This window comes from Paenibacillus fonticola DSM 21315 (assembly GCF_000381905.1).
GTDB lineage: Bacteria > Bacillota > Bacilli > Paenibacillales > Paenibacillaceae > Fontibacillus > Fontibacillus fonticola.
Window position 1 is genome coordinate 2131 of record NZ_KB907285.1, and the last position, 45080, is coordinate 47210.

A 45080-nucleotide genomic window follows, 5' to 3' on the forward strand; every position below is an offset into this window, starting at 1 on the left:
CTGTTGTCAGGAAGAAAATCGTAATCTTCTCTTCTTTTAGAATTTGCGACAAAGCCGCAATATCCAATATGTGCTCTTTTCGTATGAGAACGAGCAAAGCTCCGTTCAACAAGGCACCGAAAATATCGAATGCCGATCCGTCGAAAGCATAATTGGATAGCTGGAGAATCCGATCCTCCGGCGTTATCGTCAAGTAATGATTATTCACGACCGTCCGAACAATATTTTGCTGGGTTGTAAGCACCCCTTTGGGTTGTCCAGTCGATCCCGACGTGTAAATGACATACGCCAGATGATCAGGGCCTGCAAGCGGAGTCAGGTTCGAACTATCCGTATCGTATATTGACTCGTCCAGGAAGAGGGTATCTCCGACATACGAAATCCGGTCTTGAAGACAGCGCTGCGACAGCACCAGTTTGGCCCCGGAATCCTCAAGCATGTAACGAATACGCTCCGCCGGATACTCCGGATCGATAGGAACATACGCGCCACCCGCTTTCAAAATCCCGAATATACCGACGATCATCTCCAATGAGCGCTCAGCCATGATCGCCACCCGATCATCCACTTGCACACCTCTCGCCCGTAGTGTCCGCGCCAGCTGATTTGCTCTTTCGTTCAACTCGCGATACGTCAGCTGGCTGCCTTCGTAGATAACAGCTGCTTTGTCCTGCGTTCGCTCAACCTGTTCTTCGAACAACTGATGAACGGTCTTCTCCCGCGGATATTCGGCTGCGGAAGCATTGAACTTGTTCAAAATTGTATTTTTCTCTTCGATGCTTAATAGGGAAACCTCAGTTATTTGATGGTGGGGATAACGAATCATTTTTTCCGCAATCATTATAATCTGTTCGAGCATTCGCTGAACTTCGTCCTCAGAGAATAGGCAGGATCGATAATGTACGTCGAGAATGATAAGCTGATCATTCAAAATTTCCTTAATATGAAGTGTCAAATCATTTCCTTCATGGCCGCAGAAATTGACTCTACTTTGAATTTTCATCTGACCTACATCGAGTAAAGTGAGCAGTTGATATTCTACTGCAATTCCAAATAATCGATTGAGGTCTTTACTGCCGCTGTGTTCCCTTATATCTTGAATTAATTGATTATAGGGATATTTTTGATGACGTAAAATGGCACTCTGTTCCTTAGCGACCCGCTGCAAAAAAGAAAATAAATCCGTTTCCGGATCTACGAAAAGCCTTGTTGCTGCCGTACTGGCGAACATTCCAACCGTTTCTTTCTCTTTCTTCGTCGTTCGATTTGCATACACGGTTCCGATCGCGATATCATTCTGATTCGTAACTTTATGCACATAAATGTAGAAAGCAGATAAGAAAAAAGTAAACATACTAATCTTATTCTGCTGACAAAATGCCGTGAAAGCGCTATAAAGTTCGCTGTTTATAATAACATTATTTCTTTTTGCTACGGTATCTGACGACAGAGGATTAAATGGTTTTATACTGATGACATCAGGTATAGTTTGAAACTTATCTAACCAATATGCTCTATCTTTTTGATATCGCTGCGAATTCAAATACTCTTGTTCTGTGATTATATAATCGAAATAAGATTCTATTTGATCTCCTGCAGTCCACGTTTCGTTTATTAACGCAGTATAGTTTTGGGCAATCTGATTCCCTACGAGATTCATGGAAATGCCATCAGATACAATATGATGAATCTTAAAGTTGTACCCGTATTGATGATTCGACATTTTAAACAAAACAAACTCAAATAGTTCAGATTGAATCAGTTCAATTGGCTTCCTATTATATAGATCCAACCATTCCTCAGCATCGTTCTTATTATGTAATTCTGAGAAGTCCTGGAATTCGATTTCCCTCTCTGCATAAGGCTCAACATATTGCTTAGGTTCGCCACTATGCTCTACAATACGGGTTCGTAAAGCCTCATTTTGCTGGATAACTAAACGAATGGATTCTTGTAATATATCAATTTTTATTTTGCCTTGGATGAAGACTGTGGCCGAAAGCGTCCCTAAAGTTGTATTCGGATATAGTAATTCTGTATACCATAGTCTTAGCTGAGCATTCGTTAGTGGAAATAATCTGACCCCATTCACATTCATTCCATTATCTCTCCTTATAAAGAATTTCACCTAAACTACATGTCTACAATCCCCTCTCTTCTAAACTTAAAATTACGAAAAATTAATATAATAGCTAAAATTACCATTCAAAAGTTTTAGTGTCAAATAATGAGATAAAATGGGTTATTATAGAAGCGGGGGTTAACCACCTGAGTTGCAGAAATTTGTAGAATTAAAAAGAGTTAAGTACTTATTTAAATTATTTTTAGATAAAATATCAAAAATTTACTTTCATCCTATATCCATCCTGTTAAACTTATGATAAGATTGTGATTATTTTCAACATATTGGAATATTTAACCGGGAAGAAGAGTTTCAATCTGTAAGCAGAAAATAATATTTTCAAGACACTTGAGGAATTGGCGGACACCTTGGTATCCATCACTGATTTCAGAATGTGAAGAATCCCATCGATCTAATCAACTTCAAGGAGATTTACCGAGCGCTTAGAGGAAACAACCGATTCCTGCGAAGATGTGGCCAACACGTTGCTGATAATCATCATGCGCAATTCATAATATTAACTTCGCAAGGGGAAAGATACATATATGGAAATAAACCTATTACTAGTTATCATTATCGTAGTGCTTGCCCTCAGTTTTGATTTTATTAACGGGTTCCACGATACAGCAAATGCCATCGCCACTTCTGTATCAACCCGTGCGTTGAGTCCGCGAAAAGCAATTATCCTCGCGTCGGTCATGAATATGATTGGCGCACTCTTATTTACCGGTGTAGCCAAGACGATCGGTGGCAAAGTGACTAACCCGTTCAAGCTGGAGCACGGTCTAACGGTTATCATTGCTACGCTAATCGCCGCGATCGTCTGGAACCTTATTACCTGGTGGAGAGGAATACCCTCATCTTCGTCGCACGCCTTGATTGGTGCACTTGCTGGAGCAGCAGTTGCTTCAAACGGCTGGAACGGCATCAATGCTAGCGGATTTACAGAAATCGTGCTGTGGCTGATTTTATCACCAGTCATTGCTTTTATCGTCGGTTTTTGCATTATGTCTCTTTTAAAAATCCTCTTTGCAAATGCCAGTCCTCATCTTACAAATAAGTGGTTCCGTACCGGACAAAGGTTCACCGCTGCGTATCAGGCGTTTACCCATGGCACAAATGATGCTCAGAAAACGATGGGCATCATTACGATGGCGCTGGTCGCTTCCGGTAACCTGACAGAATTGGAAGTCCCCTTCTGGGTTAAAGTGAGCACGGCGATCGTTATGGCGCTCGGCACCTCAGTCGGAGGTTGGAAAATTATCAAGACGGTGGGGACAAAAATATTCAAAATTGAGCCGATTCATGGATTTTCTGCGGATCTCAGCTCCGCATCGGTTATGCTGGCATTAACGTTAATGCATTATCCTGTTAGTTCGTCGCATGCGATAACTTCTTCAATTCTGGGCGTGGGTTCTGCAAAACGTTTTTCCAGCGTCAAATGGGATACGGCCAGCAAAATTGTTCGCACATGGATCATTACGATTCCAGCGGCAGCTGTGTTGTCGGCATTGATCTATTGGCTTCTTAGTTTGTTTCTTCCATAATGTACTTTTTAAAATTTCACCTCAATATTATTTAATATAGGGCCAAGAACTCGAACAAGATCCCTGTATTCGTCTCTTCTCATATGGAACAAATCATCATACTTGTTCAGTTTTTTAAACTGATTATATATTTCAATAATTTTCCTAGTATATTCGGATGGGTTATCTAATATCAATTGCTCATGTTTATCATAGACAGTTGTCTCCATCCTCATAAATAGTAACATAAAATGCAATTTCTCAGTTCCAAAGTCATCAGGAGTTATAACGTTTAATATATCTCTTAACCTTATGTCTCCCCCGATATAAGAGACCTTCTGTCTAAATAAATTTGCGAAATTAGAATTTAATTCGTCCTTTATTAAAAGCTCGATTTGGTTATCCATATTGGGACTAATCCGTACTTCTCTATCCAACAAGTCCACAATTTCCTTGAGTCTAGGTGTATCTTTCTTTAAAATATCTGATGATAGGTCATTTAGGTCTTTTATATTTTTCTTGTAATCAAAAGGAAATTCTTCGTATTTTAGTTGCTTCCTATGACCTGATTTGTTCCCTAGAATAAATACATTAATCTCATCAAAATCCTTATAAAGAGCCTTTTTTTGAAATATTTTTAACGTTTCTTCTATCTTTCTAATTTCATTCGTCGAGGTCACTTGATAACAAATACGAGAATCAAAGTCTCCTAAATCAACGGCAGGAAAATCAACTTTTATTTGGTTCAAATTCATTAAACGCATATCATAAGTTAAATTAAGAACTGGAACAAGGAAATCCTCGCAATATTTGTTAATGTCATTTAGTCTATTAACATTGTTTAGTTCTATATAATTTTTTAGCCAACCAACACACTCAAGGACACGTTTGCTTAGTTCTTGCCGATTTAACATAATCTCGACTCCCTATCTTTTCTCTCCTAGGAGACTAAATCGTGTAATTTAGTTATGAATTTTTATTACATCCGCGCAAGGCCTGAACCAATCTGCAGGTCACAAGCTACCACCTCCCCTCCCTAAGCTACAATGCAATCTTGCAGCAATTCATTGATTTTCAATCCTTTTACATTGTCTGCTATTTTTACGCTCATATATGATCTAACTCCCATATAATTATATTTGAAGAAAATTATACCATATGGTATCCCCTAAAAGAGGGGATTTGCATACAATCATATGTGAAGACAACGTTATTATTCCTGGCTCTGTCATAATACAAGGCTCATAGCCATAAGCTCCCTGGACGAGAAAACAGGGACCCATCCACCTCGGACGGGTCCCTGTTTCATTTTGTTTGCGGCTTGGCGGTTCCGTTAATCTCCGTTAATCTTCTCGAAGTACGGAGCCAGCTTGGAGCCGAGCTGCTCAAACTGCTGCTGTTCTTCTTTGGTCAGCTTTTCCTCATGTTTGATTCCTTTTTCATCGGTCATCTTCAGCTTTAGTTGCACCATCTGCTTGAACAACTCTGTATACTCCTCAAATTCGTCTTCCGTCAGCTTGCCTTTTGCTGCTTGAAGCATTTCCTCTATCTCTTGATAACTTTCCTGTGAACCGCCGTGCTGTTCAATGGTTTCAACGGAACCGAATATTTCATCGGCAAGATAGGAAGAAGCAAATACGGCAGACGGAATCAGGATTGCTGCTGCGATAATACCTGTGAGTATGCGTTTTTTCATCGAAAATCTACCTCTCTTTCCATTCACATAGTGTTGATAGGACTGTTGGACGCGTTCATACAAATCGGGTGGGCAGTGCATCGAATCCGCCACCTGGCGAAGCTCTTCACGCAAATCCTTGTCAATGGACATACGCATCTCCTCCCGTCATTTCAAATCGTTTCCGGAGTTCTTTCAGTGCCAGATGATGCCTGGATTTCACTGTGCCAACGGGGATCTGCAGAATGTCTGCGATTTCGTCCAGAGCATAATCGTGAAAATAGCGCAGGATGACGACCACTCGTAGTTTGTACGACAACTGGCGAACAAGGCTGAACAGCTCATACTGCATTTCGGACTGCAGGACAGCTTTGTCCGTCCATTCGAACTGTTCACATGTCATCTGGCGGTTTCGTTCAAAGAGACGAATTCGCCGCCAGGTCTTTCTTTTCCAATCCTGGACAAGACGGACAGTAATCCCGTGCAACCAAAACCGGACCGGCCGATTCGGATCGTACTTGTGAAACGACCGCCACATGTGCATGTAAACTTCATTCACGATATCCTCAATGTCCTGTTTGTTGTAGACGAGAAAAGCAACTGTCCGATAGACGTCTTGGTGAGTCGCCTGATAGACAAGCTGAAAGGCTGACTCATCGCCGAGCGTCGCTTTCTCAAGCCACGGAAGTAACTCTTTATCATTCATGGGGGCCCCTCCTGAACGTGTTACAACTATTAATTCGCTCCCAAGCGGAAAAAGGTTCAGTAAGAAAATAAACTTTTTACGGAACTCGTCATTTTATTTGCTTTATTAACTCTTTTTTGCTAAATGAATCCTTTGTCTAAACATCTTTTTTGTTCTGAGCTAAAACTTGGGTGTTCCAGTATCTTGACAGGTAAACAAAATGGAAGCGCGTACCTTTTGCATAAGTCAAAAATAACTTCAAAAAATCGCGATTGTGATAAATGAAATAGCCGACTGAATTTGGGCCTCGACTTCTATTCTTACTTCATCTGGGTTTGCATTTTTTTCAAAATCGGATCCCTCATCGTAGAAGTATCCATGTTCATTGGTTAGACTAGAGAAATTCTTCAGTTTACTTACTGTTTTATAGTAACGACTTTTGTGACTGGTCAAAGTAATATGTATTCCGACATTCAATGAGCTTTTGTACATCGTAGCGCTGCATCGTGAGCATCATCTGCCGGTACCATTATTCATGTTGATGTAATGGCGTCGAATGAATGAGGCAAATTCACTTTTTATAGATTACAATTTCAACACCGTAATGGGGGCCGTTACTAACAGCGACTCGGTAAGAACCTGATTTAAATTCCTTTAGTGGTGTCGAGAATCCAAGCTTTCCTGTGTTAGAGTTCTTATCCACCAACTTCACTTGCTTTATGATTTCGTCTACTACCTTAGGATCAAGATGTTGTTTTAAGATGATACTGGTTTCCGCACATTGAGTAGAAAAATTGCTTGTTTTTTCATCATAAGCTACACCGATCATGAACAAACGGCCATCTTGCCCTTCCTCGCTTTCAAAGGGTCCATCCATGATAGTTAAACGATTTTTCGTATAGCGTGAATTTTTATCGTATGTAATTGTAAAACCGTGAACATTTTCTTTTTTTAATATGATAGATGAAGGTTTTTTAAATATATTTATTGATTTATTAGAATAATCATGTGTGTTGTAATTATAGGACGAGAACACACTTATGACATAGTTGTTGTCTTTAAAGTCTTTTGATTCATTCTTCTCCCCTTTCATGTTATATCTCAAGTAATTCATGATGGAATCTACGACTTTACCGTTAATTTTTTGCCTCATGATTTTTTCAACATCGCTATATTGCTTCTGTAAATTTGCATTTTCCAGGTCTAAATTTATGTCTAGACTAAGTTGTGTATAGTCATTTCCTAAGACATCATACGGCCCTCTGCTAAAAGTAAATCGAGAGTCTGTTTCGTAATGTGTCCTGTATCTCGTGTAATTCACTTTAAATCCGAAAATGTTCTCCATCTCCTGAATACCCTGATCCTCACGCGAAGCCTCATCCATAATCAAGTAGTAGTAGTTATGGACCCAATCTGTCTTGAGTTCTATTTCAAGCTTGTCTGAAAACTGCTGAAGGTCAATATATGGAACCTTATCAACAAATAATTCAACCAGCCCTTCGCTGATGATGTCGCTGTATTCCAACGTATAGCTGTTGTTGTCTTGCTGTTTAAACGTTACGCCAGTGGTCTTGCTTATTTCCGACAACGGTAAATAGAGGCGATTATTACGGTAGAACGTATCGCCGTTAAATGGGATCTCTTCACCATTCTTAACCATGATCACCTTGTGTTTTTTTGCTGCATGGCTAATCCCTGGCATTAAGGAGATTGCGACAACAAAAGCTAAAAATATGAATAAATAACGCTTCCCCATACGAATACCTCCTAGGTTTATAAACTCATAATTCCATTTTCCAAAATAACCCTAGCTTGTCAACCTATCCTTTTGTTTCCTCGACCCGTATGAAACTGGACTTTAGTCGAGGCCTTCTACCTCCCGCGGTCTGTTCCAAATCACTGAGGATTTCGTTAAAATATAACCAAGTTTTCTTGGAGGAGCGATGGTTGATGAATTACGAACATAAAATACGGAGGGAAATTGCCGGCTGGGAACAAAAAATGTTCAAACCGCCGGGATGGCTGGAAAAAACATCGAAAACAATCGGAAATCGAATAAACCACTTCATTCCCCCGAAGGTACACGACATCATTACGACCACCATCCGATCGATCGTGCGCACGGCCTTGTTCGGCGCGGAATATACGCCTAGCCGTTCGGTAAAGTATTCTCCTGAGCTCGAGGCTGCCGATCAAGAAGCGAAAGAGTTGTTTGCTTTGTACCAAAAAATCGCGGTTGCCGAAGGTGCCGGCACTGGAGCAGGCGGCATTGTGCTTAGCATGGTAGACTTTCCGGCGTTAATTGCGATTAAGATGAAATTTTTGTTCGAGCTAGCGCATGTTTATGGCTATGACACCAAACATTTTTCTGAGCGGGTGTTCATTCTCAAAGTATTTCAAATGACGTTTTCGGGGCCGGAAAATCGTGCGAGGCTGCTCTCCTCTATCAAAAATTGGCATAATGAAAAAGAACAATGGCTCTCCGACGCCGAATACTCCCGTAATATGGACTGGGAGACATTCCAAATCGAGTACCGCGACGCCATCGACTTCCGGAAGTTGCTGCAGATGCTGCCAGGGATCGGCGCTTTCGCAGGCGCATGGGCAAATTACACCATTCTCGAGGAGCTGCGCGAATTCGCCATGAACGCGTACCGACTCCGCCGACTGCACGATGATTTTGTGGTTATGGGATAGTCTTCTCTCTGCCGCCATAAAGTTCAAGAGGTATGGTTGCTTAACAACAATGGCAGCTCATCATAGGGATGAGCTGCCTTTAGGTTTAGCGGATATGATCGATTCATAGAGCAAATCCGTTCGTATTCCCCTACGCGATAGATTTCTGCTCTAAGTTTAAGGAATATTTCAATTCTGTTTTTAATCCCTGTAAACATTAAGCTATTTTCTGTTTGTATGCGCGCATCGCAAACATATATGCGACGATCAGTATCCCTAAGCACCATGCGAGAGCAATCCAAATATTATTGCCGACAGGCTCGGAATTCAGCAACGAGCGCACCGTTTCGATTATGGAAGATACAGGCTGATTTTCGGCAAACACGCGGACGGCGGCTGGCATGGTTTCGGTCGGGGTAAAAGCGGAGCTGATAAACGGCAGGAATACTATCGGGTAAGAGAATGCGGTCGCCCCTTCCATGGATTTTGCCGTGAGGCCCGGCAGGACCGCGACCCATGTCAGCGCCAGCGTGAACAGCGAGATTATCCCCGCTATGGCAAGCCAGGAGAGGATGCCCGCGCTGGAACGGAATCCTATAATAAGGGCAATAAGGATAATTACAACGACAGAAATCGCATTGGAAACAAGCGAGGTCAGCACATGCCCCCACAGCATCGACGAGCGTTTTATAGGCATGGAACTAAACCGCGCAAAAAGTCCTCCCCGTACATCCATAAACAGCCGTAAAGCGGTGTAGGATATGCCGCTGGCGATAGCCATCAGCAGCACACCCGGCAGCAAATAACTCACATAGTTCACATTTTCGTCCATGCTCGTTTTTATCGCACCACCGAATACGTAGACGAATAACAACATCATCATGATCGGTACAATTGCGACCGTAATAATCGTATCCGGGCTGCGTAGAATGTGGCGCATGGAGCGCCCGAACAGAACGCCTGTTTTGTTCTTCATTAATTGCCCTCCTTTTTGCCAATGATTGCAAGAAATATTTCCTCCAACGACGGCTGTTTTTCGATGTATTCGACTTGCGCGGGCGGGAACAGCTTTTTTAATTCCTCAAGCGTCCCGTTTGCGATGATCTTACCCCCGTGCAAGATTGCGATTTTGTCAGCAAGCTGCTCCGCTTCTTCCAAATACTGCGTAGTCAGCAGAATCGTCACGCCGCTGCTGGCAAGTTCCTTAATGGTTTTCCAGACTTCAAGCCGTCCCTCCGGGTCAAGCCCGGTCGTCGGCTCGTCAAGGAATATGACGGGGGGCGTTCCCACGAGGCTCATTGCTATATCGAGCCTGCGCGTCATGCCGCCGGAATACGTTCCAGCCCGTCGATTGGCCGCATCGCGGAGTCCAAAACGTTCAAGCAGGCTGTCGGCAACTTGGGCGGGATCAGAAATACTGCGCAATTTAGCAATAAGAACAAGGTTTTCCCGCCCGGTAAGAATACCGTCCACTGCAGCGAATTGTCCCGTCAGGCTAATGGATTGCTGCACCTTGCCCGGCTGGCGTTGGACGTCAAAGCCGCAGACGCTCGCTGTGCCGCCATCAGGCCTAAGAAGCGTTGAGAGAATTTTGACGGTCGTGGTTTTTCCCGCGCCGTTGGAGCCGAGCAGTGCGAAAATTTCGCCGCGCCGCACCTCGATATCAACGCCTTTCAGGACTTCCGTATCTTTGAACGATTTTCTTAAATCTTTCACTTGAATTGCGGTTTCTGTCACCTTGAATCCTTCCCCCTTCCGAGTTTTTTCAGTATGTCGCGATTTAACGCCTCGCGCCAGTTTTCCGTGTATGTCTCGGAGCTGCGCAGAAGCTCGTCGCAGAACGCGGCCACGTCCTCACCTGTAATCTCCAGAACATGCTTGCCGTCCGCCGCGCCGGCCTCGAACAGCTCTATCAGGCCATAATGGATCTTCATCATGTCATAGCCGTATCCTGCCGCGAACATCCACATGTGTCCCTGGATTTTCTTAAATACGTACTGATAGTCTTTTGGCAGAACCGCCACCCTTGCCATCTGTTGCTTGTACTCGCGCTTGCTCTCAATCATTTTTTTGATATTCAAATAGTTGTCGAAAAACTCAGACATCTGATTGCTCCTCCTTTAATTGATTGATTTTCGATGCGACGAACTCCCATTTTTCCCAGAACTGACGCAGTTCCTCGCGCCCCGCGTCGTTGAGAGTAAAAAAGTTTCGCGGAGGACCCTTGTCAGATGGCTTTTTAGCGACATGTACCAGCTTGTTTTTTTCAAGCCGGAGCAATATGGTGTACACTGTTCCCTCCACAACATCTGTGAAGCCGAGGGCGTTCAGCCGCCGCGTGATTTCGTAGCCGTAGGTTTCTTTGCGGCTTATAATTTCAAGGACGCAGCCTTCAAGCACACCTTTGAGCATTTCTGTTAGGTTTTCCAGCACAATCACTCCTTGCTATTCAGTATGGCCGATATTCAGTACTACTAACTACTGCTATATAGTAACACTAAGTAGTTGAGTTTGTCAAAGCGATTGTTCTGATAATGAATTTCATCTTAGATAAGCGATTACGGTACGCTATGAACCTGAATTTAAGGAAGTTGAAAAAGTAGGTGGAACATTTGGGATAGATTTGTTCATGGGAAAATGATACATTATTATGGATGAAACAGCACATGTGTTCGTTATCGATGTGTGTTATTAGGATAATGTGCAAGTCGGAATATACGTTTAGGCTCATATTATTTATATTTCGGGAGGGCATCGGCATGGACAACAATTCTGTTAATAGAACAAACATTATAGGCGCTGGCGAGGTTGGCAGCGCTATCTCGGTCGATATGGATAAGCATTCTATTCATAAAATGAACAGCAACTTTTGGGACACAAAAGGAAATGAAATCTTAGGGGCGACCTCACTTCCTCTATATGGAGCATTTGTCTCAGAAGAAAAGTGCCAGCTTTTTGGTGATGTCTCAGGAAAAAAGCTGCTGGAGATCGGCTGTGGAAGCGGTCAATCCTTGCAATATCACGGGGAACGCAAAGCATCTGAACTGTGGGGTATGGATATATCAGAAAACCAAATCGAAAAGACAAGGCAGCATTTGACGGCGTGCGGTCTTACAGCGCAATTGGTCTGTTCTCCCATGGAAGAAGAATGCGGCATACCTAAGGATTATTTTGACTTTGTTTATTCGATTTATGCCATAGGCTGGACCACCGACCTTGAGGGTACTTTTTCCCGGATTGCTTCTTACCTAAAAAAAGACGGCGTATTTATTTTCAGTTGGTCTCACCCTATACACAAATGTGTTGTTGCAGAAAATAATACGCTTGCTTTTAAAAAAAATTATTTCGATGAATCTTGGTATTCGGTGTCTCTCAATGAAGGCACGCTGACATTATCGGACCGTAAACTATCAACCTATGTAAATGCGCTCTCAAAAGCGGGATTTGTCATTGAGCAAATGATTGAACAATCTGATGAGGAAATAATACAATCTTGTGGAGATAACAATGAATTTGCAAAAAAAGCGAAGATGCTTCCTGTAACTTTTGTATTCAAAGCAAGAAAACACTAGTATACTATATAATCCAATGTACCTTAATAATATAACTTGGTAAGTTATAAGTACCTGGAGGCGACAGCTTCAGCTAATTGTCCGTTCTGGAAAGAGTCTGCTGTAAGGCAGACTCACTTAAAAATGAAGGCTTTTCTGGAAAACGGTTATGACGGGCGCAAAGCGGCCGCTATACATATTGCTTAGTCTGCTTCTTGTACATCCGGCTGTATCTTCCGTCTTGCCTGATTAAGTTAGCGTGTGAGCCATCCTCAACGATTTCGCCTTGATCAAATACCAGTATCCGGTCAATGCACATTTGCAGTCGATCCCATCGGACGGTGGCTTTCCCTAATTACGTATCACTTAGTACGGTAGATAGTGAAATAAGAACCGGTCCGGCGAAATCGGAAGCGTCCTCGCCTTTCGGATTATGAATGCGGAACAGAAAAACGGCCCCTGTTTCTGATGCCCACACTATATAATCGCTTATGCCTTCCGCTCCGGAAGCTTGAAGGTATAGTTCTGTGGAAACAAGAGGATGTTCAACCAACTCGCCGCTGTAATCGGATACCTCTCCGAATTGACTTAACTCTTCCTTACCCGCAGCTTTAAGCTGAGCCGAATCATAATCGGAAGGCAGCGGTTCAATGTCCACATAATAATCCGGATTGCTGCTTAAAGATAAGCGGCCCGCAGCTGCATCAAATGCAAATTTTTCAAAGACATACAAGGAAAATCCTTCACCCTGATGCAGGACCGCCTCCAATGATTGATTTCCCTCGGTCGTCATCAGCTCAAAGCTCTCGGTTTCTGGGCGAGTTGCCTCTTCGACTGGCTCCTGCCCGGATAAAGGGGATGAAGCCGATTCAGTTTCTGGCGCTGCTGTTTCCGGGGGAGCTGAAGACTCTGTTTCTCCTGTACAAGCGGAAAGTATGAAAACCAAGACGACAAAGGGAATGCTTATCCAAAGGGGATACCGATTTTTCAATTTGATCGCTCCTTTTGATCTTGACACTACGGGTCTGCATATTCTATGTGTACAATAAATCAACGATCTACCACTGCCTTATGTTGCAACGATATGTTATTATCTACGAATCATTTTATGATTTATATTACTTGGTGGTTTACCCAATTCACCCCGACGCATTACTGGGTATTTGGATACCATACCAGCCGCCTACATCACATTGGCCAAATTCATTACTTCCCACTGCCACCACCGTGCCATCCGATTTAAGACCGATAGTATGAGTGCAACCTGCCGCTACCGCCACAATATCCCGCCAGCTGCTTACATCGCATTGGCCCTGTTCATTCCAACCCACAGCTACCACCATACCGTCTGGATTAAGACCGATGGTATGATAACTCCCCGCCGATATCGCCACAATACCGCTCCATCCGCTTACATCGCATTGGTCATGCTTATTCAAACCCATAGCTACCACCGTGCCATCTGATTGAAGACCGACAGTATGGAGATAACCCGCCGCTACCGCCATGATGTTAGTCCAATCACTTACATTGCGTTGGCCATACCGATTAATGCCCACAGCCGCTACCGTACCGTCCGACCTAAGCCCGACAGTATGCCAGTCACCTGCTGCGACTGCCACCATATCACGCCAGTCGCTTACGTTACATTGGCCTTCATTATTTCGACCCACAGCTACCACCGTACCATTCGATTCAAGACCGATAGTACGACGCCAACCCGCCGCTACCGCAACAATATCACGCCAATCATTTACATCGCATTGGCCATGCTCATTCCAACCCACGGCCACTACCGTACCGTCTGATTTAAGCCCGATGGTATGAGCGTTACCCGTGTTCGTAGCCATATGAACATTTCCCGCCGTGACTGCCACCATATCGCGCCAGTCATTTACATCGCATTGGCCATATTTATTATCACCCACAGCGGTCACCGTGCCGTCCGATTTAAGCCCAACGGAATGACGACGCCCTGCCGCTATAGTAACTTTAGGCCACCGTTTTATCATAAATTCCGCTTCTTTCTGTGAAATAGAATCCATATCTTACCTCCTAAAACATAAACGTACATATAAGTATCTACTATTTCCATGCGAGATTCCATATTCACATCAAATTTCTCAATTGCAATCAAAAAAGTTCAGCAGATTGTAAAGGTGTAAATCATTTACTAAATGCCATCTATAGTGTATATACAAATTACGGCATCTATACTAATTATGATTATTATGAAAGATGAGGTAAATCGTTCAATGAGAAAACAATTGTTCTTTATTTGTGTTGTCACAATTTTTGTATTAAGTGGGTGTGTAAGCCAACAATCAGAAAACAATAAAGGGCTCATAAAAAGTGACGAAGATATTAAACAGTTAGTTAGTGAATATAGTAGTGGTAATATAGAAGACCAATCTGCTTCAATTAATTCAACGCAGCTAATAGTTACAAACCAGGATAATACTCAGTTAACCTATGCACTGCCGAAAGATGAGTTCTTTGTTTCTATTGCCCCATACATTGAACAAACACATCCTTGCGCAACCCATAGCTTGACTGGTTGCCGAGGAGAATTGGTAAATAAAGAGTTTGAGGTATATATTGAAGATAGCGAAGGAAACGTTATACGAGATGAAAAATTAATGTCAAATTCCCATGGATTTATTGATTTATGGCTGCCGAGAGATAAAGAATACCGCATCTCGATTACCCAGAATGAGAGAACTGTCGAATCCAAGTTTTCAACGTTTGAAAGTGACGACACCTGCATTACAACCATGCAATTGACATAAAAGGCTGAAAATCCTCTGCAATAATAAAGGAGCACTTGTCATCGACAAATCTGCTCCTTTATTCATTTATTTTCGTACAATAAATCAAAGTAACTCCAGAGCTTTCAGTAAGGCATATCACTTGATTTGGCGCCTTCTTGAGAATAATACGCAATCGGAAACACTGGAGCCAAAAGATGTCAGCGTTAGAAAGAAATTCGCCCCATGCAAAGTGACGCTTTTCCAATACAGACTTTGCATGAGTGAAGGAAGTCACAGACAATCCCAATAGATTCTCCATCAGTAAAGCCCTCCTTACTTTACCGGTATACCATATCTTATGTTGAGTAGATTTACTGTCTATCAAGATTTTGAGTGAATATTAGCTGTTTCGATATATGCTCTTAAGGTCTTGATAAACGTGCGCATGGCGTATCCGATATATCTATCGCTGCGGTAGATCAGACAAATATCCTGAGAAGGTGTAGGATTCCTCAAATGAACTGCTTTGATGTCTGTATTGTTGAGATTAACCAGTAGCAAACGCGGCAGAACACAGGCACCAACTCCGTTCTGCACCATCTGAAGGATAGAGGATAACGTTGTCGTCACCATATGCGGCTTAAGAGTAAACCCGTTGTCCATACAAAATCGGTCGATCAGCTTGCGACATTGATGATCAGGGGGAAACATGACCATCTTCATGGTTCGTAGCCTGCTTAAGGAGATGAATTCTTCCGCAGCAAGAGGATCATTCGTACTTACCGCCAATGAGAACTCCTCGTGAAACAAGGGAATGGATGTAAGACGTTCATCGATAACTGGTCCAATGGTTATGCCGATATCGATGCTTCGATCCAAAACTTGTTCTGTTACTTTCGTGGTTTCCAGAAGGGACAGCGAGATGGCGGGATAGGTTTGATGGAAGTTCAGTAACAAGTCATTAAACACCAGATCTGCATCACCGGGCAAGACGCCGATGGACAACGATCCTCCTCGCATCTGCTTCAGATCAGCAATGGCATCGCTCGCTTGTTGCAGATGCCCGAACACGGCAGCTCCATGTTCATGTAGAATCGCCCCAGCTTCTGTGAGGACAATTGTTTTACCTATACGATCGAATAATAACACCCCTAATTCTTCTTCCAATCTTCTTATCTGCTGGCTGATGTTGGGTGCACTGACTCCCATTTTTTCGGCTGCTCTCGTGAAATGAAGCTCTTCACAAATAGCCATAAAATACTGTAGTTGTTTTAACTCCACTGCTCTCCCCCCTGTTATTCAAGTGAATCGCTGAATACAATTTAATGATTATTATTACATCATCTATTTTCCTGTCAATGATAATCGTTAACTTTTACTTAACATTCTGGTAATACCGACTGCATTGATGAAGAGTTCCATGCAACCTATACTAGGAACAAATCAAGCGGTATTCATTACAAAGGAGGGAGTTAATATGTCAGATACGATTATCAACACAGCAAGAATCGTACGTCAAGTTGTGCTGCAGCAGGTGCAGGCGATCCCTGAGGAACTGTTTGACATTCATCCCGAAGGTTTCAATAATACAATTCGCTGGAACATCGGTCACATGATTTTTTGGATGGATAAATACTCCACTCTATCCTTCGGATTCCCGTCTTCAATTCCCGCTCAATATGAGGAACTGTTTAACTCTGGAACAAAGCCCTTGGATTGGACGACTGCTCCGCCGTCAAAGGATGAGCTGACCCAATTGTTAATGAAACAGTTGTCTAGTTTCTCTGAGCTGAAACCCGAATTACTAGACAAAAGTCTGGTATCGCTATTTGAAATAGGGCCATTCCAATTCAATATCGCTGGCGAGTTGTTCAACTTCGCTCTGATTCACGAAGCCATACACTTAGGAACCATTTCGAGTCAGCTAAAGACTCTATCGCGTTAGCCAATGAAAAACTCAGTAATTGAAGTGACTAGTAGACTATATTGGAGGATTCTTTCATGGAGAAATCTGCAGACTCAGCCCCATCCCGGACTCGCTTAGCGTTTGATGCTTTTAGACAGGCTTTAGAGAGAGGACATACAGACGACTTTCTTAAGATAGTCACGGAAGATTTTCATTTCTTCGTTCCGCTCCCGCTTGAGGGGTGGAATCACAAGCAGAAAGGCAAAGTACGGTTCGAGGAATTGGTTAAGTTTGAGCGCTCTCTATTTCAGATGCAATTAATCCCACTTGTCGTTCTTGAGAATGAGAACAATGGGATGGTGGTGTTTCACGCGGAGGGTCCGTTGAACGGGCGATTTTTTAGCAATGAGCTTGTGATCTTCTTTGAGTTTGAGGCAGAGCAAGTCCGCTCTTTCCGTGAATACGTAGGTATGCCGTTAAAAAATTATGAGACCCCATAATAGATACTCCCCCTGAAGAAAAGCTCCTGTTAGTATACAGGAGCTTTTTTCTTCACCTCGTTAAGCCGGTGGAATGCTCTGCGGGCTGTTAAATACATTTTGCGGATCGTATTTCTCTTTTACTCTCTTCAATCTCGCGTATATAGTTAACTTTGTGTTTGTAATTATTATTTTCTCAAAATCTTCTCCATCGCTTTTCCCTTGGCAAGCTCATCGATCAGCTTATCCAAATAGCGAATTTCCTGCATCGTGGGCTCTTCGATGTCTTCCACTCGAACACCGCAGACCACACCTTTGATTAGAGTACGGGAAGGATTTATTTGGGCAGCTTCCGCAAAAAATGTCTCAAAGTCTGTTTTTTTCTCCAGATGCGCTTCTAACTCTTCCTGGCTATACCCTGTCAACCAACGGATGATTTCATCGACTTCTGCTTTCGTACGGCCTTTTTTCTCCGCCTTTGTAACATAATGGGGATAGACACTTGCGACACTTGTTGTATAAATCCGATGTTTGGTCATGATCGCCCTCGCTTATATGATTTTTTTATTTTTATTATAGTAAAAATAAAGCCGGGTTTAAACGTGAATGTAAGATTTAACAACAGGCATAGACACCTCGTTCGGACATCTTTACGTGTCGCAGGAGTAAAAAGTTATTTTTTCCTTACTGGTATCCAAATTTCCCCGGCATCATGCCCAGCCATTCCATAAAAGCTAGGGCCTTCCACCTGTTCATAGCTACATCTATAACCTTGGCATCTGTTGTCTGCAGTTCAAAAGCTGCTAATGTCAACCGCCGACGTCGAATGTACTCAGATAACGATACTCCCGTAATAAACGGAAACATTCGTTGATAATGATAAGTAGAACAACAGGCGATCTGCGCGATTTGATCATATGAGATATTGTCCGCCAGATTTGTTTCTGCATGAAAAAATCAGCATATCGATCAAGATCTCCCCGTTCTATTTTCATGAAGTTGACCCCAATCGGCCATATGATCCTGAGAATCACCCGCTACGTTTATCCCAATCACTAGTTGGATAGTATTTATATCTTCCTGCCGGTATTTTTGCAACGTATCAGTCTTTCTTTTAACAGCAGGAACTAGAAAGTGCCTATGGAACTATGAAATCTACACAAGAACATCGAATTATTGAAAATGCAACGGTATTTGATTTTGAGTTGACGGACGAAGATATGAAGCGCATTAATGAACTGAATCAGAACTACCGAGTTGGTCCTGACCCGGACAATTTTGACTTCTAAAACATTTTCGGAGGCACAAATATGCAATTGAATTTGCAAGGAAAAACGGCGCTGGTGACGGGTTCTACATCAGGAATTGGAAAGGCAATCGCCTTGTCGTTAGTCTCGGAAGGCGCCACAGTACTTATTAATGGACGCCGCGAAGAAAAAGTGAATCAGACGATACAAGAAATTCAAGCCAAGTATCCTGAAGCTATCCTTAAGTCCGTTGTCGCTGATCTAGGAACAGAGCAAGGATGCCAAAAGGTTATTAGACAGTACGCTGAAGTAGACATTCTTATTAACAACCTTGGCATTTTTGAGCCTGTACAATATTTTAATATCTCTGATGAAGATTGGTTCAAACTGTTTGAAGTCAACATCATGAGTGGTGTCCGGCTGACTCGCCATTATCTGAAACAAATGATTCGCAAAAAAGAAGGCAGAGTCATCTTTATCGCTAGCGAAGCAGCGATTATGCCATCTCAAGAAATGGCTCATTATAGCGCGACCAAAACGATGCAGCTCTCGCTCTCCCGCAGTTTGGCCGAGCTGACTACAGGAACAATTGTGACGGTCAATACGGTTATGCCTGGTTCCACTTTAACAGAAGGCGTGGAAACGATGTTAAATACCCTTTATCCTAATGAGAAATTGACCATAGCCGAAGCAGAACAACGATTTATGAAAGAGAACCGGCAAACCTCCATTATCCAAAGGCTTATTCGTCCGGAAGAAATTGCACATTTTGTTACCTTCTTAAGTAGTCCGCTCTCTTCGGCTATTAATGGCTCCGCGTTACGAATAGACGGAGGATTAGTACGTAGTGTGTTTTAATAAACAGTTTTAGCAGTGTACAGAACAGATCCCCGTTAGACATATAGGGGGACCTGTTCACCATTACATATACTTTTAGAAGCAGGTATACCATAAAATAACGGACGAAGGAAAGCTTCCGAACGAATACGTCGGAAATATAAAGCCCTGTGTAAAACCAAATGGATTGGTAGATGTGACAAACATAAGAAAAACGTTAAAGGTACGAGTGACAATTAGCGTCCATCGGTTCTGACAGCCTGCAGCAAATGACACGGCGCCTTGGGCCGGCTGCTGAAATACGAAGTTCTGCGCTAGAGCCGGAGACTGCGATAGCTGCTGAAACGTACCCAGTAATTGAGGCGGTGGCGGCGTAACACCTGGAGGCAATCCCGCTCCAGGCCCTCCCCCAGGTGACGGAAAGAAAGGCGAAAATGGAGCGAACGCTCTGTGGCTATTCATGAATCTCATCCTCCCACTTCAGCATCGACATACATCGTTACGCTACAGTATGCATAGGCGTTAGCACATGTTCTTCGAACTGAACGGGAATTGCTCTATTTTTGCTCTTCAGCCGTTACAATATTTCAATATAACCTTCTGTTCCATGCACGCGAATACGTTGCCCCTCCTTGATCAGCTTGGTGGCATTTTCTACACCGACAACAGCTGGTAAGCCATACTCACGTGCAATAACTGCTCCATGCGTCATCAATCCACCTACTTCGGTGACTAGGCCTTTGATGGATACAAACAATGGTGTCCAGCTAGGGTCTGTAAAGGCGGTGACTAATATATCTCCTTCTTCTAAATCTGCATCCTCCATATTTAAGATGACACGTGCCCGTCCCTCGATCATTCCGGAGGAAACAGGCAAACCTGCAATAGCTTCGGCTGGAAGATTTTCTCTCTTGTACTCCCCTGCAATGATTTCACCATCTGATGTGATCACCCGCGGCGGAGATAATTTTTCATAGAATCGGTATTCGTCTTTTCGTTTACTAATGATTTGGCCATCCAGTTTGCTGGTGCGTGCAGCTTCGTGAAATTCCTCAAAACTGAGGTAGTATATATCTTCCTTGTCATGAATAACGCCAGCTTGCACAAGTCGCTCGGCCTCTTTCAGTAAAGCCTGTTTATAAACGAAGTAGCGATTCACCATGCCATATTTGGGATATTCCCTATACCCGATAAATTTCCGGATGAGGTCGATCTTTTGTTTGGTTTCGCGGGCTTTTTGTTCGCCATCCGGCAGCTGTTTCAAGCGATCTAGTAACTCTTGTTCCTTTGCCAAAGCTTCCTTTCGTCCTTGCTCAAATTTTCGATGGCTTTCTTGAGGTCCAAAATTTTTGACGTTGCTAAGAATCAACGGGACAAGTGCAATTGGTTTTTCGCTCCAGCGGGTTCTGGTAATATCGATTTCACCGGTACATCGCATGCCGTATTTGTCCAGAAAAGCGTCGATCGCCTCTTTGGTTTCCAGCCCGCCATTCAACTGAAGCAGTTCATCCCCAAAGTCATCCTCTTTAACATGTTGCAAATATTCAATGACTTCCGGATAAGGGCGGATCGTATCTGCAACATCCAATAACGCCAGGCCCATTTCTGAAGTAATATTGCCCGGTACAGATTGAGAAAGTGTGTCGGCTGCATTTTTTTCACCCAACCACTTGTACATGTTTTCATTAATCCATGATGAAGCATTCATAGCAGCCATAATTACAGCCGAGCTTTGCGGATCAAATAAAATTCTCTTTAATTCATGGATATCCTTGAGGATAAAATCGAACAAATCCACTCCGGATTTCGTTTGGATGTGCTGTTTCAATACTTCGATCGAGGTTTGACTCTGCTTAATCAAATCAGGAACCATGGACGGATCGGGTTCGCTTGGTGCTTGAACACCCGCTGACGATGTAGCGTTATGGCTTGGGCTGGAACTCTGGTCTTTGTTCTCATTTGGCAGCAGTTTTATAAAATCCCCCCGCTCAATGATGGTCAGAAGCGCGTCTTTAATGAGCGGATCGGACTGGCCCAGCGTATTTAATATTATTTCTCTGCTTGCAGACGAAGCCAGCATAGGTGTCACATCGACAAACAACCTTCCGCCAGCTTTACGCATCGGTGCCGGAGTCGTTAACAGATAAAAAGAAAGTCCCAATGGTTTTATGGGGTCCGTCATCATTTGCTGATGCCCGACAGATACATAGACGTGATTTTCTTGATCATTCGCTTCAGGGATCGGGAATAACGTCGTGATGGGTCGACTCTGGACAATGTGGAAGGTATCGTGGACCAAACACCATTCGATATCTTGTGGCTGGCCGAAATATGCTTCGATCTGTCTCCCGATGCGTGCCAGTTGTAAAATTTGTTGTTCCGTCAGTGTTTGTGCCTTTTGCTGATCAGGATCGATTTGCTGTGTCTCGGTTCCGCCTTCTTTTCAGCCATAGATTGCCAATGATTTCGCTGCTATGATCTTTTCGACGATTTTACCTTCCTGTACTTTATAACCATCGGCAGATACCAAACCCGAGACCAGCGCTTCTCCGAGTCCGAAACTGGCATCGATAGATAACACCTTTCGGTTAGAAGTCATTGGATCAGCGGTAAATAAAATTCCCGAAGCCTGCGGGAAAACCATCCTTTGAATGATCACGGACAAGTAAACCTGACAGTGGTCGAATCCATTTTGCATACGGTAGAAGACCGCGCGATCCGTAAACAGGGAAGCCCAGCATTTGCGGATATGCTTCAGAATGGCTTCTGTGCCGATAATATTTAAGTACGTGTCTTGTTGACCCGCAAAAGAGGCATGCGGCAAATCTTCAGCAGTCGCACTAGAACGTACGGCATAAGCATGCTCCTCGCCAAGCCGGGAGAGATATTCTGTCACTGCTTCCACAATATCGGAAGGAATTTCTTCCTCCATAACGGTTTGCCTGATCTCCCTGCTGATTTCAGCAATCTGGCCTCGATCTTCTACATTCAGCTTGGTTAGTTGATCCAATAAAGCATGATACGTTTCGTTTTCTGCGATGGCTTTTTGATATCCCACGGTGGTCACACAAAATCCTACGGGCACATGTATTCCATCCATTTTTGATAATGTGCCTAAATTTAACCCTTTCCCGCCAACGAGCCAAAGCTGGTTTTTTTCGATTTCCTGGAAGCCGAGAACCAAAGAACTCATACAACATCTCCCCTAACCATTGGATTGAGAAAAAATCATTTGACAAGAGTTTACCGGCGTGGTACACTTAAAATGTAAGATACGATACTTATGTCTATTTAAAATTAGACAGTGATGATCTGATTGTATCATCGTGTCTGTTCATATGCAATATTAAAGAACCTGGTGAATATGACCAGGTTCTTTTTTTGTGATTTTCCACGAGTACAACCATGTTCGAGCCGGGCTCAGTCATTCAGCATAAGGAAATACTGAAGTTCCTTCGCTTCCTTCATTACAGTTTACGTCCGCTCTTCCTTCCATGACTCAGCTGAATCAGTCATCAACTGGCTGATTTGCGCCATCTCAACCGGGGTTAACGGTCCGAATTTTATTGCCTCCGCATTCTCAATTACCTGCTGTACAGTACGGAAACCTGGAATGGGGAGCGTCGTATCGCTTTTTGCCCAAATCCACGCAAGAGCTCCTTGGGTCAGCGTCCGGCCATTTGAAGTCAAAATATCCCGGATCGCTTGCAGTTGATGTGTCATCACCGGGGATGGAATTCCGTCTTTAAAGTATTCCAACCAGTCCAAGTTGTTTCTGCGCCGAATATCTTTAGGATCTGCCACCGTTATTTCCTCCGAATATTTCCCGGTCAGCAGCCCCATGGCAAGAGGCCCCCGATTGATGCTCGACAGATGATACTTTTCGCATAAGTTCAGCATATCCGTATTGTTGCGGAATAGATTTAACTCATGTTGAATCGCCGTACAATACGGGCTTTGCGCGAATATTTCGGCGCGGTTAGGGAAGTCGGTTGACCACCCGAAATAACGGACTTTGCCTTCCTGAACAAGTTCCTCAAGCACAGCCTTAACTTCTTGGGCCAGATGTTCGGGGTAATCCCCGATATGGAATTGATACAGATCGATATAGTCGGTGTTCAGTCTTCGCAGTGAAGCTTCGCAAGCCAATCTGATATATTCAGCACTAGCGTTTTGCCCTAAAGCTTCTTTGGTGTGCTCATTTGTAACATGACCGAATTTGGTGGCAATGATCATTCGATCTCGCCTTCCTTGCAACGCTTGTCCGATTACTTCTTCGCTGTGTCCGGCCCCATAATTGTCGGATGTATCAATGAAATTAATCCCGTAGTCGATCGCGCAGTGAATGGCTGCAATTGATTCACGGTCATCAACCTTCCCCCATCCGTAAGGTTCACCCGTTAACGCATCATGCCAAGGCCCGCCGATCGCCCAGCAGCCCATTCCAAGAGCGCTTACGTCCAATCCCGATTTTCCCAATTTTCTTCTAAACACTTGCTCAACTCCTTTGACGATTAATTCACATTCAGTATAATAGGTGGTATTGGTAATTTATAGAACCAAAAATGAATGATTTCGAAGAACCAATTAGGAGGTACAGAGAAATGTTCGGCTTCATTCCCACAACGGATGGCGGCTCTTTTACCAAACAGTTATGCAGCTTTTTACGCGAAAATATTGAAACCGGAGCCCTCGCTCCCGGCCTCCGTCTACCGCCTACGCGTCAGGCTGCCCAAGAGCTGCGCATTGCACGGAACATTATGATCGAGGTATATGAGCAGCTGACGGCCGAAGGTTACTTAACGACTCGCGTTGGCTCGGGCACTTATATTTCTGACGGCATCCAGTCCCGGCCACTGCGACCTCTTCCCTCCTCCCAGATCTCCCAAACTTCTCGTGTCCCAGCAAGTAAAAAGCAAGAAAATCTGATCGACTTTGATGCAGGCTCACCCGATCTTATGCATTTTCCACGCAGGCTTTGGAGTAAATATGTAAGGGAAATTACGAATAACGATCCAGACACTGTATTTGATTACAGTGACGTGCAAGGTACGAAAGAATTGAGGGAAACGATTTCCCAATATGTATACCGTGTGAAGGGAATACGCTGCAGCAGCGATCAGATTATTGTAACTTCGGGTACCTCCGAAGCTTTTCTGCTGCTTGCGGCATCCTTATCCGACCTGTTTCGAACCGTTTATGTCGAAGATCCGACAATTGGATTTGTCACGGATATATTTCAGAAATGGAAATATAAGGTTCATCATGTCGATGTCGATCAACAAGGGATGATAATCAACCGTATTCCAGCATCGGAGTCAGGAGGTTTAATCATACTTACCCCTTCCCACCAATATCCGACCGGCAGTATCCTCTCGATTCAACGAAGACAGCAGGCCGTAAGATTGGCGGAAACAGCGGGGCATTATTTGTTGGAAGACGATTATAATAGCGAGTTCCGCCATAAAGGGAGTCCGATTCCGCCCCTTCAGATTTTAGCTCCAACACGGGTCATCTATGCCAGTACGTTCAGCAAAACCTTATCACCAGCGCTGCGGATTGGATATCTTATCGTTCCACCTGATTTAATACAACGTATCCTGCAAACGAAAATGGAACTGAATCTAACCGCTTCGGGCATTACACAGTCGGTGTTGACCCGGTTCATTGAGGATGGTCATTATGACCGGCACATTTTAAAAATGAAAGCTATTTACAAAAAGAAACGCATCCTGCTGGTAGAACAATGCTACCGTATTTTCGGCGATGACGCCAAAATATTAGGAGATGAAACAGGTATGCATGCGCAAATCGTATTTAGACCGGATCTCTATGGGGGGATCGATTGGCAACAGGTAGAAACGTTCGGTGTTCGCCTGAGTACTTTCGATGATTATGCAAATAGTAAAGGAAATCACCCGGGTAAGGTTGTGTTGGGATATGGAAATCTGACTGAAGAGGAAATTACGGAAGGCCTGTTGAGGATTCACCGTTTTTTGAAAGGCTCTAAAAATAAATCAGATATCGTTACTTGATATAAGGGTCTTAAGTCAATTTAGATTCCTGAAATTGTGTATGAAAAATCAAATAGATTTCGCTGAACTAACGAAAATTGGAGCATTCTATATGAAAAGTCGTATACAATTCACCATTTGGCGTATATTTTGACGATTCTATACGAAAAATCAAACAGATCAGCTCCCTACTCTGACGCCATTAATACCTAATTGGGAATATTGCCATCAACGAATATGGAATCAAATGATCCAGAGGATTTCGTCCGACAAGACATTTTTTTTGAAAATAAAGAGCCGGTTGTTCCACGTTAAGGAAAGAGTACCCGGCTCAAATTGTTTATTATGCTTTCGAATCCCGATATGAGAACACACAGGGTTCAATACTCTCCCTTAATTACAAAAAACGAGCCCCGGATGGTTCCAGCTAGTTTAGACTTCTGCCTGGCAAACTTAAATTTCCCCTCTAACTCCTTGGGGATTTCCATCCCCTCAGATAGCTTAAAACCAACGGCCCGCTTTTTAGGGTCATCGATCGTATACAGGACGTTAACCCCTAGACCATCTTCATAAAAAACGAAGGTCCATTTGATATTTTCCACTTGAAGACGCGACGTTTCTAAAGGTTTGCTTGAAAACTCAATATCCCGTTCTTCTTTCAAAATCCGGCTCACATAATCCAGGGTCTCCTGGCTTTCGCTGGCGGGCACAACCGTAAATTCATGCTTGTATTTGTTCATAAAATAGCGGGCTTCATTCGCGCGTAAACCAGCAAGCGCTTCTGCTACTGGTGAAGATTCTAAACCAACCGTGGAAACATTTTTTAAATCAACGATATAGGGCATTTCTATCTCTCCTCGCATCACTTTTTACATCTTCATCATGATTTCCAAGTAGTTCGGATTGACCTGAACAAGACACCATTTGGTGTCTTGTTGATTATATGAGACCAAATGGTGGCATGTCAACATTTTTTTCGCTATATTTTATTTCTGTACGATCTGAATAAGGTTGCCGCATGTATCGTCGAAGACAGCTATTGTGACGTCACCCATTTTTGTCGGTTCCATCGTAAACTTCACGCCTTTTTCCATTAATCGGTCGTACTCTTTGCGAATATCTGCAACGCCAAACATAGTTGCTGGAATGCCATCAGCAAATATCTTCTTTTGATACTCCTTTGCGGCAGGATGGTTATTCGGTTCGAGCAACAGCTCAGGGCCGTCACGATCATCAGGCGAAACAAGTGTGATCCACCTAAATTCTCCGACAGGAACGTCCTCCTTTTTTACAAAGCCCAGCTTTTCTAAATAAAACGCCAGCGCCTTGTCTTGATCTTGTACGAATATACTGGTAACAACGATTTTCATACTGCTATTCCTCCTTTGATGTAATCAAAAATGCGATGGCTATCACAATGATAGATGTGCCAACAGCTTCGTATAGCACAGGGTTGATTTATGGCCTAAGGGGATATGAAAAGGATCTTACCACGAAGCAGTTCAATACATTGTACCCGATACATCGACGCAATTAGAAAATTTATAAATTAAGGCGGGCAGCCAGCAGCTGCCCACCTTTTGATCCTCTTAGTCTCTGCATATCGACTTTTAGCTTCACCATTTTGGAACTTGGGCAAGACATATCTTTGCCCTCTCCTGCCTTTGCTTTCACAGATCCTACTGGGATCATGCTAAAAACTATCGCCAAGGTTAACAGCAATGCCAGCAACCTTTTGTTTTTCACATTCATCTGCTCCTTTGTATATGTGGAATGAACCCGGCTGTTTTACTGTTATTTTATGGTTGAAACAGCCGATTTTATACAGAATCGCGTGTGTTTCCAGTTCCTACAAGCAACATATCGAAGGGCTGCCGGTCATGCTGGCAGCCCTTCACTCTATCATGCTATGAAATTACGAATCCACACTTACAGAAGTAGATTGGATTCTGGTCTCCTATTGATAATGCTTATATATAATTAAATTCATCTATTTATAGAATTCATTAGCTGGAAGAAGTATTCAGGCTTGTGAGTCTTATTTAGGTTATACCATGAATCTAACGTATCTGGTGCAAATACATCTAATTTTTTCAGCACTTCCATCGCAAATTCCAGAGGAGCTACTCCTGATGCAGTAACCAAGTTCTCACCAGATACCGCAGGTTCCATCTCATAAAATTTTTCTCCTTTATAATTAGGACAAACCGTTTTAATATACTCTAAGTTATTGCTTGTATGCTTTCTAGAATCTAGGTATCCCATGTTCGCAAGGGCCTCGGTTGCACCACAAATTGCAGCAACAATAGTACCGAGCTTTAAAGCTTCGCCAATTTTTTTCAAGATGGGTTGATGAATAACTTCTCCCCAAGTATTCCCCCCAGGCAAAACTAAAAGATCTTTACTTTCAAGAGTACATTCATCAAGGGAAATATCTGGTTTTATGCTTAGTCCCCCCATCGTAGTAATTATTTCTTTATTAGCTCCTACTGTAACTACTTTTAAAGGTGCTATATCTTTTTTGAAATATCTTCCTGTGTTTAGTTCAGCAATTAAATATCCATATTCCCAGTCTGACATTGTGTTAAATACATATAGATAAACTTTTTTTGTTTGCATCCAATAACACTCCCATTCACAATTGATATAGCCAATGATAATATAACTTCCCTGACAGCTAACGTCAGGGAAGAATTATCATACTTGATGAAATTTTATTAATTCCAACAGAACTTCAATAAGTCCTTTCTTTAGATTTAATGGCTCAATAACTTGAATGGATTTACCGTACGGTAAAAGTAAATAAGGTACATATGTATGTATCATACGTCCGTTCTTGTAAATAATGTCCTAAAAAACCAATGTTCGCAAAGATCTCCCAACGCCCTTCGGTTAGCATTAGACGTTCAATTCGATCTACTCTAGACTACGGATATCATTCCTACAGATCGATGTCCGGATGCTTGGCCTCGAATTTTTTCTCCAGCACCTCATAAAAGGGCGTGGACTTCACAATAGACCCACTGTGAGAACGCTTTTCCCGTCTTTCGAAAAAAATTCCGGCATCCGGTTATTTACGAACCGTAACGATAATGCCATCCGCATTATTGCCGGAAATCTCGTATTCTCCATACGCCGGCACGTTGATCGTGTTATTTTCGGTTACCGAAAAGTAAAAGACTTCATAGCTCTCCCCCTCGATCGTCGCGCTCATCGATTTCTGCTGTTTCAGCAAATCCAGGTACTGCTCCAGGACAAGATTCTTCTCCCACATGATCGCGCTGTGCGGCAAACCGACATAACGGAAATGCCATGGCTCGAATTGAATGCCCGTCACCGCTGTTTTATCTTCAGGATAACGCAAAATAAACCCGTATTTCCAGCCATTATCTTTCAGCCATTTCCCTTCCGGGGCCTGATTCATTTCCGCCAGGGAGGAGCCGATATCCATCGACAAACCGAGGTTGTGCTCGCTATACCCTGCCGGCAAAGCGTATTGCGGCCCCATCTCGCGATACAGCTCGTCTTGCTTGGCTTCGCTCCGATACCCGCTGCTGATTAAGAAATGGCTGACCCCTTCCTGTGCTGCGGCCTTGACCATGGTACGAAATTTGTCCGCCAGCCGGGGTGATAGCTGGATCGTATTATCGAGCACGCCGAATCCGTCGATCAGCTCGGGATTTTTCACCAGACTCACCGCTTCTGACTCGGGGTTTAGTCCTTCTGGAACGGGATAGTCCTTGTTGACAAGCAGCAGGTCCCCTTGGAAAACCATTTCTTTCGTCACTTTTATCGTAAACCCGCCCGTTTGAGAAGCCGCTTCAGGAATGTCTATGTTTGTGGCGGGAGGTTGCCATTCATTGGACTGGTCGATGATGCCCGCCTTATACTTCATAAATCCATAGCCCAGCAGCAGCAAAACGATAATACTGAAAATCCATTTCTTCATGCTTTCGCATCCTCCTAATCCTTCTTATCCTTATAGGATAAAGAAAACTGTTTAAGAAGATATGAGTTTAATATAAAGTTTTTCTTAAATTATTAATTTGGCGAGTGCGTATGTGAAAAGTTACCTTTGTGCCTGCACCTAACATACTTTTAATTTGAAGTCCTGTTCCGAAGTGCCGTTTTAAGCGCTGATCCGTATTGATCAATCCGACTCCTGAATGACGGTCAGCCTTTCTTTCCAATATTTGCTGCAGTTGAACTTCGTCCATTCCGATTCCATCGTCTTCTACTGTAATCTCTGCATCGTTTTCATCGACAGAAATCCGAATATATATTTTTCCTCCGCGGGCACGCTTCATAATGCCATGTATGATCGCATTTTCAACTAAAGGCTGGATCGAAAGAAACGGGACTTTTAATTCCTCGCAGTCATTGATCTCCCAAACCACCTGCAGCCTTTCATCAAACCGAACCTTTTCAATGTATAGGTAAGAGCGCACCAGATTTAGCTCCTCTTCGATAGGGATAAGTCCGTCCATATCTTGAAAACTGAATTTATTCCGTAAAAAATGGCTGAACTCGGCAAGCAAATCACGCATCTTATCCAAATTTACATCACTTAAAGCGGCTATTGCATTTAATGCATTAAATAAAAAATGAGGCTGAATTTGCGCTTGCAGCCAGGCGGCTTCTAACTGCAATTGTTCCTTAACGACTTGTTTGATCGTAGTTAGCGCCTTGATCCGCGACCTGATTTCTATCGCTTCTACTGGTTTGGTCACATAATCATTTGCTCCCGCCAAAAAACCGCTTTGAATATCTTTCGGCTGGCTTCTTGCGGTAAGCAGCAAAACAGGAAGCTCTGTCAGTGTGAATCGCTCACGAATCATTCGTGTCAGCTCATAACCGGACATTTGGGGCATCATTACATCGGAAATAACGAGATCCCATTCCTTTGTATCCAGTTCAACCAACGCTTCTTTACCGCTCGTTACCAGCGTGACATCATATTCGTCCGGGGACAGTATGGCTTCAAGTACTTGAAGGTTGATAGGATCATCATCAACAATTAATACGAGCGGCCGATCACGGTTTAACTGTATTAAAGTTGCTTCTTTCGGAGCTGGCGGGATTTCCGCTATTTCCAAACCGGCAGAAGCTTCATTATGAATTGGCATGACCGGTAATGCCAGCTGTTCGAATGAGTCAGAAACATTGTTCTCTTCCTGTGCCTTTAGATCTGCTAGCTTTAACGAAAATGTAAATTTTGAGCCCTCTCCCAAAACAGAGGACACATCTAACGCACCGCCATGAAGCTCAACCAGCTGCTTGCTTATACTTAAGCCTAACCCAAAGCCGCCTTCAATCAGCGTCTCGTTCGTACCTGCTTGCTCATACGGACGGAATAGACGCTTTATCATCTCTTCATCCATTCCGATCCCTGTATCGGTAATAGCAATATATGCCCATCCGTCCTTCGCAGTAGCTTGAATCGAAATGACTCCTTCATTCGTATATTTCACAGCATTATGCAGTAAATTGAAGACGATTTGAATAACCCGGTTCTCATCGGCCATAACGGGCGGGAAATCCTTTGGAATTTGATTTGCAACTTTTACGGACTTCACTTCGACGTTAAATTGCAGCATATCCAGAACTCCGGTCACGATAGGCTGAATCCGTATAGCTTGTTTCTGAAGACGCGGATGGCCATCCCGCAAACTCATCACATCAATCAAATCGTTTAGTATCAAGGTCAGCCGGCGTCCTACCGATAAAACGGTTTCTAAATCTTTGATACTTCTTTCCTGCAGCAAATGCCGTTCCCTATTTAAGACGGATTGGGACATGTTAAGCATGCTATGAAGCGGATTTTTAAATTCATGAGAAGTATTGGCCAGAAATTGATCCTTATGGTCATTCATTCTTTGCAATGTTGAAGCAAGCACCTTTGTGTTTGCATGCATAATAAAATAATCCTTAAACCATACAGAAGCCAGACAACCCATCGAAAGAATCAGATCAAACGGGTAGTAGACAAGACTTAAACCGCTTTCCCGCCAGGATAATGACCAAACAAAATGATGCATCAGCGCAAAAATTGAAACAAGCAGTAAAAGATTTCCTTTTCTATCCTTGATCGCTTTATTAAAAAATGCCACCATCGTAATTCCCGCAGCAATGCCGCCCAGCAAATAATAAACTGGGAAGAGCATAATCACCTGATGGGGAGCTAACAACAACGTGATGCCAGCAGTCCCTAAATTAATAACTTTATATACCGGGTACATCCTTCTCCAGTAAGGGAGCTCGCGATGATTCGTACACTCAAGCAAAGCATAAGTCCCAATAACGAGAGCCACATTCGATAACCTGAAATCCCAATCACTTCCGATGTAAAATAATTGGTGAAACAACTTCTCATCATTACTTAATACACTAGTCAGTGTTATGCATAATGTCACCAAAGAAAAATAAAGCAGCCTCTTTTCTTTATTTCCCAGCAAAAACAAAATCAGCGCATAGATAGAATGCATAAGAAATATAACAGCTGCCAGAAGCTGCATAGAAATGGAGACTTTCATTTCCTTTATGATCGTTTCTTCTGAGCCAAATTTAATGGATCGGGCAATGCCGCTGCTGCGGCTATCTACATAATTCGCCGCCTGTAACACGAGTTCGATTACGCCGTTTTCGTCTGCCGTAAAGGTTGCGGAATAAGGCAGGTTTTTGGAAATATAATCATCTTTCGTTTCCGCCACCTGTCCGGATTGAGCAACCCGCCGGCCATTTATGTATAATTCTGATGAAGTGCGCACGCTAGGCACGCGAATACTATAATTAATTTCCTCTTCCGGATTTACATAAAGAAGCAAGCGATATGAAGCATAGCCATATGGAGTTGGCTTGTCCGCATCCAAAGCTTCATTCCATCCTCCCGGAACCTGAATAAGCTGTGGCTTATTTTCGTTTAATCCTTGCCGCGGTGTGACGTCCATCAACCATTGTGAAGGGTAGAATTCCCATTCCCCATCCAGCAAAAGAACATCGCCGTCTTTGGCATTCCAATCTCGTAAATCCAGCTGCCCCTGCTGAATGGAGACCTGTTTTTGATCAGAGAAAAAATCCATCCAAAAAATACGCAGGCTGGACAAAATGACGAGTAATAACCCTAGTAATAAAATAATATGGCTCTTTTTCATGGGAGACCTTGCCGAATCAATTGCCAAGAAACATTCCTCTCCTTTATGCTTATGCGAGCATTTCATATATACTATAACAAACATGACTTTAAAACGGACGATTGATATATGATCGATCTATGGATGAGATTCGTAATGCTCTATCAATGGACAATCTGAAAGGAGAGTTTTAAATGTCTATTTTCCCTTATACATCCTATGACGCTGTAGGGCTGGCTCAACTTGTTCGAAATAAAGAAGTTTCGCCTATTGAACTCGTACATGCTGCTATTAAACAAATCAATCACCATAATTCCAAACTAAATGCGGTCGTGCATACCCGCTATGAAGCAGCTTTACATGAAGCTGGTCAAGTCAATATCGGCGAACAACCGTTTGCGGGTGTACCTATTTTGCTCAAAGATATTTCCCAAGCCATCGGCGGTGAACCGCTGACTTCCGGCTCTCGTCTGTTCCAGCATCATAAAGCCCCGTCGGATTCCCATTTTGTCGCCAAATTGCGCAAAGCCGGGTTTATTCCCCTTGGTCATACCAACACCCCCGAGTTCGGGCTGAAAAATATTACAGAGCCGAAATTGCACGGCCCTGCACGCAATCCATGGAACCCTCTCCACTCGCCTGGCGGTTCCAGCGGAGGCTCCGCAGCAGCCGTCGCTTCCGGTATGGTCCCGATGGCCGGCGCCAGCGACGGTGGCGGATCCATCCGCATACCGGCTTCATTCAGCGGCCTGTTTGGACTAAAGCCGACACGCGGCCGGACTCCGGTAGGCCCCGGCTTTGGCAGACAGTGGCAAGGCGCCTCAATCGATTTTGCTTTGTCCAAAACAGTTCGAGACAGTGCAGCCCTCCTTGATGTGCTCCAGGTGCTGCAGAACGAAGCTGCATTCCAGTTCCCCTTGTATCCGGGGAAATATCTCGAAGATATGTACCGGAATAAGGATAGAACATATCGTATTGCCTATACTACCGATTCTCCTGTAGGTACGGAGGTCAGTGATGATGCCAAACAAGCCGTGCTGCAGCTGGTTAAGTTTCTGGAAGCAGAAGGTCACTTTATCGATGAGAAATCCAGCCCCGTCAACGGAATGCAGCTTATGGAAAATTACTGTATTATGAACAGCGGCGAAATGGCTGCCATGGCGCTGAATATCGAGCGCGCTCTCGGAAGAGCAATTACATCGGAAGATATCGAAATTGAAGGCTGGGTGCTGCTGGAAGCCGGGCGCAAGCTATCCGCCGCTGAATATGTGCTCAGCCTTGCGGATTGGGACACAGCTGCAGCCCAAATGAATACGATTTGGGATCGGTACGACTTTTATATTACGCCGGCGACAGCCTTCCCTGCCCCGCGTGTCGGTGAATTAACACCGGGCCCGGAGCAGATTCAGCATCTGCTTACCGTAAGCGAGCTTTCCAAACAAAAACAGCAGGAGCTAATTTACGACATGTTTGAGCCAAGTCTGACCTATACCCCGTTCACTCAACTGGCTAACCTGACCGGGACGCCGGCCATGAGTGTTCCGGTATTTCTTACCGAGACAGGATTGCCTTTAGGTGTGCAAATCATGTCTGCCAAGGGACGGGAGCATGATTTGTTCTCATTAGCCCATCTTTTAGAAAATTCTTCATTATGGGTAATCAGAGAGAGAGACTTATAAATTCGAAAATTTCATCCACAGCTTGACGGCACCCGCCCGAATTTTGGAAGGAATTCTTTATATTCGCAGCGGCTTCCACATAAGATGAGCTTAACACCTGATCAGCGGCCTCACGCAATTGATTAACAGTCAAGCCTTGCATTTGCAATCGCATGCCGGCTCCGGTCTTGGCGACTTGCTCCGCTATGACCGGCTGATCCGCGCTTTGCGGAATCACCATGAGCGGAACGCCATAATAGAGACCTTCATGGGTACTGTTCATTCCGCCATGTGTAATAAACAATTTAGCATGCTGAAGTATATCGGTTTGTGGAATATAATTTTTGACGATAAAGTTTTTAGGGATTTCCCCTAAATCAGATATTGGGGTTTTACCGCCGATAGACATCACAATCGTATGTTCCGTGTTCCCAAATGCTTCAAAACAAAGCTTATAAAAATGGGCGGCCTGGTTAAAGACTGTACCTAATGAAATGTAAATAGGGTTTTTCCCCTGGATTGCCGCAAAGTCGAAGTTTTGTTGAGTCATACGTGAAGAGATGGATGGGCCTACGAATTTATAGGTTGAATCGAACGCTTCTCCATCAGGCTGAAACTCCTTTGTTGTATAAACGATCGTAAGCGGGGCGGGATTACAAAACACTTCGTAAGGGGAAGCGACCTCCGCCCCATATTTTTCGTGAATCCTTTTCGTCAGGCTTTGAAATTGATCGTTTATAGGTTGAACTATTTCCGCAGGGACATTTTTGAAAAATTGCTCCAGCATCTGGTCGAATGATGCTTTTGTCTGCGCAAAAGTAGTACAGGAGCTGATTGCCGGAAGCTTCATAATTTGAGCGAGCAAACGTCCGCAACCAAACATGGAATCATGGATGATATAATCAAAATGCTCTCCCTGGATCTGTTCAAGAACGCTAGGTATGACGACATCTGCTGTAAGTAAAAGTCCGTTGACTCTTTCGAGGGTATAAGTTCTTCCACCTGAGACAAAGGCTTTTATTAATTTCTGATCGTCAAATGTTCGAACCGTTGCTCCCGCTTTCTCCATCCGCTCTCGGAAAGCGTCTATGCAAAAGTACACGACCTCTTCCCCACGCGAAACAAGCTCTTCTACAAGTCCAATCGTGGGATTGATATGTCCCTCTGATCCGCCATTAATAAATAGAACACGAGCCATTTCAGTCACTCCTTAGGTATGCAGTCCTTTAGTTCTATAGTTCTATATACAAATCTATAGCTCTGTAGACTTGAAATCCGTTATTCAACCGATGTTTGCAGAGCAAGTCAATATTGCGTAAAAAAGACTGCCGGTAAACTCTTCCGACAGTCTTTCACTTACATGTAGTATACCCCTTGTCCTATTCGTTGGACAATTCCTTAAGCGATTTGATTTTACCATGAGGATGCTGGTGTTGCTTTCGAGACTTCCATGCAGCTTCTTTCCTTCGCTTCTGGTGAGCCATAGCACATATCCTCCTTTGGAAAATGAGTTGTATACCACTTCCTTATGGTGTCATACCAGGGAACTGCTCATGCATGAAGCAGCTTTTTTGCATAGCAACCCTTTTCTACATGCAGCTCATCGGCCCCGATCGGATTGCTTGACGAAAATCAATGGGAGATGATCTATAAAACAATGGCTCAATATGTGCCGCGCCATGCTTGGCCTAGAGTAAACAAGAGGAACCTTGACAGATTATAAATGAAGCCAGACCAATAGATGCAAAGGCTGCCGAATCATCATTGACTCGGCAGCTCAGTAACCTTATACACGTTTGTATACAAAATTTCTTTTCGATCGGTAAACTCCTCTTCCGTGAGAATTTGAGGATAGCTCATAATCTTCAGCGGTAAATAGGTCTCCCCTTTCTGAAGCGGCGGCTGCACATAATCAAAAGGATTGAGCCGGAACCCCAAGCGCTCATAAAAGCCTATTCTCCGTTGTGCCATGTCAGTATCAGGATATTCTACCTCCAACAGGATGGGCTTGGATGACTCTTCCATATAGGACGCCATGATTTTACCGCCTATACCGCTCCCACGCGTGTTTGGATCAACAGCAATATGTTCGATGAACCGAAACGAAGGAAATTCCCATACGGCCATAAACGCGATTACTTGGTTATCGCTATTTGTTTCCGTAATGAGACGGTAATGCGGATCGGCCAGCAATTCCTTCTGTCCGGCGTAATTTCTTCGTTCACTTGTTGGGAATGAGGCTTTCAGCAGCGCGAAAATATGTTCAAACTGTTTATCGTTCATGATCAAATTCTCCCTTATCTAGCTGTTCTTATATCCATATTATACTCCCTTCTATCCAATTACCATTTCACACTTCATTCAGATATCGCCGAGAGCATGAATAAATTTCCTCCTTTAACCAAAAACTATGGGTTATGAGGAGGCTGATGATTCATGTGTCAACGTTTTTCGATGGCAGCCGAGCTGCCGGAGGTTCAAGAGCATTTTCAGATAGAAAGAGTCATGTATTACTATAGGAACCGCTATAATATCAGCCCAACGCAAAATATACCGGTCGTCCTGCAACAAAACGGGGAGCGAATTCTGGATGAATTTCGTTGGGGCTTCATTCCTTACTGGGGCAAAGATGCGATTAACGCGGATCTTAGGAACGTGCATCGTAATCCGGCCTATCGCAAAATGGTGGACAAACAGCGTTGCGTCATTCCGTGCAACGGATTGTATTATTGGAAGCAGGAAGGAAAAAGATCATACGCGGTGCGAGTGGTCATGAAAAACCGCAGTATGTTTGGGGTCGCCGGTTTATACGAAATTTGGCGGGATGCACGCGGGGAACCGCTCCGGACCTGCACGCTGGTCATGACGGATGCCAACCCGCTGATTGGGGAATTTGAGAGCCGCATGCCGGCAATTCTGTCTCCGGAGAACATGGCCCGGTGGCTCGATGAGCGGACGAACGACCTCGATGCCCTCGATCCGATTCTAATACCTCATTCGGCTGCAGAAATGCATGCTTATGCGGTAACGCCATTGATCGAGAACAACAGGCATGACACCGATGAATGCATTCGGGAAATGGATTTAAACCGGGCGTGGATCAAGCGCTGATTTCCCGCGCCCGGATCATTGAAATATAAGGTTTATCGATAACTTTAGCAATTGTCTCAGATGGAAATTTGCCATACAATCTTGATTTTACATGAATGTCGCACGGTATTCACTAGATAATCGTCGGCACCATGCCCCCATCCATTCGGATAGGAGAACCTTTAAAGGCGGATGCATGCGGACTAGATATAAATGCAACCAGTCTGCCTATTTCGATGGGCCTGATAAATCGCTGTATTTCAGATTGAGGCAGGTTTGCAGCCATAAATTGTTTCTCTTTTTCTGCAAAAGACATATTCTCATCAGGGTATATCCCTCCAATGATTTGCTGCACATTTTCAGAAAGTGTCGGTCCTGGCATGATCGTATTAACCGTCACTTCTGTTCCTATAGTTAACTTAGATAAGCTTTTTGACAGGGATAATAGCGCGGATTTGGTCATTGCATACTGGGGCATTTTCCCCGAAGGCATCATGGCTTCTTCACTCGCCATAAAGATAATGCGGCCATAATCATTTTGCAGCATTTTAGGCAAATAATATTTAGTTAAGCCATTCGCAGCAAGAACATTAGTACGGAAGTATTTATGCCATACTTCATCGTCGGCGTCCTCGTATTGCATGATTTCATATATTCCCATGTTGTTAACTAAAATATCAATATGGGGGAATTTCTCGAATAGAGCTTCTCTCTGCTCTTTATCTACTATACCGGCTGTAGCATTTTGTGGAAAGGTAGCCGGGAAATCCGACTTGATTTCATTTACAATTCGTTCTACTTCCTCGTAATCTCGTCCATTAATAAGGACATTAACGCCTTCCTTGGCAAGTTCAATGGCAATGGCTTTACCTATGCCTTTCGTTGATCCCGTAATTAAAGCGGTTTTATTGTTTAATCCCATATCCATAATATAATCCATATCTCCTTTGTGCTTTGGATAGTGATTATATTACCTTGTCTGAATTGCCCGGTAACTAGCCTACTGCGCCAAAGTTCTTGTTTTACACGCCAAATGAAGATCAGTTCGTTCCTAAATGCTGAGTACGCCATTTTGATGGGGTAACCCCTTCCCAAAGGCGGAAGGCCCGATAGAACGAGTTCTGGTCCGCATACCCAATCAAATAAGCTACTTCTTTAATATCGAACGCGGGGTCTGCTAAGTATTCTCGTGCTTGCTCATGTCTAGCTTGTATCAACAGTTGCTTGAAGCTCGTGTTGTCGTCAGTAAGCCGGCGCTGCAAGGTGCGATCGCTCATACTGAGCTCATTCGCGACAGCCTGAATGTTGGGGCGCCCTCCCGTAAGGCTGCGTTTCATGATCCATTTGACCATCTCGGAAGTGGAAGGGCTGCGCTGTTGTTCATCAAGCGATTGATCCAGAGCGGGAGTCAGAATCTCCAGCAACTCTTCATTGTATGAGACAAAAAGGCGATCCAGATCTCTTCGATGCAGCGTCAACCGGTTATGCTTTGCACTCATCTGAATACGGCAGCCGAAGTAAGCTTCAAGAGCTTGTACATCGCCCATAGAGTGCGAAAATTCGACTAGCTTTGCTGTTAAAGGGTAACCTGTGCCCCGGCGCCCAAGCTCCAGAAGGAATGCCAGCGTGATGCCAACCAGCACCGGCGGACCGGACTGCTCGGTATCCTGCCATCCCAGCTCGATCGTACAGTGCTCACCCTCCTCGGTCATATACAAGTTCTCGGGTGGGCACATCTGCTTGTACCGAACCATTCGGCTTAAAGCGTCGCGGTAGTCACGAGCGTGGTAAGTCGCTAAGACGGTCGGTGGATACTTCGCTGTTTCAAAGGCGGTCGCAAGCTTGGTGATTCCTTTGGCAGTGTCGCCTATGAGATCGGAATAGGCCTGCCAAATCGCGAAATATTGGGCGCCCGTGACTTCCGGTTCAGTAATAATACTGAGCGGAAGCTGGGTTTTACGAGCAACGTCACGGGCGGAAATTCCTAGTTGATTCAATCCTGCCCAAAATCCTGGCGGCATTTTAATACGGTCAGAGGAACGTAATTTCATATTGTGGGCCTCCTTTTTGCAACAACCATCCCTATAACCTTAACAAAACTTTTCTAGAAAACAGACAATCAGATTTTTCCTTCCATGTGAAAAAGACAGCCGGATCCTCGGCTGCCCGTTCAATCTTAATTATATAACTTCTTTCCGTTTGTATAAATAAGTAAACAATATGATTCCCGCAACTGAGCTTAACGCTGCGCATAAACCTATAACGCCATAACCCGCCTGAAGCCCCCGGAATAGGCCAACTTGCGATTCCGCTCCGAAAATGCCCTTCGTAATTTCGATAACTCCCCCGATCAGATAGTTGCCAATGACGCTGCCGAGACCCATTAGTGTGACGGTAAACGTAATAGCAGTATCACTGCCCTTCGGGTATCTTCTGGCGATAAAAGCCATGACCGTCGGATAGATCATCGCAATGCCAATACCGGCGGCAGCAAATAAAAAGGCTAAGTTCTCTCCGCCAAAGATAGCGACAAAAGTACATGCGGCCGATAACCCCGAGAATACAATCAAGGATAACGTAAAGCCAATTTTGTCGGTTAACGGTCCAAGCAACAGCCGGGCAAGGGCAAAGCATAAGAAAAAGGCAGATAACATTCCTGATGCGGAAACCGTGTTCCAGCCATAAGCTTTTTCCAGAAAGTTCACGAGCCAGCCTCCAACAGCCAATTCGGATACGACGCCAAAGGTTAATACCAGCACCATTAGCCATAGAACGGGATCCCTAAGCAATGTTTTTAGAGGTACACGTTCTTCATGATCGATGTCATCCCCAGGAAAAGTACTGAACAATGCAAATACAATCGGTATAACGGACAAGAGCAGCATAACAAGATACATGCCTCGCCAGTCCAGCGTATGACCGTTAATCGTAACCTTCATTAGACCCGTCGCAATGAGCGGTGCAACCGTCGAGCTCAGGCCGTAGAAGCCGTGGCTTAAATTCATCATCGTTCCCGTATTTTTCACAAAGATGCGGGCACCTAGAATAGCCAGCCCGATCTCCAGCATCCCGTTTCCAATATACATTAAAAAATAAGAAGCCGAAAACAAGGAATAGTACTGCGAGAAAAATATAAATATACCCGAGACAGCCATCGCCGCAAAGGCTGTTATCGTTACCCGCTTAATTCCCCATATCTTTGTCAAATAGGCTGTGAAAGAACAAGCGATTAAATAGCCGAGCGCATTCAGGGACAGCAAGGTCCCCAGTTGTCCTTCGTTTAGCATAAAGTCCAGTTGAATTCGCGGGATAGCAGGTCCTTTGATATTTTCCGAAAATCCGAATATAACGAATCCTATAAATATTGTTGCGAGCTGCATGGCATATATTTTGTTGAATTTACCTGATCGTTTCCCCACTCTTAGCTGCTCCTTATCGGTTATCTTTTTTCAATGACTCGCAGGTGATAGGCTAGGCTCTCCAGCGTCTCCGTCACCATGCCTTTCATGTATTCCTCGTTCGTGTCGTTTTTAACAAAAAGCTTAGGCATGTGCTCTTGCGGGATGTGTCTCACACAACCCTCATAGATTGTATCCAGCTGTGTCTCACGGGGCAGATCCCCTGTTATCGCTATGGATACCGGGTTAATCAATGCAATGATGGAGGTGAGCGTTTGGACGGCCAGCCGGACAAAGCCTTCATCGGTGTGTAATTGCAGCAGCTGCTCCTCTCGCGAAATTCCAAATGGCAAAAAAGAAGCCTCTCCAGCGAACTTCGTGTTACCGGATAGAATTTGGCCGTTTACGATAAAACCCGCACCGGGGTAATGATTTTTTGGAAACGTAACGACGGCAAATGTTTTTTCCTCTTCATAGTTTTGTAAATGGTAAAATCCATAGACCGTCATATTCATATCGTTTTCAATCATAACCGGAATTTCATATTTTTCTTCCAGATACGGCCCCAATGATTTGCCTGCAAGGTCGGGAACATCACATACACCGATTACGCCGCAATGGGCGACCCCGGGCACGCCAATACCAATAGCCTGTGCATGGCCATGCTTGTTGAGTAATTTGCCAATAAGGTTGTCGACCACGTCGACATCGATATGCTTTAGTTCTAATATGGCATCTTCGACAGTCTCCCCCACTAGATTAACGATACTGTATCTAATCGAGTGGATGCCTCCTTCCGTCTTGATTAACAAACATACGACGCAGCCAAAGTCAGCGTTATACATGTACTGCATCGCTGGCCGGCCGCCGCTTGATTCATCCGGTTCCATCTCTATGACTTCACCGATGGCCACAAGTTCGTTTAAGATGGTCCCGCATGTGGCCACGCTTAAGCCGGTTAAGTTGGCAAGGGATGCTTTGGTTGCCGTCCCCTGCGCTTTCAACGCATTTTTTACTAGCTCAATGTTCATTTTTTTCACTTGACTCGTATTATACGAGACAGGCTGCACTGTGCACACCCCTTTTCAATAGTACTTTTTAAAAGTGTTTTAATAATCGAATTGTACCTTCGTTTTCTTGATCCGTCAATTGTGAAATAAGGAACAGAATAGCGACTGATCAGCCAAGGCATATTTCGTAATTTTCGGAATAATATGAATGACTAGATAGGGATGGAAGGGTGGGAAACGGATTCAACTACTAATCTAAATGGATTTATAGTAGTTAGTTAATGTGGCAAAGAAGAGAAAGTAGATTTAAATGGATTTCATGTCATTAGGTGAAGAGGAAATGCCAATCATGGGTTGGATTCTTATTCTAGGTACGTAAAATCCATCTAATCCCGTGAAACACCTGTTTGGAGCATAATTAGATACATGAATTCCAATTAGTGTACTACATAGTTTAGTTTTCAACACAGCTTAGTCTACGACACAACGTAATTGCCCAACCTGCGACACAACGTAATGCCTAACCCTGCTTAGTGCACGACAGAGCTTGATGCCTACCTCTGCTTAGTGCACGACAGAGCTTGATGCCTACCTCTGCTTAGTCTACGACACAGCGTTTTGCCCGACCTTGCTTAGTGTAACGACAGTTGCATTTCACCACACCGTCACGGACTGCGGGGGTTACTCGCTTCAGCCTAGTGATCTGCCTTGCTATTCGGGCGTGCACCTGGTCTCCTGTTATTCTACGTATCGTTCTGTAATTGAATATGCTTATCCGATATTGGTTAAAATTAGTTTAACTACTTAAAGGAGGGTTTCATTTGGGAGAGAATAATGACATGAAGATACCTCACGAACACGACGTAAAGCGTGAGACGTTGACAACACGCCAAGGCCATCCGGTAAAAGATAACCAAAACATCCGCACGATTGGTGACCGCGGTCCAGCCATGCTTGAGAATTACCATTTTATCGAGAAGATTTCCCATTTTGACCGCGAAGAGGTGCCGGAGCGGGTTGTACATGCCCGCGGGAGTGGAGCATTCGGGTATTTCGAAACCTACGGGAAAGTTGGAGATGAGCCGGTAGAGAAATATACCCGAGCCAAGGTCTTCTCTGGCGCCGGAAAAAGAACACCGCTGATGGTTCGATTCTCCACGGTAGCAGGAGCTAAGGACTCGCCGGAAACCGCACGTGACCCGCGGGGGTTCGCTGTGAAAATGTATACCGAAGACGGCAACTGGGATTTGGTAGGCAACAATCTCAAAATATTTTTCATACGTGACGCGATGAAATTCCCTGATATGATTCACGCTTTTAAAGCAGACCCTGCTTCGAACGTGTCGCATCCCCAGCGGATGTTTGACTTTGTCTCCCGTTCGCCTGAAGCAACGCATATGATTACCTTCCTGTTCTCTCCATGGGGCATTCCGGCAACATACCGCCACATGCAGGGTTCTGGCGTCAACACCTACAAATGGGTCAATGACAAGGGCGAAGCTGTACTCGTGAAGTATCACTGGGAGCCAAAGCAAGGGATCCGCAACTTGACGCAAGAAGAAGCAAATGAAATCCAAGCAAAAAATGTCGGCCATGCAACGCAAGATCTATATGAAGCGATTGAACGCGGAGATTATCCGGAATGGGAGCTCTTCGTCCAGATCATGGAGGACGGGTATCATCCGGAGCTGGATTTTGATCCGCTCGATGATACGAAGCTATGGCCAGAGGATAAGTTCCCATGGCTGCCGCTCGGCCGAATGGTACTTGATCGCAATCCCGTCGATTTTCACGCGGAAATTGAGCAAGCCGCCTTTGGTACCGGGGTGCTGGTCGATGGGATGGATTTCTCCGACGACAAAATGCTGCAGGGCCGTACCTTCTCTTACTCCGATACGCAGCGCTACCGCGTGGGCGCAAACTATTTGAAATTGCCGGTGAACGCGCCGAAGACAGCGGTGCGTACGAATCAGCATCGCGGTCAAATGGATGTCCGTGACCCGAAGGAATCCGGAGAAAATCCGCATATTAATTACGAGCCTTCTATGATTGGCGGCTATCAGGAAGCCGGTCAGCAGGACCGTCCACAGCATCGTCCGACGTATAATGCGGCGGCCATGAGCGCACCGATCGATCGGCCCAATAACTATGGGCAGGCAGGCGATACATACCGCTCATTTGAGGAATGGGAGCGCGATGAGCTGATTAAGAACCTATCCGAAGCGCTTGCGGTATGCGACAAACGAATTCAAGAGGCCATGATCCATCATTTCACACAGGCGGATGAAGATTATGGCCGCCGCGTTAAGGAAGGGATCGACAGGGTCATGAAAGAAATACAGGGTATGAAGAAGGATGAACAGCTCCCTGGCCGTGAATCCGGCCAGACGAAATATGGCCAAGGCTCATTAGCCGCAAACGAGGCCACCAAAGAGGCTGTGGAGAAAAGCCACGAAGCTGATCCTTATTGACGTTATAAAAGGCTGCTGGCGTCCGTAAACACGGTCGCGGCAGCCTTGTTATTTTCTCGCCCATTGTGCTGCTGTAAAACCAGCTCTCTTCTCCTTATGATTTCCAGCTGGCTTCCCCAATACGGCAAGCGGATCAGAAGTCAGCCCGTAAAAGGAATCGAGTGATTATTATTTGCACCGCCCGACAGCTTGTTGATATCAACCTCTTTGCCGTCCATCCATACGGACGGGGGGGAGGACGGGCTGGATCGCCCTTTCCCCTCAGCTTCACTATGCCCTGATCATGTGCTTCTTGTTCACGAATGTATTTCGCTACAGTTTCGTTACAGTTGCTTCATTTAGGCCCACTGTACTTTCATCATATCCTTCTGCCCAGAATTTTCGATTCCCATATTTATACTTTAACTGCGCATGCTTCTCAAAGATCTTAACGAACTTTTCCCCTTTAGATGTCCCATAAAGGACGACACAGATATCTTTGGCGGAATCGCAGAACGTGAACGAAATTTTATAACGAAGCGTATGATCGCTATCTGTGTAAAAATAACCCTTCCCAAAATATAACGAAGCTGGGTAACGTTATTTCAGTCTTTTCTGCTCCAAACAGAGGATAAACGGCAAATAGAGTGGCTGAGATTCGTTGCTATGAACGTTTTTGTCAAACCCTCCATTTTTTCTGCCTGAGCACGTGGCGCGAGAGCAAACATGCGAGCGACGGTCGGCACGCTGCTATCCGTGGGTTGGGTACCACATGTTATGCCTTCGTCAAGGAGAGCTTTTGCAAGCTAGAAACGCACGTTCAGTTCTTGGCAAACCTAGTGCAAACGAATCACGCATATTCTCTCCCGAACCTTC

General features: G+C 44.2%; 42 protein-coding genes and 5 pseudogenes. 13 read left to right on the forward strand and 34 right to left on the reverse strand.

Annotation, left to right across the window (positions count from 1 at the left end):
• On the reverse strand, nucleotides 1–2098 hold a 2098-nt coding region (locus G358_RS30970), incomplete at its 3' end, for a non-ribosomal peptide synthetase (RefSeq protein ID WP_084662909.1).
• A 409-nt stretch (nucleotides 2099–2507) separates the two neighbouring features.
• Between G358_RS30970 and G358_RS34140 the strand changes: the two are divergent.
• Both G358_RS34140 and G358_RS0127110 read left to right on the forward strand, forming a co-directional pair.
• A pseudogene (locus G358_RS34140) lies at nucleotides 2508–2637 on the forward strand (DUF47 domain-containing protein); the annotation flags it as partial.
• 30 nt (nucleotides 2638–2667) lie between these two features.
• Nucleotides 2668–3669 (forward strand): inorganic phosphate transporter, encoded by a 1002-nt coding sequence (locus tag G358_RS0127110; protein ID WP_019640409.1) that lies wholly within the window; start codon nucleotides 2668–2670, stop codon nucleotides 3667–3669.
• An 8-nt stretch (nucleotides 3670–3677) separates the two neighbouring features.
• Here the strand turns inward: G358_RS0127110 and G358_RS0127115 are convergent, their stop codons facing one another.
• The 5 genes from G358_RS0127115 to G358_RS0127130 form a co-directional block, all read right to left on the reverse strand.
• Nucleotides 3678–4562 (reverse strand): SMEK domain-containing protein, encoded by an 885-nt coding sequence (locus tag G358_RS0127115; protein WP_019640410.1) that lies wholly within the window; start codon nucleotides 4560–4562, stop codon nucleotides 3678–3680.
• Nucleotides 4563–4981: 419 nt separating this feature from the next.
• Nucleotides 4982–5476 carry a DUF3600 domain-containing protein gene (locus tag G358_RS0127120; protein WP_019640411.1) on the reverse strand — a complete coding sequence of 165 codons (495 nt, stop codon included), beginning with the start codon at nucleotides 5474–5476 and terminating at the stop codon, nucleotides 4982–4984.
• Nucleotides 5466–6029 carry a sigma-70 family RNA polymerase sigma factor gene (locus G358_RS0127125; RefSeq protein WP_019640412.1) on the reverse strand — a complete coding sequence of 188 codons (564 nt, stop codon included), beginning with the start codon at nucleotides 6027–6029 and terminating at the stop codon, nucleotides 5466–5468. Before G358_RS0127125 ends, G358_RS0127120 begins: the two co-directional genes overlap by 11 nt.
• 237 nt (nucleotides 6030–6266) lie before the next feature.
• Nucleotides 6267–6500, reverse strand: coding sequence for a ChbG/HpnK family deacetylase (locus G358_RS34675; RefSeq protein ID WP_084662910.1), 234 nt, complete (start codon nucleotides 6498–6500; stop codon nucleotides 6267–6269).
• Nucleotides 6501–6579: 79 nt separating this feature from the next.
• On the reverse strand, nucleotides 6580–7764 hold the full coding sequence (locus G358_RS0127130) for a hypothetical protein (RefSeq protein WP_019640413.1): 1185 nt from the start codon (nucleotides 7762–7764) through the stop codon (nucleotides 6580–6582).
• A gap of 194 nt (nucleotides 7765–7958) precedes the next feature.
• Here G358_RS0127130 and G358_RS0127135 point away from each other — a divergent pair, with 194 nt between their 5' ends.
• Nucleotides 7959–8705 (forward strand): EcsC family protein, encoded by a 747-nt coding sequence (locus G358_RS0127135; RefSeq protein WP_019640414.1) that lies wholly within the window; start codon nucleotides 7959–7961, stop codon nucleotides 8703–8705.
• A 196-nt stretch (nucleotides 8706–8901) separates the two neighbouring features.
• On the opposite strand, the gene G358_RS0127140 is transcribed toward G358_RS0127135, so the two are convergent.
• From G358_RS0127140 to G358_RS0127155, 4 genes are read right to left on the reverse strand one after another with little or no spacing between them, the layout of a single operon-like run.
• Nucleotides 8902–9660 carry an ABC transporter permease gene (locus G358_RS0127140; RefSeq protein ID WP_019640415.1) on the reverse strand — a complete coding sequence of 253 codons (759 nt, stop codon included), beginning with the start codon at nucleotides 9658–9660 and terminating at the stop codon, nucleotides 8902–8904.
• Nucleotides 9660–10421, reverse strand: coding sequence for an ABC transporter ATP-binding protein (locus tag G358_RS0127145; RefSeq protein ID WP_019640416.1), 762 nt, complete (start codon nucleotides 10419–10421; stop codon nucleotides 9660–9662). The genes G358_RS0127140 and G358_RS0127145 overlap by 1 nt, the downstream gene beginning before the upstream one ends.
• Nucleotides 10418–10789: a DUF1048 domain-containing protein gene (locus G358_RS0127150; protein ID WP_019640417.1), complete on the reverse strand. Its 372-nt coding sequence runs from the start codon at nucleotides 10787–10789 to the stop codon at nucleotides 10418–10420. Before G358_RS0127150 ends, G358_RS0127145 begins: the two co-directional genes overlap by 4 nt.
• Nucleotides 10782–11114 (reverse strand): PadR family transcriptional regulator, encoded by a 333-nt coding sequence (locus G358_RS0127155; RefSeq protein ID WP_033404627.1) that lies wholly within the window; start codon nucleotides 11112–11114, stop codon nucleotides 10782–10784. Before G358_RS0127155 ends, G358_RS0127150 begins: the two co-directional genes overlap by 8 nt.
• A gap of 329 nt (nucleotides 11115–11443) precedes the next feature.
• Between G358_RS0127155 and G358_RS0127160 the strand changes: the two genes are divergently transcribed.
• Complete coding sequence (locus G358_RS0127160) at nucleotides 11444–12256, forward strand: class I SAM-dependent methyltransferase (RefSeq protein WP_019640419.1); 813 nt, start codon at nucleotides 11444–11446, stop codon at nucleotides 12254–12256.
• A gap of 334 nt (nucleotides 12257–12590) precedes the next feature.
• Here G358_RS0127160 and G358_RS0127165 read toward each other — a convergent pair whose 3' ends face one another.
• On the reverse strand, nucleotides 12591–13226 hold the full coding sequence (locus tag G358_RS0127165) for a hypothetical protein (RefSeq protein WP_019640420.1): 636 nt from the start codon (nucleotides 13224–13226) through the stop codon (nucleotides 12591–12593).
• A 148-nt stretch (nucleotides 13227–13374) separates the two neighbouring features.
• Entirely contained in the window at nucleotides 13375–14280 is a 906-nt protein-coding gene (locus G358_RS0127170; protein WP_019640421.1) for an RCC1 domain-containing protein, read from the reverse strand.
• A gap of 210 nt (nucleotides 14281–14490) precedes the next feature.
• On the opposite strand from G358_RS0127170, the gene G358_RS0127175 reads away from it, so the two are divergent.
• Complete coding sequence (locus tag G358_RS0127175; protein ID WP_026342501.1) at nucleotides 14491–15024, forward strand: CueP family metal-binding protein; 534 nt, start codon at nucleotides 14491–14493, stop codon at nucleotides 15022–15024.
• A gap of 342 nt (nucleotides 15025–15366) precedes the next feature.
• Here the strand turns inward: G358_RS0127175 and G358_RS0127185 are convergent, their stop codons facing one another.
• Nucleotides 15367–16266 (reverse strand): LysR family transcriptional regulator, encoded by a 900-nt coding sequence (locus tag G358_RS0127185; RefSeq protein WP_019640424.1) that lies wholly within the window; start codon nucleotides 16264–16266, stop codon nucleotides 15367–15369.
• Between the two features lie 196 nt (nucleotides 16267–16462).
• Between G358_RS0127185 and G358_RS0127190 the strand changes: the two genes are divergently transcribed.
• Together G358_RS0127190 and G358_RS0127195 are read left to right on the forward strand one after the other, a co-directional pair.
• Nucleotides 16463–16930, forward strand: coding sequence for a DinB family protein (locus G358_RS0127190; RefSeq protein ID WP_019640425.1), 468 nt, complete (start codon nucleotides 16463–16465; stop codon nucleotides 16928–16930).
• Nucleotides 16931–16986: 56 nt separating this feature from the next.
• Nucleotides 16987–17391, forward strand: coding sequence for a nuclear transport factor 2 family protein (locus tag G358_RS0127195; protein WP_019640426.1), 405 nt, complete (start codon nucleotides 16987–16989; stop codon nucleotides 17389–17391).
• Between the two features lie 60 nt (nucleotides 17392–17451).
• Here G358_RS0127195 and G358_RS32710 read toward each other — a convergent pair whose 3' ends face one another.
• The 3 genes and pseudogenes from G358_RS32710 to G358_RS34145 all read right to left on the reverse strand — a co-directional run.
• Nucleotides 17452–17523 carry a BBE domain-containing protein gene (locus G358_RS32710; RefSeq protein ID WP_240480115.1) on the reverse strand — a complete coding sequence of 24 codons (72 nt, stop codon included), beginning with the start codon at nucleotides 17521–17523 and terminating at the stop codon, nucleotides 17452–17454.
• Nucleotides 17524–17558: 35 nt separating this feature from the next.
• Nucleotides 17559–17909: a DUF2200 domain-containing protein gene (locus tag G358_RS0127200; protein ID WP_019640427.1), complete on the reverse strand. Its 351-nt coding sequence runs from the start codon at nucleotides 17907–17909 to the stop codon at nucleotides 17559–17561.
• A gap of 166 nt (nucleotides 17910–18075) precedes the next feature.
• Nucleotides 18076–18294, reverse strand: a pseudogene (locus G358_RS34145) (helix-turn-helix domain-containing protein); the annotation flags it as partial.
• A 224-nt stretch (nucleotides 18295–18518) separates the two neighbouring features.
• Between G358_RS34145 and G358_RS33305 the strand changes: the two are divergent.
• Together G358_RS33305 and G358_RS0127215 are read left to right on the forward strand one after the other, a co-directional pair.
• Nucleotides 18519–18659 (forward strand): hypothetical protein, encoded by a 141-nt coding sequence (locus G358_RS33305; protein ID WP_019640429.1) that lies wholly within the window; start codon nucleotides 18519–18521, stop codon nucleotides 18657–18659.
• Nucleotides 18660–18680: 21 nt separating this feature from the next.
• A complete protein-coding gene (locus G358_RS0127215) occupies nucleotides 18681–19475 on the forward strand; it encodes an SDR family NAD(P)-dependent oxidoreductase (RefSeq protein ID WP_019640430.1) in 795 nt (264 codons plus the stop codon).
• A 75-nt stretch (nucleotides 19476–19550) separates the two neighbouring features.
• Here G358_RS0127215 and G358_RS30975 read toward each other — a convergent pair whose 3' ends face one another.
• The 3 genes and pseudogenes from G358_RS30975 to G358_RS0127230 form a co-directional block, all read right to left on the reverse strand.
• Nucleotides 19551–19916: a hypothetical protein gene (locus G358_RS30975; protein WP_019640431.1), complete on the reverse strand. Its 366-nt coding sequence runs from the start codon at nucleotides 19914–19916 to the stop codon at nucleotides 19551–19553.
• Nucleotides 19917–20031: 115 nt separating this feature from the next.
• Nucleotides 20032–22647: pseudogene (gene ppsA, locus G358_RS31445) on the reverse strand (phosphoenolpyruvate synthase).
• 281 nt (nucleotides 22648–22928) lie between these two features.
• Nucleotides 22929–23948: an aldo/keto reductase gene (locus G358_RS0127230; RefSeq protein WP_019640434.1), complete on the reverse strand. Its 1020-nt coding sequence runs from the start codon at nucleotides 23946–23948 to the stop codon at nucleotides 22929–22931.
• Between the two features lie 110 nt (nucleotides 23949–24058).
• Here G358_RS0127230 and pdxR point away from each other — a divergent pair, with 110 nt between their 5' ends.
• Nucleotides 24059–25489, forward strand: coding sequence for a MocR-like pyridoxine biosynthesis transcription factor PdxR (gene pdxR / locus G358_RS0127235; protein WP_019640435.1), 1431 nt, complete (start codon nucleotides 24059–24061; stop codon nucleotides 25487–25489).
• 359 nt (nucleotides 25490–25848) lie between these two features.
• Here pdxR and G358_RS0127240 read toward each other — a convergent pair whose 3' ends face one another.
• From G358_RS0127240 to G358_RS0127265, 7 genes and pseudogenes are all read right to left on the reverse strand, one after another.
• Nucleotides 25849–26313, reverse strand: a complete 465-nt coding sequence (locus G358_RS0127240) for a hypothetical protein (protein ID WP_019640436.1) — start codon at nucleotides 26311–26313, stop codon at nucleotides 25849–25851.
• 141 nt (nucleotides 26314–26454) lie between these two features.
• Nucleotides 26455–26838, reverse strand: coding sequence for a VOC family protein (locus G358_RS0127245; protein ID WP_019640437.1), 384 nt, complete (start codon nucleotides 26836–26838; stop codon nucleotides 26455–26457).
• A gap of 172 nt (nucleotides 26839–27010) precedes the next feature.
• On the reverse strand, nucleotides 27011–27214 hold the full coding sequence (locus G358_RS0127250) for a hypothetical protein (RefSeq protein ID WP_019640438.1): 204 nt from the start codon (nucleotides 27212–27214) through the stop codon (nucleotides 27011–27013).
• Nucleotides 27215–27454: 240 nt separating this feature from the next.
• Entirely contained in the window at nucleotides 27455–28087 is a 633-nt protein-coding gene (locus G358_RS0127255; RefSeq protein WP_019640439.1) for a type 1 glutamine amidotransferase family protein, read from the reverse strand.
• 78 nt (nucleotides 28088–28165) lie between these two features.
• Nucleotides 28166–28368 (reverse strand): annotated as a pseudogene (locus G358_RS32720) (DNA-binding transcriptional regulator); the annotation flags it as partial.
• Nucleotides 28369–28538: 170 nt separating this feature from the next.
• Nucleotides 28539–29417, reverse strand: coding sequence for a D-Ala-D-Ala carboxypeptidase VanY (locus G358_RS0127260; RefSeq protein ID WP_019640440.1), 879 nt, complete (start codon nucleotides 29415–29417; stop codon nucleotides 28539–28541).
• A 67-nt stretch (nucleotides 29418–29484) separates the two neighbouring features.
• Nucleotides 29485–32619 (reverse strand): hybrid sensor histidine kinase/response regulator, encoded by a 3135-nt coding sequence (locus G358_RS0127265; RefSeq protein ID WP_205621571.1) that lies wholly within the window; start codon nucleotides 32617–32619, stop codon nucleotides 29485–29487.
• A 173-nt stretch (nucleotides 32620–32792) separates the two neighbouring features.
• Here G358_RS0127265 and G358_RS0127270 point away from each other — a divergent pair, with 173 nt between their 5' ends.
• Nucleotides 32793–34277, forward strand: a complete 1485-nt coding sequence (locus tag G358_RS0127270; protein ID WP_019640442.1) for an amidase — start codon at nucleotides 32793–32795, stop codon at nucleotides 34275–34277.
• Here G358_RS0127270 and G358_RS0127275 read toward each other — a convergent pair.
• From G358_RS0127275 to G358_RS0127285, 3 genes are all read right to left on the reverse strand, one after another.
• A complete protein-coding gene (locus tag G358_RS0127275; protein WP_019640443.1) occupies nucleotides 34258–35454 on the reverse strand; it encodes a macrolide family glycosyltransferase in 1197 nt (398 codons plus the stop codon). The genes G358_RS0127270 and G358_RS0127275 overlap by 20 nt on opposite strands.
• A 181-nt stretch (nucleotides 35455–35635) precedes the next feature.
• Nucleotides 35636–35740, reverse strand: a complete 105-nt coding sequence (locus G358_RS34150) for a DUF6254 family protein (protein ID WP_019640444.1) — start codon at nucleotides 35738–35740, stop codon at nucleotides 35636–35638.
• Nucleotides 35741–36017: 277 nt separating this feature from the next.
• Nucleotides 36018–36539, reverse strand: a complete 522-nt coding sequence (locus G358_RS0127285) for a GNAT family N-acetyltransferase (RefSeq protein ID WP_019640445.1) — start codon at nucleotides 36537–36539, stop codon at nucleotides 36018–36020.
• A gap of 153 nt (nucleotides 36540–36692) precedes the next feature.
• Between G358_RS0127285 and G358_RS0127290 the strand changes: the two genes are divergently transcribed.
• Nucleotides 36693–37367, forward strand: coding sequence for an SOS response-associated peptidase (locus G358_RS0127290; RefSeq protein WP_019640446.1), 675 nt, complete (start codon nucleotides 36693–36695; stop codon nucleotides 37365–37367).
• Nucleotides 37368–37479: 112 nt separating this feature from the next.
• Here the strand turns inward: G358_RS0127290 and G358_RS0127295 are convergent, their stop codons facing one another.
• From G358_RS0127295 to G358_RS0127310, 4 genes are all read right to left on the reverse strand, one after another.
• Nucleotides 37480–38274 (reverse strand): SDR family NAD(P)-dependent oxidoreductase, encoded by a 795-nt coding sequence (locus tag G358_RS0127295; protein ID WP_026342502.1) that lies wholly within the window; start codon nucleotides 38272–38274, stop codon nucleotides 37480–37482.
• A gap of 112 nt (nucleotides 38275–38386) precedes the next feature.
• Nucleotides 38387–39397 (reverse strand): helix-turn-helix transcriptional regulator, encoded by a 1011-nt coding sequence (locus G358_RS0127300; RefSeq protein ID WP_019640448.1) that lies wholly within the window; start codon nucleotides 39395–39397, stop codon nucleotides 38387–38389.
• Nucleotides 39398–39526: 129 nt separating this feature from the next.
• Nucleotides 39527–40765 (reverse strand): MFS transporter, encoded by a 1239-nt coding sequence (locus tag G358_RS0127305; RefSeq protein ID WP_019640449.1) that lies wholly within the window; start codon nucleotides 40763–40765, stop codon nucleotides 39527–39529.
• A gap of 20 nt (nucleotides 40766–40785) precedes the next feature.
• Nucleotides 40786–41814 (reverse strand): ROK family protein, encoded by a 1029-nt coding sequence (locus G358_RS0127310; protein WP_019640450.1) that lies wholly within the window; start codon nucleotides 41812–41814, stop codon nucleotides 40786–40788.
• A 779-nt stretch (nucleotides 41815–42593) separates the two neighbouring features.
• Here G358_RS0127310 and G358_RS0127315 point away from each other — a divergent pair.
• Nucleotides 42594–44225 carry a catalase gene (locus G358_RS0127315; protein WP_157274500.1) on the forward strand — a complete coding sequence of 544 codons (1632 nt, stop codon included), beginning with the start codon at nucleotides 42594–42596 and terminating at the stop codon, nucleotides 44223–44225.
• A 324-nt stretch (nucleotides 44226–44549) separates the two neighbouring features.
• Here the strand turns inward: G358_RS0127315 and G358_RS32725 are convergent.
• Nucleotides 44550–44716, reverse strand: a pseudogene (locus tag G358_RS32725) (transposase); the annotation flags it as partial.
• Nucleotides 44717–45080: the final 364 nt, after the last annotated feature.

What these genes read in the sequence shown, in the direction of transcription:
- G358_RS0127160 (WP_019640419.1), top strand. Translation starts at nt 11,444, where the DNA reads ATGGACAACAATTCTGTTAATAGAACAAACATTATAGGCGCTGGCGAG.
- G358_RS0127255 (WP_019640439.1), bottom strand. Translation starts at nt 28,087, where the DNA reads ATGCAAACAAAAAAAGTTTATCTATATGTATTTAACACAATGTCAGAC.
- G358_RS0127315 (WP_157274500.1), top strand. Translation starts at nt 42,594, where the DNA reads ATGAAGATACCTCACGAACACGACGTAAAGCGTGAGACGTTGACAACA.
- G358_RS0127130 (WP_019640413.1), bottom strand. Translation starts at nt 7,764, where the DNA reads ATGGGGAAGCGTTATTTATTCATATTTTTAGCTTTTGTTGTCGCAATC.
- G358_RS0127285 (WP_019640445.1), bottom strand. Translation starts at nt 36,539, where the DNA reads ATGAACGATAAACAGTTTGAACATATTTTCGCGCTGCTGAAAGCCTCA.
- pdxR (WP_019640435.1), top strand. Translation starts at nt 24,059, where the DNA reads ATGTTCGGCTTCATTCCCACAACGGATGGCGGCTCTTTTACCAAACAG.
- G358_RS0127110 (WP_019640409.1), top strand. Translation starts at nt 2,668, where the DNA reads ATGGAAATAAACCTATTACTAGTTATCATTATCGTAGTGCTTGCCCTC.
- G358_RS0127240 (WP_019640436.1), bottom strand. Translation starts at nt 26,313, where the DNA reads ATGCCCTATATCGTTGATTTAAAAAATGTTTCCACGGTTGGTTTAGAA.
- G358_RS0127195 (WP_019640426.1), top strand. Translation starts at nt 16,987, where the DNA reads ATGGAGAAATCTGCAGACTCAGCCCCATCCCGGACTCGCTTAGCGTTT.
- G358_RS0127150 (WP_019640417.1), bottom strand. Translation starts at nt 10,789, where the DNA reads ATGTCTGAGTTTTTCGACAACTATTTGAATATCAAAAAAATGATTGAG.
- G358_RS0127170 (WP_019640421.1), bottom strand. Translation starts at nt 14,280, where the DNA reads ATGGATTCTATTTCACAGAAAGAAGCGGAATTTATGATAAAACGGTGG.
- G358_RS0127120 (WP_019640411.1), bottom strand. Translation starts at nt 5,476, where the DNA reads ATGTCCATTGACAAGGATTTGCGTGAAGAGCTTCGCCAGGTGGCGGAT.
- G358_RS30975 (WP_019640431.1), bottom strand. Translation starts at nt 19,916, where the DNA reads ATGAATAGCCACAGAGCGTTCGCTCCATTTTCGCCTTTCTTTCCGTCA.
- G358_RS0127125 (WP_019640412.1), bottom strand. Translation starts at nt 6,029, where the DNA reads ATGAATGATAAAGAGTTACTTCCGTGGCTTGAGAAAGCGACGCTCGGC.
- G358_RS0127245 (WP_019640437.1), bottom strand. Translation starts at nt 26,838, where the DNA reads ATGAAAATCGTTGTTACCAGTATATTCGTACAAGATCAAGACAAGGCG.
- G358_RS0127135 (WP_019640414.1), top strand. Translation starts at nt 7,959, where the DNA reads ATGAATTACGAACATAAAATACGGAGGGAAATTGCCGGCTGGGAACAA.
- G358_RS33305 (WP_019640429.1), top strand. Translation starts at nt 18,519, where the DNA reads ATGAAATCTACACAAGAACATCGAATTATTGAAAATGCAACGGTATTT.
- G358_RS0127260 (WP_019640440.1), bottom strand. Translation starts at nt 29,417, where the DNA reads ATGAAGAAATGGATTTTCAGTATTATCGTTTTGCTGCTGCTGGGCTAT.
- G358_RS34675 (WP_084662910.1), bottom strand. Translation starts at nt 6,500, where the DNA reads ATGTACAAAAGCTCATTGAATGTCGGAATACATATTACTTTGACCAGT.
- G358_RS0127140 (WP_019640415.1), bottom strand. Translation starts at nt 9,660, where the DNA reads ATGAAGAACAAAACAGGCGTTCTGTTCGGGCGCTCCATGCGCCACATT.
- G358_RS0127190 (WP_019640425.1), top strand. Translation starts at nt 16,463, where the DNA reads ATGTCAGATACGATTATCAACACAGCAAGAATCGTACGTCAAGTTGTG.
- G358_RS0127275 (WP_019640443.1), bottom strand. Translation starts at nt 35,454, where the DNA reads ATGGCTCGTGTTCTATTTATTAATGGCGGATCAGAGGGACATATCAAT.
- G358_RS0127175 (WP_026342501.1), top strand. Translation starts at nt 14,491, where the DNA reads ATGAGAAAACAATTGTTCTTTATTTGTGTTGTCACAATTTTTGTATTA.
- G358_RS0127115 (WP_019640410.1), bottom strand. Translation starts at nt 4,562, where the DNA reads ATGTTAAATCGGCAAGAACTAAGCAAACGTGTCCTTGAGTGTGTTGGT.
- G358_RS0127200 (WP_019640427.1), bottom strand. Translation starts at nt 17,909, where the DNA reads ATGACCAAACATCGGATTTATACAACAAGTGTCGCAAGTGTCTATCCC.
- G358_RS34150 (WP_019640444.1), bottom strand. Translation starts at nt 35,740, where the DNA reads ATGGCTCACCAGAAGCGAAGGAAAGAAGCTGCATGGAAGTCTCGAAAG.
- G358_RS0127295 (WP_026342502.1), bottom strand. Translation starts at nt 38,274, where the DNA reads ATGGATATGGGATTAAACAATAAAACCGCTTTAATTACGGGATCAACG.
- G358_RS0127300 (WP_019640448.1), bottom strand. Translation starts at nt 39,397, where the DNA reads ATGAAATTACGTTCCTCTGACCGTATTAAAATGCCGCCAGGATTTTGG.
- G358_RS0127270 (WP_019640442.1), top strand. Translation starts at nt 32,793, where the DNA reads ATGTCTATTTTCCCTTATACATCCTATGACGCTGTAGGGCTGGCTCAA.
- G358_RS0127215 (WP_019640430.1), top strand. Translation starts at nt 18,681, where the DNA reads ATGCAATTGAATTTGCAAGGAAAAACGGCGCTGGTGACGGGTTCTACA.
- G358_RS0127290 (WP_019640446.1), top strand. Translation starts at nt 36,693, where the DNA reads ATGTGTCAACGTTTTTCGATGGCAGCCGAGCTGCCGGAGGTTCAAGAG.
- G358_RS0127265 (WP_205621571.1), bottom strand. Translation starts at nt 32,619, where the DNA reads ATGAAAAAGAGCCATATTATTTTATTACTAGGGTTATTACTCGTCATT.